The sequence below is a fragment of the Rhodopseudomonas sp. WA056 genome, assembly GCF_010906995.1.
Taxonomy (GTDB): domain Bacteria; phylum Pseudomonadota; class Alphaproteobacteria; order Rhizobiales; family Xanthobacteraceae; genus Rhodopseudomonas; species Rhodopseudomonas palustris_G.
In genome coordinates this window covers 1-57,503 of sequence record NZ_QPFS01000010.1, presented here as the reverse complement: position 1 = coordinate 57,503, position 57,503 = coordinate 1, and the positions used below count along the sequence as shown (strand labels likewise).

The following is a 57,503-nucleotide window of genomic DNA, read 5'->3' as shown; positions in this document are numbered from 1 at the left end:
ATCGAGAACCCGACCACACAGCCCGGCTACAAGCCGGTGCAGATGCCGATGCCAAAACCCGAGGTGGCGTCCTACAACGCCAATTCGCTGTGGCGGAACGGCAGCCGCGCGTTCTTCAAGGACCAGCGCGCCGCCAAGGTCGGCGACATTCTCACCGTGACGGTGAACTTCACCGACAAGGCCAACATCGCCAACCAGACCCAGCGCAGCCGATCCAGCAAGGAAGACTCAGGCGTCACCGATTTCATCGGCAGCAAGACGATCACCAATACCGCCACCGCGGTACTTCCCGGCCGCATACTGACGACGGACTCGACCTCCTCGACCGACGGCAAGGGCTCGGTGCAGCGTCAGGAAGCGTTGCAGACCACGGTCGCCGCGGTGGTGACGCAGGTGCTGCCGAACGGCAATCTGGTGGTCGAGGGCAAGCAGGAAATCCGGGTCAATTTCGAGATCCGCGAACTGATCGTCGCCGGCATCGTGCGGCCCGAGGACATCCAGAGCGACAACATCATCGACAGCAGCAAGATCGCGCAGGCCCGCATCGCCTATGGCGGTCGCGGCCAGATCACCGACGTGCAACAGCCGCGCTACGGCCAGCAGGTGATGGACGTGCTGCTGCCGTTCTGATCGTCGAACCCCGACAACGAGCTCCCACACCCGGCCGCGAACCTAGGCGCGGTCAGGTGTTCCAACGCGGCCTCCTCCGGCTCTCCCTCCGGACGGAGGCCGCGGTCGTTTTGAAGCAGTGCAGGCGTCGCCGAACGTGAACTGGTCGCTGAGTGACTTCCGCCATGGCCGGGCCTGACGAGCAGCCGACAGCACCTATGACCGCACGACCGTCGTCGACGGCAGCTCGCCCTCGCCTGTCGCGCCCTTGCCGTCAGCCTTCTTCCGCCGTTCCACTTTCTGCAGCACGAAGACGTAGAACACCGGCACGAACAGCACCGCCAGCACGGTGGCGGACAGCATGCCGCCGAACACACCGGTGCCGATCGCGTTCTGGCTGCCGGCGCTGACACCGCTGGCGAACGCCAGGGGCGTGACGCCGAGAATGAACGCGAGCGAGGTCATGATGATCGGACGGAAGCGGATGCCGGCCGCCTCGATCGCCGCCTCGCGCAGCGGCTTGCCATCGGCATGGAGATCCTTGGCGAATTCGACGATCAGGATCGCGTTCTTGGCGGACAAACCGATGATCGCGATCAGGCCGACCTTGAAGTAGATGTCGTTCGGCATGTCGCGCAGCATCACCGCGAGCAGCGCGCCGATGATGCCGAGCGGCACCACCAGCATCACCGACAGCGGGATCGACCAGCTCTCGTACAGCGCCGCCAGCAGCAGGAACACGAACAGCACGCTGAGGCCGAGCAGGAACGGCGCCTGATTGCCGGACTGGATCTCCTGCAGCGACTGCCCGGCCCATTCGAAGCCGAAGCCGCGCGGCAATTGTTTCGCCAGCCGTTCCATCTCGGCGATCGCTTCGCCCGAGGAATGCCCGGGCGCGGCGTCGCCGGCGAAGCGCACCGACGGATAGCCGTTGAAGCCGATCACCTGAATCGGTCCCTTCGACCATTCGGTCCGCGCGAACGCCGACAGCGGCACCATGCCGCCTGCGGCATTGCGGACATTCAGCTTGAGCAGATCGTCCGCGTGCATCCGGCGATCGTCCTGCGCCTGGATGGTGACGCGCTGCATCCGGCCGGCGTTGGGGAAGTCGTTGACGTAGGCCGAGCCGAGGCTGCCGGTGATGGTGGCGTTGATATCGGCGAACGACACGCCGAGCGCGTTCGCCTTCTCACGGTCGATCACCAGATGGAGCTGGGCGGAATTGGCCAGGCCCTCGACCCGGACACCGGCCAGCACCGGACTGGCGGCGCCGGCCGCGGTCAGACGCGTCGCGGCATCATCCAGCGCCGCATTGCCGCGGCTGCCGCGATCCTGCAGGCGGAAGGTGAAGCCGGTGAAGTTGCCGAGACCGTCGATCGGTGGCGGCTCGAATGCCATGACGGCGGCATCGCCGATCTTCGCCAGTTCGACATTGGCGCGCTGGGCGATCATCGCGGCGCTATCATGGCCGCGTTCGCTCCAGTCTTTCAGCGTCACGAAGGCCACCGCGGCACTCTGCGAATTGCCGGAGAAGCTGAAGCCTGCGACGGTGAACACCTGGGACACGCTCGGATCGGCGAGGAAGACGCGTTCGGCCTGTTCGATCGACGTCATCGCGCGGGTCTGGGTCGCTTCGGTCGGCGCCTGCATGTCGACGATCAGATAACCCTGATCCTCGGTCGGCAGGAACGCCGCGGGCAGCCGCAAGTAAGCCCAGCCGAGGCCGGCCAGCAGCGCCAGATACACCACCATCAGCCGCCCGGTCCGCCCCGTGGCCCAGCGGACGCCGTTACGGTAGCGGCCGGCGATGCGCGTGAAGCTGCGGTTGAACCAGCCGAAGAAGCCGGCCTTCTCGTGGTGATCGTCCGGCACCGGCTTCAGGAAGGTGGCGCACAACGCCGGCGTCAGGGTCAGCGCCAGGAAGCTCGAGAACAGGATCGACACCACCATCGTCAGACTGAACTGCCGATAGATGATACCGACCGCGCCGGGGAAGAACGCCATCGGCAGGAACACCGCGGTCAGCACCAGCGTGATGCCGACGATCGCGCCCTTGATCTGCCTCATCGCCTTGATGGTCGCCTGCCGCGGCGACAGCCCTTCGGTCGCCATCAGGCGCTCGACGTTCTCGACCACGACGATGGCGTCGTCGACCAGGATGCCGATCGCCAGCACCATCGCGAACATCGTCAGCACGTTGATCGAGAAGCCGGTGGCGAACATCACCGCGCAGGTGCCGAGCAGCGCGATCGGCACCACCAGGGTCGGGATCAGGGTGTAGCGGATGTTCTGCAGGAACAGGAACATCACCACGAACACCAACGCGACCGCTTCGGCGAGCGTGTACAGCACCTTCTCGATCGACGCCTTGATGAACGGCGTGGTGTCGTAAGGAATCTCGTAGGTCATCCCTTTCGGGAAATACTGCGCGAGTTCCTTCATCTTGGCGGTGACGGCCCTGGAGGTGGCGAGCGCATTGGCGGTCGCCGACAACTGGACGCCGATCGAAGCCGCGGGCTGACCGTTCAGCCGGCTCTCCGAATTGTAGTCCTCGCCGCCGACCTCGACCCGGGCGACGTCGCGCAGCCGCACCGACGAACCGTCGCGATTGGCACGCAGCACGATGCCGCCGAATTCCTCCGGCGTGCCGAGCTGGCCCTTGACCAGCACCGGCGCGGTGACCTCCTGCGACACCGGATTGGGCGTCGCGCCGATCCGCCCGGCCGCGACCTGCGCGTTCTGCGCCGCGATCGCCGCCGAGACGTCGCTGACGGTCAATCCGACGCCGAACAGCTTGTCCGGATCGATCCAGACCCGCATCGACCGCTGGGTGCCGAACAACTGCGCCTTGCCGACGCCTTCGACCCGCCGGATCTCGCTGATGATATTGCGCGTGATGTAGTCGCCGACCGCGATGCTATCGAGCGAACCGTCGGTGGTCTGCACCGAGATGAACATCAGGAAGGTGCTGGAGGCTTCGTCGACCAGGATGCCGCGCTGCGTCACCGCGCTCGGCAGCCGCGACTCGACACGCCGGATGCGGTTCTGCACGTCCACCGTGGCCTGCGCCAGCGAGGTGCCGGGCTGGAACGAGACCTCGATCGAGATCTGGCCGGTCGCGTCGGTGGTCGACTCGAAGTACATCAGGCCGGGAATGCCGGCGAGCTGATCCTCGATCAGCCGGACGACGCCCTGATAGATCTCCTCCGACGAAGCGCCCGGATAGTTGGCGGTGACCGAGATCTTCGCAGGCGCGATGTTCGGATATTGCGCGACCGGCAGAAACGGAATCGCCAGCGCGCCGGCGATCATGATGAAGATGGCGACGACCCAGGCGAACACCGGCCGCGAGATGAAGAAATCAGGCATGATCGCCGGGCCTCACTTCGCGCGCGAGGCGCTGGCCGTGCCGGCCGCCGCGATCCCGGACCACGGCTTAGGATCGACCGAGGCCCCCGGCGACAGCGCCTGGAAGCCCTGCACGATCACCGCATCGCCGGCCTTCAACCCGCTGGCGATGATCCAGCGGCCATCGACCAGGCGCGTCGGTGTCACCGGCCGCAACTCCGCCCTGCGATCGGCGGTGACCACGTAGAGCTGCGCCTGCCCGCCGGGATCGCGGCGCAACGCACGGTCCGGCACGGCCAGCACACCGGCCTCCTCGCCCTGCACCAGTTGCACCCGGACGTACATGCCGGGCAGCAGATCGCCGTCCGGGTTGGGAAACTCGCCGCGCAGCGTCACCTGCCCGGTGGTCGCGTCGACCGAGGCTTCGGAGAACAGCAACCGGCCGCGATGCGCGTAGTTGGTACCATTGTCGAACCGCAAGCGGACCTCGGCTTCGATTGCGTCGCCGGGCTTTGCGGTGCGCTGCGCGGCATGCTTGAGCGCCAGCATCTCGTTGGCCGACTGAGTGAAGTCGGCATAGACCGGATCGAGCTGCTGGATCGTCGCCAGGCTCTCGCTGCCGCCGACGGTGAACAGCGCGCCTTCGGTGATCAGCGCGCGGCCGATGCGGCCGGTGATCGGCGCACGGACTTCGGTGTATTGCAGATCGAGCTCGGCGGTCTGCAGGCCGGCGCGTGCGGAGGCCTCATCCGCCTCGGCCTGGGCCAGTTCGGCGACCGCCTTGTCGTAGAGCTGGCCGGTGGTGACGTCGCGATCCCTCAGCCGGGTCTGGCGCTCGGCCTGCTGGGCCGCCAGCGTGCGCGTCGCCACGGCACGCTGCAGCGCCGCCTTGGCGCTGGCGACGCGAACCTGGAACGGCGCCGGGTCGAGCCGGTACAGCACATCGCCCTGCTTGACGATGGTACCTTGTTGAAACACCCGCTCGATGATGATGCCCGAGACCCGCGGACGCACTTCCGCAATCCGCGTCGGCGCGATCCGGCCCGGCAGATCGCTGACGATGCGCAGCGTTTCCGGCGCGACCGTCACCACGCTCACCACGACCGGCGGCGCTTGCTTCTCCGCTGCGCCGGCCTGCTTGTCTTCGCCGCAGCCGGCCAGGCCCACCAACATGCCAAACGCGCAAGCGGCCCGGAGAGCGGCAATCGTCTTCGTCGTCACGGTCATCACCTTTGCTCGGCGCGGCCGCAGGGCTCCCCAGCCTCGCCGCAACCGCTCAAAAGATACCGGTCGGTTGGTATATTATCTGATTGACAATGACAACCGCCCTCCGTCTAGATTCACCGCAACGTCACAGGGAGAGCCTCTCGCCGCGATGAGCAGCGCCTATGAGCGAAAGAAACAACCGGAAGTCGTCCGGCGCGCGCTGATCGATTGCGCCGCCGCCCTGGCGCTGGAGCGGGGGCTGCAGGCGGTGACGGTGCAGGCCGTCGCCGCCGCGGCCGGCGTCACCAAAGGCGGCCTGTTTCATCACTTCCCGACCAAGGACAAACTGATCGAGGCGGTGTTCGACGCCCAGCTCGACGTGTTCGGCGCCGCCGTCGACGAGGCGCTGCAGGCCGACGATTCCAGCTACGGCTGCTTCACCCGCGCCTATGTCCGAGCCACCTTCAACCTCAGCGATCAGGACCACAGCCAGTGCGGCGGCGCGTTGGCGGTGTCGATGATGACCGATCCGCTGTTGCGGCCGCGCTGGTCGGCCAGGATGCGGGCATGGCTGGCGACGCACAAGAAGACCGACTCCGCGCCGGCGCTGGAGATCGTCCGGCTCGCCGCCGACGGCGCTTGGCTCGCCGACCTCACCCACCTCGCCCCCGATCTCCGGATGGACCGCAAGAAACTGCTGGCGCGGCTGCTGGCGATGACGCGGAAAGACTGAGGCGCGAAACCCGGGCCCGGTGCGGACACGCCGGATCACGGCCGATCACAACTCCTCGGTCCGGACATCGGCGGACATGATCCGGCGCATCGACGGCATCCCGGGATCGTAGTTGTATCGCGTCCGGAGGACGCTACGTTCCCCCGCGCCCGATGATTCCTCGTCGAACCATCGGGCCCAATGGAGAGATTCAGATGACCAAGACCGGCGCCGCGTTGTTGGCGGCAGCGACCATCCTCACCCTGGCGGCGGCTCCGGCCTCGGCCCGCGATTTCCCTTATTGCCTGCAAGGCGGCGAATGGGGTTACCCCGGCAACTGCCAGTTCGACTCCTACCAGCAGTGCATGGTGACGGCCTCCGGCACCCGGGCCTATTGTGACATCAATCCTGTGGTCGCGTTCGGCGCACGCCAGCAGGCCGCCGAGCCGCAGGACGTTCCGCCGCCGCAGCAACAGCCTCGTCAGCGTCAGCGCCGATACTGAGCCTGCGCGTCCGTTCGCTCCCGGAGCGGTACAGCGAAGGCCATGCTCGAAAAAACAACGGCGCCGCTTCCAACCGGGAGCGACGCCGTAAAACTTCAATCAGGCGACCGACCTATTCGTCGCGATACACCTTTTCGCGCTTCTCATGGCGCTCCTGGGCTTCGACCGAGAGCGTCGCAATCGGGCGCGCCTCGAGCCGCTTCAGCGAGATCGGTTCGCCCGTCTCTTCGCAATAGCCGTAGGTGTTGTCTTCGATACGTTGCAGCGCTGCGTCGATCTTGGCGATCAACTTGCGTTGACGGTCGCGAGCGCGCAGTTCAATCGCGCGGTCGGTTTCGGAAGAGGCGCGATCGGCCAAGTCGGGATGATTGACGTTCTCTTCCTGTAGTGCCTGGAGCGTGAGTTTGGCTTCACGCAGGATCTCGTCCTTCCAAGCCAACAATTTGGCGCGAAAATACTCGCGCTGCCGCTCGTTCATGAACGGCTCTTTCTCGGATGGTCGATAGTCTTTCAACTTTTCCAAGGGCAATCCATGATTCACATCAGACGGTAAGCACCCCGCCTGCGCGGCAGCTTATATAGCGCCGGGTTGTGACAGACAATATCGTCCGCACCGATCGCACCGGAACGCCGGAATAGCTGGGGAACGGGATTGGCCGGGTCAGGCCTGGCCGGCCTTGGCGAGTTCGACCTCGACCCGCAGCTCGATCTCTGCGAGCACCGCATCGAGGCCGGGGTCGCCGGAGGAGTTCTTCAGTTCGGCCGCGGCAGCGCGTAACCGGGCCACCGTGGCGCCGTCCAGCGAGCCGGACAACAGCCCGATCTTCAGATCGTCGAGCGCATCCAGGGCTGTGCGGCCGCGCTGCACCGAACGCTTGCGCCGCTCGGTGGCATCCTCCACCCCCTGCATCGCCAGCAGCGCATCGAGACCGGCGGGCGGGCGCGGCGCGCTGATCGGCTTGGCTTCGGAAGGTGTCGGGGCGGTGGGCAGTGAAAACGTGCTCGATCCGGAGCGCCGGACAGTGCCGGAGCCGGTCGAGGTGGTGGTGCCGTTCGGACCGTAAATGCGCATCGTGTCTCTCGCCGTGTCCAGGCTCGCCGCGGAACAGCTTACACCCAGGGCGGCAACAGGGCTGAGGCCCCCGACCCGCAGCAAACCGGTTTATGGTTAACGATGGGTAAACGGCTCGGCAAGATTTGCCGGCGACGGCAGTTTCGCCGCGTCTGGAACCCGTCCGGAACCTTGGACGATGGATTTTCGCCTCGCAAATTCAACAGGTTGCTTCAATTTGCCGGGTGGCACAGGACTGGCAAGGAAAGACCGACCACATCGCCCGCGACAGCAGCGATGGATCGACAGGAGCCGACAATGCCGCGCGTACCCACCCACCTGCTGAAACTGGCCGCGGCCGCCCTGTGTGCGCTGCTGCTGTCCGGCGTGGCGGCGGGCGCGACCTCGCGGATCAAGGATCTCGCCAATATCGAAGGTATCCGCCAGAACCAGTTGATCGGTTACGGTCTGGTGGTCGGCCTCAACGGCACCGGCGACACCCTCAACAACATCCCGTTCACCAAGCAGTCGCTGCAGGCGATGCTGGAGCGGATGGGCGTCAACATCCGCGGCGCCACCATCCGGACCGGCAACGTCGCGGCCGTGATGGTCACCGGCAATCTGCCGGCGTTCGCCACACAGGGTACCCGGATGGACGTTACCGTGTCGGCTCTCGGCGACGCCAAGAACCTTCAAGGCGGTACCCTGCTGGTCACCCCGCTGCTCGGCGCCGACGGCAACGTCTATGCGGTCGCGCAGGGCTCGCTGGCGATCGGCGGTTTCCAGGCCGAGGGCGAAGCCGCCAAGATCACCCGCGGCGTGCCGACGGTCGGCCGGATCGCCAACGGCGCGATCATCGAGCGCGAAATCGAATTCGCCCTGAACCGGCTGCCGAACGTGCGGCTGGCGCTGCGCAACTCCGATTTCACCACCGCCAAGCGGATCGCCGCCGCGGTCAACGACTATCTCGGCATCAAATGCGCCGAGCCGCTCGATCCTTCGACCGTCCAGCTCTCGATCCCGGCCGAATTCAAGGGCAACGCGGTGGCGCTGCTGACCGAAATCGAGCAATTGCAGGTCGAGCCGGATCAGGTCGCCAAGATCATCATCGACGAACGCAGCGGCATCATCGTCATGGGACGCGACGTTCGGGTCGCCACCGTGGCGGTGGCCCAGGGCAATCTGACGGTGTCGATCTCCGAAAGCCCGCAGGTCAGCCAACCCAATCCGCTCGGCGGCGGCCGCACCGTCGTCACGCCGAATTCGCGCATCGGCGTCACCGAGGACGGCAAGAAGCTCGCCGTGGTCAAGGACGGCGTCTCGCTACAGCAGCTCGTCGACGGCCTCAACAGCCTGGGAATCGGTCCGCGCGACCTGATCGGCATCCTGCAGGCGATCAAGGCCGCCGGTGCGATCGAAGCCGACATCGAGGTGATGTGATGCCGCTCTCCAACGCCTACGGCCCGACCCTTCCGACCTACAACGGACGGCCCGACTTCACCCTCGCCGAGGCGCTGTCGAAGCTGCCGGCTCAGGTCAAGAAGAAGGCCGAAGCGACCGCCAAAGACTTCGAAGCGATGTTCCTCAACACCATGTTTTCGCAGATGACCACCGGACTGAAGGGAGACGGACCGTTCGGCGACACGGTCGGAACCGGCGTCTGGCGCTCGATGCTGACCGAACAGCATTCGCAGGCGATCGCCAAGGCCGGCGGCGTCGGCATCGCCAGCGACGTGTACCGCTCCCTGATCCTGCAACAGGCAGCCCGCTCCTGAGACCGCAAAGGACGACGCCATGACCGCGACGCAAAGCCAGCAAGTTCAGCCCGCTGCCGTACAGCCCGTCACCACGCCGGCGGCGGCCCGCACCCTCGCCGCGGGCCTGATCGAGGTGATGGAATCGCTTCTGAAGGTGATCGAGCGCGAAACCGAGCTTGTGCGCGCCGGTCAGATCGCCGACGCGATGCGGCTCGAGGGCGACAAGACCGAAGGCACCCGGCGTTACATCGCTGCGATCACGCTGGTGCGCGCCAGCCAGCCCTACATGGCCAAAGCGACGCCGGATCTGCTCGCCACGCTGCATCGGCACCACGAAGTGTTCAGGGCGATGCTGCAGGTCAACCTCACCGTCCTCGCAACCGCTCATGCCGTCTCGGAAGGCATCGTCCGCGGCGTCAACGCCGAGGTGCAGAAGCGCAACTCGCCGCAGACCTACACCGCCTACGGCCGGCACACCGGCCCGAGCCCGCGCCAGCTCACGCCGATCGCGGTCAGCCGGTCGCTGTAGGACGCCTCCCTCCGATCGATCGCTGCGAAGCGGGCGCGCAGTGGCGCCGAGTCGTGCACGCCTCCGGTAAGCACCGCTTTCGATTCAAATCATCGGAGTCTTTGCAGGAGGAATTTCAGAACTGTTTGCCACGATGCTGGCGGAGGTGTGGGATTGACCTGATGGAGGCCAGGAGGCTGACATGAGTATCGATTTCGCCACAAAGCCGGTGGGGGCGCCGGTCATGACGCCGATCCTCAGGCCGGAGCCTGATGCGGCGCGAGCTGCCGTACCGACCGATCTGCCGGCGCCTCGGAGCGTCACCGCAGCGGAGGCCGGATCGGCTATGCCCCCGGCGAAGCCCGGGAGCGATCCAGCGCCGTCGGTCTCCCGTCAGGTGATCTTCGATCGGGCCGCGGCGCAGATGGTGTACGTCGCCGTCGATCAGGACACTCAGGCGGTGATCAGCCAGTATCCTGAATCCTGGCAGCTCAAGGCACGCGCTTATTTCCGCGAACTCGAGCATTCGAAGCCCGAGCGTACCGGCTCGCTCACGACCGACCGCGTCGTCTGACGCCTGCTCGGATCGTTCGTCGCGAACTCCCCGGCCTGCCGGTTGCAGGCGCGGGCGCTTCGTGCTGACCGAACCGATCGCACCGGACACGGCACCGCGCGTCTGCTCATGCGCGACCGCTGAGGCCCGCGGCGATGTTGCGGTTGATGTCGATCAGCGCCTGCAGGCGCTCGACTTCCGGCTTGATCTGCAACGCGCTGGACTGGCTGAGCACGAACACGCCGATGTTGGCGATGTTCTGCCGGATCTCGATCGATTGCGGATTGTCGTCGCGCATCGCTTCGGAGACGAAGATCGACCACAGCTTGCGATTGAACATCAGCGCTTCCTGAAGTCCGATCGCGCCCTTCTCGTCCCAGTTGGTGACGACGTCCTGGAGCTGCTTGGCCGCCTTCAGCAACGCCTGCGCTTCGATCTCGCGGGGAGATGCGGTTCTTTGCGCGGTTCTGGCGTAAGCTTGCGCGGCACTCGACATCGTCTACCTCGACAACAATTCTTCTTCACGCTTGATGAGGGGGCGCAGCTCTCTGAGTGCCTTATAGAGATTGCCGCTTAAGATATGATTACTGGTTGCTTCGATCGTTTCGCGAAAGCTCGGAACCGCCTCGAGCAGGTCTTTGATGAAACCTAGATACAAATCCTGATACGCCGGTATGTCGTTTTGCAGATACATCATCTGTACGCAGAGATAGATGCGTTTGACCGGCGTGTTGGCGGTCTCCGCGGTCAGGATGTCCTTCTCGCGCAGGATCGGCGCGTCGCCGTCGATGAGAAATGTCGTGCGGGTGTCGGAGTTGGTGATCACGCTCTGGCCGATCACAATCCGCTCGAACGGCTTCAATTCGACTCGCAGAGGCATCGTCTCTCCCTTCGCATACGGTCACCGGGCCAAAACCGACTCGTGCTCGAGCCGTTTTTTCTTATGCGCAGGGTTTCCGAATCGATCCAGCACAAACGCAGCGTCGTTTCCGGGGAAAAATGCAACGGCCATTTGCGCGGCGCCGAATCGCGCCGACGTCCGGACCGCGGATGGCCCGCCCTCGCCGCCCCGGCGCGAGGCCGGGGGCGCCGCGATCACCGCAGCAGTTGCAGGACGCTCTGCTGCGACTGGTTGGCCAGCGACAGCGCCGACACGGCGATCGACTGCCGGGTCGACAGCGCCTGGCTGTTGGCTGCTTCTTCGTTGGTGTCGGCCAGCGTCAGGTTGGACGAGCCGGTCTGCAGCACGTTGATGAGGTTCTTGGCGAATTCCTGACGGATCTGCACGATCGACAGGTTGGAGCCGTAGGACGACGCCTGCGAGCGCAGCGTGGTCGATGCGGTGTTGAGCGCGGCGAGCGTCTTGTTGGTCGCGGCGTTGTCGATGAAGTCGACGCCGGCGACCAGCGTCGGCAGGCCCAGCGCCGCCGGCGACAGCGCGGTGCCGACGATGGTCAGCGTCGACTTGCCGGTCTCGTTGAACACCAGCTTCAGCGTGTCGCCGTTCAGAAGGTTGACGCCGTTGAACGACGCGTCCTGCGACGTGGTGGTGATCTGCGCAATGACGTTGTTGTACTGCTCGACCAGCTTGGCGCGCGCGGTCTGCGAATTGAGATCGGCGACCGGCGGATTCGGCGTGGTGAAGGTCAGCGTCGAGGTGATGGAGCCGCCGAGCACGCCGCCGTCCTCCGCCGAGCCGAGCGTCGACGAGGCGTAGTCGTTGTTCGACGAAATGGTCAGCACGCCGTTGGCGTCGATCTGCGCGATCAGATTGTTCGGCGCCAGCTTGGCGTTGAGCTGGGCGAGCGTCTTCACCGTGCCGCCGGTGCCGTCGCCGAAGGTGACGCTGACCGGGGTGCCGCCCTTGAAGGCGGTGAAGGTCATGGTCTTGCCGGAGACGCCGCCGGCGCCGGAAGCGCGCGACGCCTGGAACACGGTCGAGGTGCCGGTGTTGCCGGCGAGGCCGAGCGCCAGCATTGCGTTGCCGGTGCCGCTGATGGTGAGGTCCGAGGCGCTGCCGGTCGAGATCTTCAGCGAGCCGCTCGACAGCGACGAGTTCGCGGCGCCGGTCTGCGTCGTCAGCGTCGCGCCGGTCTGCGACAGCGTCGCGGTCTGCACGCCGGTGGCGAGGTCGATCGCCTTCAGCACGTCGGCGATGGTGCCGCCCTGCAGGTACACGGTCGAATTGCCGAGGCCGTCGGTTTCGACATTGCCGGTCACGCCGGTGTGGGTCGCCGAGGGCAGCGGCACCGGTGCGTTCTTGAAGGTGATGGTTTGGCCGTTGACGGTCAGGATCGACCCGTCTTCGATCAGCGTGCCGATGGTGCCCGCCCCCGTGATGCGGGGAACGTCGATCGTGGTCGGGCCGGATCCGGTCGAGGTGGTGAGGTTCAGCGATTTCAGGAAGTCGGCCGGGCCGGTGACGTGGAGGTCCGCGCCGGTCGAGGAATTCAGCGTCACCACGCCGCCGGTGCTGATCGAGGACGGCGTACCGTTGGCGGCGAAGGTCGCGACGCCGCCGGCAATCGTCGCCGACTTGACCCCGCTGGCGAGATCGATCGCCGTCAGCACGTCGCCGACCGTGGCGTTGGTGAAAGTGTTGCTGGTGCCGAGATAGATCGTCGAGTTGCCCTGCGAGTCGGCGACGATGTTGCCGAGCACGCCGGAACCGACCAGCAGGCCCGACGGCGACGGCGGGTCGGAGGCCTTGAAGGTGATGGTCTTGCCGTTCACCGTCAGCGTGGTGCCATCGGCGATCGCCGCGCCGAGACCGCCGACGGAATTGAACAGCTTGGTGCTGGCGTTGATCGCGGTGGCAGCGGCGCTGCCGAGCGGCACCGTCACCGAGGAGCCGAGACCGAGCTTGGCCAGCACGGTGCCGCCGGTGGTGTCGGAGATCTGTAGTTCGCGATTGGTGCCGGTGTGAAGCTCGAGCCGGCCGGCGGCATTGACCACCGACGCGTTGGAGGTGTTACCATTGATGGTGTCAATGGTCGCCAGCAGCGCGTTGATCGGCTGGTTGACGCCGAGCGTGTAGTTTCCGTTGCTGTCGATCGTCGGCGTGCCGGTCGCGGTGAAGGTGATGGTCTTGCCGTCGACCACCAGCACGTCGCCCGCCTGAGGCCCCGTCGGGGTCGTGGTCGAGCCGTTGGTCAGCGACGAGATCAGGTCGGTGCCGGTCGCGGTCGCGGTCGCGGTGCCGGTGTACAGCACGGCGCCGGTCGCGGTGGCGTCGGTGGCGACGTTCTTGGTCACGGCAGCAAGCGACGACACGCTGCCGATGCCGCCGCCGAGCGTATCGGTCGCCGACACCCCGTTGGTACCGCCGACGGTGCCGTCGTAAATCACGTTGCTGGTCGCGATCGCGCTGGCGAAGGTCTGGGTGCCGCGCAGATCGTTCGGCGTAGCGCCGGCAATCGTGGTCGAAACGTTGGATTTGGTGCTGTAACCGACGTTCGATTGCAGCGCCTGATTGGCGATCGACTTGGCGGTGTCGATCAGCTTGTTCAGCGAGGTGATGCCGGTGTTGGCCGCCTGCAGGATCTGGACGCCGTTGCCGATGCCGTCGAGCAGATTGTTGATGTCGCTGGCGCGGCTGTCGAGCCCTGCTGCGGTGAAGAAGTTTGTCGGATTGTCGAGCGCGGTATTGACCTTCTTGCCGGAGGCAAGCCGGTTCTGCGTCGTCGCCAACAGATCGGCCGTCGACTGCAGCGATAGCAGATTCTGGCGAACCGCTGCTGAGAGAACCACATCAGCCATGATGCAAACCTTCCTGATCCGCGCTGGACGTCGACCTTCAGTCGCACGTCGCTGCTCGCGTCGAACGGATCGTTGCCGCTGCGACGCTCGCCGGTTGTGTTTAGACGCCTGTTCTGGAGAGGGACCTCGGCTGCACGACACACGTGCGCACCGGATCAACGCGGCCGATTCTCGGCCTACCTTCTTCCTGAGCACCGGGGACTATGGCCGGGGCCATTTAAAATATGGTTAACAGCATCTTAAGGAGAAAAACTCCAATTGAATCAATACTCGACACCAGCTCAGATGCGCTGCTGGTGCGTCGTTCGGGAAATTCCGCGGGCTGATTCGCGCCTGCCCCGCCCCCGAATCCGTGCGGTATCGTCGCCACGCAGCATGAGGCACGGCTTTTGCCGGGGTGAGGCGCGATGGTTAATGAATTATTCACGCGACCGGCAGAGGATGCCTCGCCTGCGGGTCTCTCTGAGGTGCGTCTCAGGACCGGAAGAGGTACGCTCACTCCGTCAGATTCGGATCATCAGAATGCAGCCCGGACGCAGCAAGGCCATTCCCACCGGCAACCGGACCGACAAGGCGTACGAGCCGGTGGTGCTGCTGATGCGTGCCCGGGTCCTGCATCAGCACGGCCAGCTCGACGAAGCGCGCTCCGCCTACAAGAAGGTGCTGAAAAAGGCGCCGGACAATTTCACCGCGCTGCACTTCTACGCGCTCGCCGAATATCAGAGCGGCAATCTCGAGCTCGGCATCCGGTCGCTGAAGCGCGCGCTGCTGATCGAGCCGGGATCTGCCCAGGCGCATTCCGACATGGGCATCATGCTGATCGCCTCGGCTCGGTTCGCCGAAGCCGTCGCGGCCTGCGACAAGGCACTCGCGCTCGATCCTGCCCTTGCGCTCGCATACGCCAATCGCGGCATCGCACTGGCCAGCCTCGCCCGCCACGCCGAGGCGATCGAGAGCTTCGACAGATCGATCGAACTGCTTCCCGGCCGCACCGATAGCTGGAACGATCGCGGCAACGCGCTGCACAAGCTCGGCCGCTACGACGAGGCGCTGGCGAGCTACGCCAGGGCGATCGAAATCGACCCGCTCAACGACATCGCCTTCATCAACCGCGCCACGACGTTCAAGGAACTGAAGCAGTTCGACCAGGCGCTGGCGTGCTACGACCGCGCGCTGTCGATCGGCAAGCGGCCGGTCGAGGCCGGCATCGCCCGCGCCGAGACGCTGCTGTTCATGAGGAACGTCAAGGACGCGCTGGCGACCTGCACCGCGGTGCTGCAGGTCGAGCCGAACTCGGTGCCGGCGCTGACGCTGCTCGGCAATTGCATGGCCGCGCTCGGCGACGCCGAGACCGCCACCACCCTGCACAGTCGCGCGCTGGAGCTGCGCCCGAACTTCGAAGCGGCGATCTCGAGCAAGATCTTCTCGATGGATTTCTGCGCCGGTTCGACCATCGAGGCCCAGCAGGCGACCCGCAAGACCTGGTGGACGCAAGTCGGCGCGCCGATCTACCGGGCCTGCGCGGTGCCGCCGACCAACGATCGCGATCCCGACCGCCGTCTGGTGGTCGGCTACGTCTCGGCCGACTTCCGTGCGCACTCGGCGGCGTTTTCGTTCCGCCCGGTGATCGAGCATCACGACCGCAGCCAATTCGAAGTGGTGCTGTACTCGGGCGTGGTGATCCCCGACGACGTCACGCGGGCGTTCGAGGCGACCGCCGACAAGTGGCGGGACATGACCCACATGACCGACCAGCAGCTCGCCGACCAGATCAAGCAGGACAAGGTCGACGTCCTGGTCGATCTGTCCGGCCATTCCGGCGGCAACCGGCTGCGCGTGTTCGCCCGCAAGCCGGCGCCGGTCCAGGTCACCGCCTGGGGCCACGCCACCGGCACCGGCCTGCCGGTGATGGACTATCTGCTCGGCGACCCGGTGGCGATCCCGGTCGAAGACCGGCACTTCTATGCCGAGGCGATCTACGACCTGCCGTCGATCGTGATCGTCGAGCCGCTGCCCGACGAGTGGCGCTCGCAGGACCTGCCGTTCGACCGCAACGGCTATCTGACCTACGGCTCGCTGAACCGGATCTCCAAGATGTCGGACGCGGCGATCGAGGTGTGGGCGCAGTTGCTCGCGGCGGTGCCGACGTCACGGCTGATCCTGAAGGACCACCAGATCGACGATCCGGCGGTGCGACAGACGCTGCTGGAGAAGTTTGCCGCGCGCGGCATCGCGGCGGACCGGATCACCCTGCTCGGATCCAGTTCGCGCCAGGACCACCTCGAAACCCTCAAACAGATCGATCTCTGCCTCGACCCGTTCCCGCAGGCCGGCGGCGTCTCGACCTGGGAAGCGCTATACATGGGCGTCGCGGTCGTCAGCCGGCTCGGCAACGCCGTCTCCAGCCGGGTCGGCTGCGCGGTGCTCGCCGCCGCAGGGCTGCCGGACTTCATCGCGACCGACGATGCGCGCTACATCGAGATCGCCAGCAAACCGGATCTGGAGCGGCTGCGCTCGATCCGGCGCGGCCTGCGCGACTTCATCCTGGAGCGCTGCGGCCCGGCCGCCTACACCCGCGCGGTCGAAGACGCTTACCGGACAATGTGGAAACGCTGGTGCGCCACCCCGTTCGACGAGGCCAAGGACCGGGCGCTGCGCCGCGGACGCTGAGCCCATTTCGCACTACACCCCCGCGCCGCCGCTGTGCTTCGGCGCGGTGCCGGCGACGAACGGCGCGATCAGCATCTCGCGCTTGATCAGCTCGTCGTCGATCGCCGGCAACTGGCTCTCCAGCGGCGCGCCGAACTTCAGCACCGGATACAGCTTCTGCGCCGGATTGATTTCGACGTTGCAGAAAACCGGCCCGTTGCGGGCATAGACCTCGCGGAGCTGGCCGGCGATGTCGACGCTGCGGCTGATCGTGACCACCGGCAGGTCCATCGCCTCGGCGACTTTGCTGAAATCGACGAACGACAATCCGCTCGGCGCATCGACGCCGACATAGTGGCCGTCGAGCCAGGTCTCCAGCGTCTGCTTCTGGATGCCGTGGCCGTGGTTGTTGAACAGCATCAGCCGCACCGGCAGTTGGTGCCGCTTCAGCAGCGCCAGTTCGCCGAGTGACAGCATCAGGCCGCCGTCGCCGATGATGCAGGTGACGCCGCCTTTCGTCTGTACCGCGGCCCCGATCGACGCCGCCAGCGCGTAGCCCATCGCGGTGTTGTTCCAGTCCGAGATCAGCCGCTGGCCGCGCTTGATGCGGAAGCCGTTGCAGGTCCAGGTCAGGTTGCCGCCGGTGTCGACATAGAGCAGTTCATCGGCGGGCGCGGCGTCGCTGAGCTTGTCGATGAAGTCGTAGGCGTCGACAAAGCCGGCATTGTCGGGCGCGGGGCCGGGCCGATCGTCCGGCAGCGCGCTGCGCCAATGCGCGATCGTATTCAGCCACGCGTCGCGTAGCGGGGCCGCCTCGACCGCGGCGAGCAGCTTCGGCACGAAGTCATCGAGCCGCGCCGCGATCCGGGTCGCGATGCGAATGCCGCGATCATCGAACTTGTCCATCTCGCCGCGGCTGGCGTCGACCATCACGATCGTCGCCTCGCGGGCGAACGACGGCAGGATGCCGCCGGTGACGTTCTGCGACAGACGGCTGCCGAGGCACAGGATCAGGTCGGCGTTCTGCACCGTGAAATTGCCGAGCCGCGGCCCATAGACGCCGAACGGCCCGACCCGCAGCGGATGATCGGCTGCGATCAGATCGGTCGCCGCCCAGGTTGTCAGCACCGGCATGCCGAGGCGGTCGACGAGCTGATCCAGCATCGACCCGATCCGCGGCGTCGACAGCCCGCCGCCGAGAACCAGCACGGGACGTTTCGCGCGCGCGATCAGCGGCAGCAGCGCCGCAATCTCTGCGTCGAGATCGCTGGATGCGGTTGCCGGTTCCGGCGTGAAGCCAGCGAGCGCTTCGGGATCGATCTCGGCGCGCTGCAGATCGTCAGGCAGATCGATCAGCACCGAACCGGGCCGGCCTTCGAATGCGAGGTAGTACGCCTTCTCCAGATGATAGCGGATGGTGGTGGGATCGGAGATCTGCACCGCGTATTTGGTGACGGTGGCGAAGATCGAGGTGACGTCGGTCTCCTGAAAACCGAGCTGGCGGATCTGATTCTTGCCCTTCAGCCGATGCGTCGCCACCTGTCCGGTGATCATCAGCGTCGGCACCGAATCGTAATAGGCGCAGCACACCCCGGTCAGCAGGTTGGTGGCGCCGGGGCCCGAGGTGGTGATGGCGACGCCGAGCTTGCCGGTGGCGCGCGCATAGCCGTCGGCAGCGATCGCAGCCGCCTGCTCGTGCTGCGGAAAGATCGGGGTGACGTCCGGATGGCGCTGGGCGGAATCGAACATGGGCACCGCGGCGCCGCCGGAAATCCCGAACACATGGGTGACGCCGCGCCGCGCCAGGAAGTCGATGACATAGTCGGAGAGCTTCACGCTTGTCCTCCTCGCGCGGCCGATCAATTGCCGTGGCGGCGCAGCTTGTAAATGTTCGGATCAGTGACGAGCCGTTCGGTCAGCGCCGCACCGCCGCCGCGCCAGGCATCGTGCACCACCGAGAAATTGCGTCCGCCGGTCGCTGCACGGCCGGCTTCGAACGCCCATTCGATGCAGCCGAAGATATCCTCGTAAGACGTGCCCTGCGCGCCGCTGTCCAGGAATTCGAGGGTGCGGCGCAGATTGACGCCGGCGTCGTCGCCCGCCTCGACGGTCTGACGATGGATCTTGGTGTTGACCCAGCCGGTGCCGACCGCGATCGCGTGCACGTCTTGGTACTCGTCGTCGAGCAATTCGCACAGCTTCACCAGCATCACCTTGCCGAGGCAATAGGCCGAGTAGTTGCGGAACGCGCCATTGATGCCGCCGCCGACCAGGAACGCGACTTTGGTGATCGCCCCCTGCGCGCGATGCGGATACAGCGCGTGCAGCAGCCGCATCTGCGCAACCGAATTCAGCGACAGCGACGCCGCCCAATCCTCGAAATCGCGCCCGAAGAAATCGCCGATCGGCGACAGTTGCCCGGCGGCGCTGATCAGCCGCTCCCACGGTTTGCCGAGCGATGCGATCTCCGCCGCCGCGCTGCGGACGCTGCCGGGATCGGTCAGATCGCAACGCACCAGATGGATGCCGGCATCGGCCTTCAGCTCGTCCAGATTCTCGCTGGACCGATAGGTGCCGATGACATCGTAGCCCCGCGCCCGATAGAGCTGCGCCAGCCTGACGCCGATGTCGCTGGAGATCGCCGCGATGACGACACTGCCGCTCATCGCTGGCCCCCATAGGTCTTTGCCGCAGCCTGCGCGAAGGCTGTGGCGAGAGCGCCGTTGTTGTCGGTCATCAGGCCATACCAGGGATCGTCGCTATTGGTCTCCGTCATTGCGAGCCGAAGGCGAAGCAATCCAGAGGCCCCGCGCACAGGGCTGGATTGCGTCGTCGGCTGCGCCTCCTCGCAATGACGGGGAGAGTTTTCGAACTGAATAGCCGCAAGCAGAAAATCGAGCTGCGCCAGCGCCAGGCTCGAGGGATTGCCGATGTCGCGATGATAGCTGCCATTGTGGAACGCGAAGATCCGCCCCATGAACACAGGCAGCACTTCGGTCGAGAAATCGACCACCGGCTTGCCGAGCGAGGCGATGAAGTCGATCACCTCGGGCTCGACGATATAAACCGCGGCGTTGGCGAGGTTGCCCTTGGGATGCTGCGGCTTCTCGTCCATCTCCAGCACGCGGCCGGCGGAGTCGAGCGTGAGGATGCCGCAGCTCTGCGGCTGATCGGTGACGAAGCTCATCATCGTCATCGCCGTATCGGCGGGGCGCTGCGCATGGGCGGCGAGGAAGGCGCGCGGACCGAACAGGCTGAGATTGTCGGCATGGGCGAACAGCGTCGGCCCCTCCATGAAGCGCTCGCGATGCCGCAGCAGCGTGCCGGCGGTGCCGAGCAGCGTGGCTTCGGGCGCCAGGATCACCCGCCCCGACCACGGGCTGCGGCGGATGTACTCGCTCACCAGCTCGGCGTGATGGTGCAGATTGACGACGATCTCCGAGAACCCTGCCTCGCTCAGCATCTGCAGCCACAGCCCGAGCAGCGGGCGCCCTGCGATCGGCATCAGGCATTTCGGCAGCACGTCGGTGAGCGGCGCGAGCCGCGTGCCGAGGCCGGCCGCGACCAGCAGCGCCTTGGCACTCCCGCTCACGTGTCGAGCTCCCGGATGATGTCGCGCGCGGTGACCGGAATGTTGCCGATGCGGCCGACCTGACAGGCGGCGGCGATCGAGGCGAGATAGGCGCTGCGCCAGATGTCGGTGCCGATCGCCAGCGCCAGCGCGGCGCAGACGAAGAACGAGTCGCCGGCGCCCGCAGCGTCTTTCGGCGCGGTGTTGAACGCCGGCAGCCGATCGGTCACCACCGTGCCGGCGCTGCCGGTTTCGGCGTGCACCAACAGGCCCTCGGCCGCCAGCGTCAGGATCACGTTCTTGGCGCGTGCCTTTTCCCGCAACGCCTCGACCAGCACGACCAGACCGGAATCGAAATCGCGCATCGCCAGCCGCGCCTCGCGCTCGGTCGGCTTGATCAGCAGCATCTCGGTGAAGCGTGAGATGTCGCCGACCTGCGACGACGACTGGCTGTCGGCCACCATCGGGACGCCGCGGGCGCGGCACGCCTGCCCGACCGCCTCGACCAGCCGGGTCGGCAGGCAGCCGTAGTTGAAATCCGAGAACACCACGAGATCAGTCGTCGGCAGCCGATGCTCGATCGTCTCCAGCATCCGCGTCTGCAGATCGGCATCGACGTCGTGCTGCTTGAGATGGCTGACGCGCAGCAGCGTCTTGTTGCCGGCGCGGAACCGCTGCTTGGTGGTGGTCGGCCGGCTTTCGTCGGTGAGGATGGTGGCGTCGACATTGTACGACGCCAGCCGCTCGCGGGCGAAGTCCGCCATCGCGTCGCCGCCGCCGACGGTGAGCAGCCCGACCTGGGCGCCCATGCCGGCGGCATGGCCGGCGACGATCCCGGCGCCGCCGACGAACAGCTCGCGCAGCACGGGAGTCACCACGATGGTCGGATCTTCCTGCGACAGGCCGAGCGGATCGCAGGCGATGTATTCGTCGACGATCAGGTCGCCGATCACCAGCACCCGCAGCTTCGGAAATCCCGCCAGCACGCTCTTCAGCTCGAGCGGTTCGAAGCGATGCCTCCGCGGGTAGTCGAGCGGCTTGACGATCGACGACGGATTGAATTCGCGGAACTCGCGCTTGATCAGATCGAGCGACGAGAACGCGACTTCGCCGGAGGAGAACACCAGGCGGCCGCCATAGCCATCGAGCACCGCCTTTTCGGGATTGTCGGCGCCCTCGTGCTCCTTGCCTTTGACCACGACATTCGGCTGCAGCGCCGCGATGAAATCCTCCGCAGCATCGTGCAGCAGGAAGGCGTGGTCGACCACGCCGATCGCGCGCACGCCTTCGAGCCGCAGCTCGGCCGGCAGCATCCAGTCGTAGCCGGGATCGGCGGTGACGCCGACCACCAGATAGTCACCGCAATCGGCGGCGAATTTCAGAAGCCGCAGATGGCCGGGGTGGACGATGTTGAAATTGCCCGACACGAACACGATGCTGCGGCGGCGCCCGGCTTTCTTCCGGATCTCCGCGAGCGTGGCGCCGGTCTCGGGATGCAGCATCGTCGTCACCTCAGCGACGGATCGATTTCGATCAGCGGGCGCACGCTGCGGCGATGTTCGAGATCGTCCAGCGCCTCGTTGATTTCGTCGAGCGTGTAGCGCCGGGTGAACATCGCATCGAGCGGCAGCTTGCCGTCGCGATACAGTCCCGCCAGCAATTCGATGTCGCGCTCCGGCTTGGCATCGCCTCCCCAGGTGCCGAGGATCCGCTTGCCGCAGATCAGCTCGAACGGGTCGAGCGCGATCTTCTCGCCGCTGCGCGGATGCGAGGCGAACACGCACAGTCCGCCGAACCGCCGCGTGGCGTCGAACGCCTGCTCGATCACGCGGGTCAGGCCGGCGGACTCGATCGCGATGTCGACGCCGAGGCCGCCGGTGAGCTTGCGGATCTCCTCGACCGGATCGCTTTGCGAGGCGTCGATCACCGTGGTCGCGCCCAGTTCTGTCGCCATCTTCAGCTTGGCGGCTTCGACATCGACCGCAATCACCTGCTTGCAGGCGAACAGCTTGCAGGCCATCAGCGCCGCGAGCCCAATGCCGCCGAGGCCGAACACCGCCAGCGTCGAACCGGGCTGCGGCTTGGCGATGTTGATGACGATGCCGGCGCCGACCGGCAGCGCGCAGCCGAACAGCACCGCGACATCCATCGGCAGCCCGGCCGGCAGCGGCGTGAGACGGTTTTCCGCGACCACGGCGTATTCGTTGAAGGTGGTGACGGCGCCGGCGTTGATGACGCGCTCCCCGCTGGGATAGCGCACGCCCTGGGTGTCGGCCCCCTGCCCCTTGATCCAGCCGAGAATGACACGGTCGCCACGCTTGACCTTGGTGACGCCCGCGCCGGTCTCGACGACGACGCCCGAGCCTTCATGCCCGAGCATATGAGGCAGATAGCGATCCGGTCCGCGTCCGCCGCGCGCTTCCATCACCTGGCTGTGGCAGACGCCGGAGTAAGCCAGCTTGACCAATACCTGTCCGGCCGCGAGCGGCGGCGCCTCGACCATCTCGATTGAGAGCGGCTGGTTCAGCTCGTGCAGCACCGCCGCGCGGAAGGTCACAGGCATGACAACCTCCGCCTATTCGAGTCCCGCCCTCGCCCCGTCATTGCGAACGAAGCGAAGCAATCCAGGAGCTCCGTGCACTGAGCCAGTGGATTGCCTCGTCGGCTTCGCCTCCTCGCAATGACGGTGAGAGATCGTGCCATCATCGCGCCCTCAAAACGGTCCCGAGAACCAGGTGCCCGGCACGTCGTGCGGGAAACTGCGCTGGGCGATCAGCGAGGCGGTTTCGACCTCGCGTCCCAGCATGTCACCGACGGCCTCGGCGATGTGCTCGGCGCGGACGTGGTAAGTCTTCGTCAGCGCCGGGCTGGTGGCCTCGGGCACGTCCGGCGCCGCGAGCCGCTGCGGCGCGCATTTCAGGCTGGCGAAGTGATCGGTCGCGATCCGCGCCACGATCTCGCCGGCGACGCCGCCGGTCAGATGCCCGGAATCCAGTGCCAGCAGCCGCCCGGTCTTCTGCACCGAGGCAATCACTGTCGGCCAATCCAGCGGACGAATGCTGCGCAGATCGATCAGATCGCAGGCAATGCCTTGGGCCGCCAGATGATCGACCGCGTGCAGCGCTTCGACCGTCATATAGCTCATCGCCACGATCGTCACCGCATCGCCCTGGCGCACCACACGCGCCTTGCCGAGCGGGGTGCGGACATCGCCCGTCGGCACCTCGCCCTGCATATTGTGCAGCCAGCGATGCTCCAGGAAGATCACCGGGTCGTCGTCGAAAATCGATCCGAGCAGCAGGCCCTTGGCGTCCTCCGCGGTGGTCGGCATCACCACCTTCAGCCCGGGAATGTGCGCGAACCAGGATTGCAGGCTCTGCGAATGGGTCGGGCCCTGACCCCAGCCACGGCCGATGATCATCCGGATGGTGATCGGCACGCCGCGCTTGCCGCCGAACATGAAGCGCCATTTGGCGGCATTGTTGACGAGCTGATCGAGCGACAGCAGCGCGAAGTCGAGCCGCTGATGCGTCATCACCGGCCGCATCCCGTTCAGCGCCGCGCCGATCGCAAAGCCGGTCATCGCCGCTTCCGAGGTCGGCATGTCGAACACCCGGTGCGAGCCGAACTCTTTGTGCAAATCGAGCGTGGTGCCGAACACGCCCTTGGGATCGTCGGTGCCGAGGCCGAAGCAGATCACGTTCGGATCGGCCGCCAGCGCGGTGGCCAGCCCATCCCGGATCGCGGCGGCGAAGCTTGTTGCCATTCCGCCCTCCTCAGCCTGCGGTCGACGCATAGACGTCGGTGAAGGCGTCTTCGGGCGGCGGGAACGGCGAGCTTTCTGCGAAGGCGAACGCCTCCTCGATCTCGGCATCGATCTCCGCCTGCATGTCGGCGACGTCGGCGTCGGTGACGATGGCTTCGGTGATCAGCGCGCGCTGCAGCGCCGGCACAGGATCGCGCAGCTTCCACGCCTCGAACTCGGCAACGCTGCGATAGCCGAGATCGTTGTCGTACATCGGGCCGCAGTGCTCGCGCCAGCGATAGGTCTCGAACTCGTAAAACCGCGGCCCCTCGCCGGCCCGGATCGCCGCCACCCCTTCGCTCAGGGCGGCATAGACCGCGCGCGCGTCGTTGCCGTCGCCGTGATGGGTGGTCAGGCCGAAGCCGGCGACCAGTTCGGACGGCTTACGCCCCGGCGGCTGCCGCACGCTCAGCGGCGAATACACCGAGTAGCCGTTGTTCTCGCACAGGAACAACACCGGGAGCTGCTTCACCATCGCGAAGTTCACCGACTCGAAGAACACGCCGGTCTCCGGCACCGCGTCGCCGAGGAACACACACGAAATCTGGCCGGTCTTGTTGAGCTTCATCGGATAGGACAGTCCGACACCGACCGGCACGGTGCCGCCGACGATCGCGGTCGAGCCCATGAAGCCGACGCTCTCGTCGATCAGATGCATCGAGCCGCCCTTGCCGCGGGCGCAGCCGGTGACCTTGCCGTAGATCTCGGCGATCATCGCCTTCAGCGATCCGCCCTTGGCGAGATAATGCGCGTGGGCGCGATGCCCGCTGACCGCAAGATCGGTCGGCCTCAGCACCGCACCTGCCGCCGCGGCGACCGCCTCCTGCCCGACCGACAGATGCGTCGGGCAGCGCATCTTCTGCTCGCCGTAACGCGCCGCGATGGTCTCCTCCACGCTGCGGATCCGCAGCATGTCGAACAGCAGGCGGCGCGACGTCTCGGGGTTCATGGGATGAACCAGTAGTAGTCGCCGGTGTAGCCGACCTCGGCGAAGAACGCCTTCCACTCGTCGACATGCATGATGGTCTGCGCGGTCAGGTTCCACGCCGTCATCCGGCGCTTCTCCTCGTCGTCGCGATAGGCATCGACGGTGATGAATGCGCCCCTGCGCGCGACCCGCTCGATCTCGCGCAGCGCGGTGGCGCAGTCGTCGCGGACGAGATTGTGCACGGTGTTGATCGAGATCACCACGTCGAACGACTTATCGGCGAACGGCAGCTTCACCGCGCTGGCGACGCCGACATGCGGCTTCATGTCGTCGATCGCGTGGGCGATGGCGTATTCCGAAACGTCGACGCCCTTCACGGTGATGCCGGGGATCAGTTCGGCCATGTCGTGCAGCATGAAGCCCTTGGCGCAGCCGACGTCGAGCACCGAGGATTCGGCCGAGAGCCCGAAATGCTGCTGAAAAGTCGGGATCACCGGCTGCCAGAACCGCGGCATGTAGTTGAAGCCGCCATAGCCGTGGCGGCGGTCGCCGTCGAAGAACTCCTTGCCGAAGCGCCGCGCGATCGCGCGATCCTCTTCCGACTTGGTCTGGCCGCGCTCGTCGACGTTGCGCTTGGTACGCGGATAATTGACGAGCAGATCGATTTCCTGACCCATCGCGGTCCTCAAGGCTTGTGCGCGTAGTCGAACGGCTGGCTCTTCAGTTCCTCGAACCATCGATCGATCCAGGCGATCGTCTGTTCGATGCCCTGCTCCAGCGTGATCTGGTCGCTCCAGCCCAGCTCGCTGCGCAGCTTGCTGCTGTCGAGCTTGTAGGCGGCGTCCTTGCCGAGCCGCTCGCCGACGATCTCGACCTGGTCCTCGAACCGCGCCCCCATCATCGTGCAGATCATCTCGACCAGCGCGCGGATGGTGACGATGCGGTCGGTGGAGATGTGATAGCTGTCGCCGAGCTTGCCATTGCAGGCGATCCGCCGGGTGGCGTCGGCGACGTCGGCGGCGTGGATGAACGAGCGCTCCGAAGTGCCGCCGCCGTGCAGTTGCAGTTTGCGGCCGAGCTTGATGAACAGGATGGTGCGCGGCACGATCCGGTACAGCCGCTGCCCGGGGCCGTAGACATTGGCGGCGCGGGTGAACAGCACCGGAAAGCCGTAGGCACGGAAATACGAGCGCAGGCTCATGTCGCCGGCCGCGCGCGACACCGCATAGGGCGTCGAGGGATCGAACACCGCGTCCTCGGTCAGCGTGCCGGTGGCGTTGCCATAGACTTCCGGCGTGGTGACGTGGACGTAGCGCTCGAGGAAGTCGCAAGTCCGGAGCCGCTCGTGCAGCCGCACCGTCGACACCACATTGGTCATGAACCAATGATCCGGGTTGGCCCAGCTCTCGCCGACCATGCTTTGGGCTGCAAAATTGATGATGCAGGGAAACCGCTCGGCGGTCACCAGTTGCATGATCGCGTCGAGATCGTGATTGAGGTCGAGCCTGTGAAACCGGAAGCGGTCGGCATTCTTCCAGCGATACGGCAGGAACGCCGGGTGCGGCTCGTCGGAGCGGCTGATGCCGACGACCTCGGCGCCCTGGTCGAGCAGATAGCTGACCATCGAAGCGCCGGTGAACGAGTTCGAACCGATCACCAGATATTTGTCGAAGCCCGCGCGGGCCATTGCACACGGCGCGGACGCGGGAACGATACCGGTCACGCCTGCAGGCTCCGCTGCATCCAGCGCAGATTGTAGTGACGGTCCTCGTTCTTCAATTCGCCGCGCTGGAACTTGACGATGATCTCGCGGATCGCGTCGTTGACCGTCTTCTTCGGCTTGAAGCCGGTCGCCAGCAGCTTGTCGGAGTTGATCCGGTAGGAGCGCGGGTCGTTCGAGGCGGTGACGGTGATCTTGGTCGGCACCTGGGCGTCGACCATCCTGGCGATGTCCAGGATCGAGATGTTCTCGAACCCGGCATTGTAGATGCCGCGCAGCTCGGGCCGGTCGAGCAACATCAGATACAGGTCGGTGATGTCGTCGATGTGGATGTTGGGACGAACCTGATTGCCGCCGAACACGGTGATCTCGCCATTGGTCAGCGCCTGCATGGTCAGCATGTTGACCGAGACGTCGAGCCGCATCCGCGGCGACGGCCCGCACACCGTCGCAGGCCGCACGATCTGCACCGCCATGTCGCCGGCATAGCTGAGCATCACCCGCTCGGCCACCATCTTGGTCTTGTTGTATTCCGAGATCGGCTCCAGCGTCAGATCCTCGGTGACCTGCTCCTCGTCCTTGATGCCGTAGACGCTGCCGGACGAGGCGTAGACGAAGCGCTGGATGCCGGCGCGCGCGGCGCGGTCGGCGAGCTGCATGGTGGCGAGCGCGCTGATCTCCCAGGTCAGCTTGGGATCGAGATCACCGCACGGATCGTTGGCGACCGAAGCGAGATGCACGATCGCGTCGATCCCGGAGAGATCGATCGAGCTGGTATCGCGGACGTCGCCGCGCACGACGGTGAGCGCGGGATGCGGCGGCAGATCGTTGCCGAACCACATGATGTCGAACGCCACCACCTCGTCGCCGCGCGCCAATAGCTTCGGCACCAGCGTGGTTCCGACGTAGCCGCAGGCGCCGGTCACCAGGATCTTCATCGTGTCGTTCCCACCGATAAGCCAGCCTCACAGCGCGCCGAATCGGGGCGCGGGCGAATCAACTCAGCTCTGAATGCAAGAGATACACGCATTTTTGCATGCCCTGATAGGGCCGCGCAGATCGCCGCCCGGCCCGGCCGGTCAGCCGGCCGCAGGCAGCGGCACGCGCTGGCCGCAGGCGAAATCGAGGATGGCATGGCAGATCGTCAGATGGCCCAGTTCGACGAAGCCATATTGGTCGGAGGCCAGATAGAAATTGATATCGCCCTCGCGGCGCAGCGGATTGTCCGCCGAAAATCCGCTCAAGGTAATCACCCGGCAGCCACGCACACGGGCCGCGGCCACCGCGTTGAGGATGTTCGGGGATCGGCCGGACGAGGAAATCGCGATCAACAGATCGCCTTCCTGCGCGAACAGCTCGATCTGCTTGGCGAACACCTGCTCGTAGCCGTAATCGTTGCCGAGGCAGGTCAGCATCGCGCCGTCGTTCAGGCAGAGCGCCCGCATGCCGCCGTTCTTGGAATAGTCGGTGGCCATGTGGCTGGCGATCGCGGCGCTGCCGCCATTGCCGATGAACATCAGCTTGCGGCCATCGGCATGCACTTCGCGGGCCCAGGCGATCACCAGCGAGGCGGCGACTTCCTGCGCGAACGGGCGGCCTTCGCAGTCGGAGGCCTGCGCGGCGGCGAGCGTCGCCCGGAGGTGGTCGTAATAGCCGAGCATCTGCCGTTTCGACAGCAGCGGCGTCGCGGCGACGTCGTCAGCCACGTCGTCGGGAACGGGAGCGGTGCTGTTACGCGACTGCGTCATCGGCGTCCTCGGCATTCCGAACCATCACGGTTGCGCGTGATTCGTTAGCAATGTGTAAATCATGACCGGCCGCCGCCGCGCAGCGTCCCGCGCCTCGGAATACTACCTGGCAGGCACGAAGGGTCATGACGGCGGCAACCCGGGGATCGCGTCCCCGGCAGTGAGGAACGCGCTGCCCTGTTTGTAGGAGGTCGGCAGATCAGCCAGCGTCTCCGCCCGGCGCCAGCCGGTCTTCTGTGTGAACAGATGCACGCCGGCGCTGCGCGCATAGTCGAAGATCGCCGCGGCATTGGCGTCGCTGCCGATCTCGAGCATGACGTCGATCGTCGCCCAGCGTTCGCGCGGCAGCGAGGTGATGATCACCGCCTCGTGGCCTTCGGCGTCGATCTTGGCGAAGTCGGCCTTCGCGGCGATGTCGTCGAACCCGGCGAGGCGGACCTTGAAGCGGTCGATCTCACCATAGGGATCGAGCTTGGCGCCGGCGATGTGGCTGCCGGTGGTGTTGCCGCGCAGTCGGAGGAACTCGGCCTCGCCGGCTTGTGCCGACACCGCCGCTTCGTTGACGTGGACGGTGGTGACGCCGTTGGCGCGCATATTGGCCTGAAACAGCGCGACGTGCTCCGGGTCCGGTTCGTAGGTTTCGACCGCAAAGCCGCAGCGAGCCATTATCAGGCTGTGCAAGCCGATATTGCCGCCGATGTCGGCGACGCGCCGATAGCGGCCGCGGTTCTGCCAGTAGAACGAAAACAGGATCAGTTCGTCGAGCCCGAACAGGTCGAGCGAGTCCACCGCACCCATCCGGTGATAGGGAAAGCTGATCGGCCCGAACGGCCCGAACCGCACGTCGCGGCCGCCGCGCCCGAACAGCGCCACCACGGCGCTACGCGCCGCCGAAGCCAGCGCCGTGTAGGCGGCACCGCCAGGGGCGTGATGCCGCGCCAGCTCGGGCAGCGCGGCGATGATGTCGGCGAGGATCTGGTCGGGAGCCGGTGCGCACGGCACCGGCGCGCCCGAAGGCGCAGCGACGAAATCGGCCGTCGGGGCGGTGTCGGTCATGCAACGGCGCCGTTTCCAGGAGAACCCGAATCACCTGCACCTTACTGCATCGCCGCCCGCAACACGAACCTCGGGGCAGCGCCAGCCGGGCAGAAAAGGCGGCAGGGTCGCCCCCGCCGCCTTCGGTCGTTCGATCGGCTACGCCGCGATTAGCGGAGGAGCTGCAGCACGCTCTGCTGCGACTGGTTGGCCAGCGACAGAGCGGACACCGCAATCGACTGGCGGGTGGTCAGCGCCTGGCTGTTCGCCGCTTCCTCGTTGGTGTCGGCCAACGTCAGATTCGACGAGCCGGTCTGCAGCACCGCGATCAGGTTCTTCGAGAAGTCCTGACGGGCCTGCACGATCGACAGGTTCGAACCGAACGCGGAGGCCTGCGAGCGGAGCGAGGTCGAGGCCGTGCTCAGCTTGTCCAGGACCGCGTTGGTGGCCTTGTTGTCGATGAAGTCGACGCCCGAGGTCAGGCTCGACAGGCCGAGGCCGGTCGGGTTGAAGGTGACGCCCTGGATCGAGATCGTCGACTTGCCGGTTTCGTTGAACACCAGCTTCAGGGTGTCGCCGTTCAGCAGGTTGACACCGTTGAAGGAGGCATCCTGCGCCGTGGTCTTGATCTGCTCGAGCACGTCGTTGAACTGCTTGACCAGACCGGCGCGGGTGTTCTGGGCGTTGACGTCCGCCACCGGTGCGGTCGGCACCGAGAAGGTCAGGGTCGAGGCCAGAGTGCCGCCGATCACACCGCCGTCCGCGCCACCCAGGGTGTGGGAAGCGTAGTCGTTCGACGCCGAGATCGTCAGCTTGCCGGTGGCGTTGTCGATCGACGCCGACATGTTGTTGGCCGACAGCGCGGTGTTGAGCTGGGCCAGCGACTTGACGGTGCCGTTGGTGCCGTCACCCAGGGTGACATTGACGCCCGCGCCGCCGTTGAACGACGTGAAGGTCAGCGTCTTGCCGTTCAGGCTGCCGGCCGCAGTGCCGCGGGCCGCCTTGAACGAGTCCGAGGTGCCGCTCGAGCCGGTGAGGCCGAGCGCCGACAGGGCGTTGCCGGTGCCGCCGCTGATGCTGAGATCAGAGGCCAGACCGGTCGAGATCTTCAGCGAGCCGCTGGAGATCGTCGAGTTGGCGGTGCCCTGCGCGGTCGAGATCACCGCACCGGAGTTGCCGAGGGTCGCGGTCCGCACGCCGGTGGCGAGGTCGATCGCCTTCAGCACGTCATCGAGCGTACCCTTCTGCAGGTACACGGTCGAGTTGCCGGCGCCGTCGGTTTCGATGTTGCCGCTGATGCCGGTGTGGCTCGACGAGGCGGCCGGGGTGCCGGCATTCTTGAACGTGATGGTCTTGCCGTTCACGTTCAGGGTCGAGCCGTCCTGGATCAGCGTGCCCAGCGTCGAGGCGCTGGTGGTGCGCTGCTTGGTCAGCGTCAACGGACCGGTGCCGGAGGCGGTGGTCAGACCGAGGTTCTTGAACAGATCGGTGAAGCCGGTGATGTTCAAGTCAGCGCCGGTCGAGCTCTGGATCGTGGTGACGCCGCCGGTGGAGGTCGACGCCGTCTGGCCCGAGTTGGTGCTGATGGTGGCGACGCCGTTGGAGATCGTCGCCGACTTGACGCCGTTGGCGAGATCGATCGCGGTCAACAGATCGCCCACCGTGGCATTGGTGAAGTTGGTCTGGTTGCCGAGATAGATCGTCGAGTTGCCGTTGCCGTCGGTACCGATGCGGCCGAGGACGCCGGTGCCGGACGCGATGTTGTTGCCCTGCGGCGCATCGGCAGTCTTGAAGGTGATGGTCTTGCCGTTCACCGTGAGCTGAGTGCCGTCAGAGATCGACGTGCTGGTCAGGCCACCGTTGGTGTTGAACAACTGGGTCGTCGACGAGATCTGCTGCGTCGATGTCGCGGCCGCGGTGGTGTTGATGGTCTGAGCGGTCAACCCGAGCTTGGTGAGAACGGTACCGCCGGAGTTGTCACCGATCGTCAGCGGGCTGTTGGTGCCCGTGTGCAGGGTGATCGCACCTGCGGTGACGGTCGAGGTCAGGCCGGAGTTGTTGTTGATGGTGTCGATGGTGTCGAGCAGCGAGTTGACGGTCTGGTCGATACCGATCGTGTAGTTGCCTTCGCTGTCCTTGCTGGCAGCGCCGGCGGTCGTGAAGGTGATGGTCTTGCCGTTGACGGTGATCGAGTCACCCGAGGCCGGACCGGTCGCCGTCGAAGTCGCCCCGTTGGTCAGCTCACTGATCAGGTTGGTGCCGGCCGCGGTGGCACCGGCAGTGCCGACAGTGAGAGCGCTTCCCGCCGCGGAGTTATCGACGGCTGCCGCGACCACGACGGGCGTGCTGGGATCGGACGCGATGCTGACGATCGCGCCGCCGAGCGTGTCGGTCGAGGACGCCGCGGTGGTGCCGCCGGCGGTACCATCGAAGATCACGTTCGAAGTCGCAACCGCGTTGCTGAAGCTCTGGGTGCCGCGCAGGTCGTCAGCGGTGGCGCCGGAGATGGTCGCCGACACGTTCGACTTGGTGGAATAGCCGGAGGTGGTCTGCAGCGCCTGGTTGGCGATCGACTTGGCACTGTCCACCAGCTTGTTCAGCGAGGTGATGCCGGTGTTGGCGGCCTGCAGGATCTGCACGCCGTTGCCGATGCCGTCGAGCAGGTTGTTGATGTCGCTGGCGCGGCTGTCGAGCGAAGTGGCGGTGAAGAAGTTGGTCGGATTGTCGAGCGCCGTGTTCACCTTCTTGCCGGACGACAGGCGGCTCTGGGTGGTGGCGAGCAAGTCGGCCGTGGCCTGAAGCGACGAGAGGTTCTGGCGGACGGCGTTGGATAGAACGATACCGGACATATTAAAGCTACCTTCCTGGTGTGCTAACGCGATCTTCTTGATCGGCCGCGGCACCTTGACCGGCAGAGTCTAAAATTCTGTAAAGTGGGAACAGCGGCTTTGATGGAAGGAATCGCCCGTAAAATCACTGGTTTGTGCAAAATGACACGCGCCGCGAGACGGCTCACACGGCCTCGCAAGACTACGTGGTTGGTCGTGATCCGTGAGCGTTTAGGAGGACTTGTGCTGCACATGCGGCAGCTAAGCGACACCAAACCGGTCGCCGCAGGGCCGCCGGAGCGGCGGCCCGCCGTTCAGAGATAATTAACTAGAGGAACTTGACGAGGCTGAGCTGATAGAGTTGCGACGTCGTCTGATACGACGCCTGCAATGCGGTCTGCAGCGCCAGGATCTTGGTCGCGACCTCGTCGTTGTTGATGCCCTCGATCGAACTCAGCATGGTCTGCGCCAGCGCCTTGCCCTGGACCTGCCGATTGCTGGTCGCCTTGATCGAAGCCTGGGCGCCGGCCAGTTCGGCCTGCATGTTCTGGATCGACTGCTCGCCCGGCACCACCGCGAGATTGGCGGCGACGCGCTGGTTCAACCCCGCGATCTTTCCGGAGCTGTAGGGATCGGTCGCCGACGTCGTGACGGCCGCGAACACCGCCACGGTCTGCAATTGCTTGCGCAGCGCCTGTTCGTCGGCGCGGGCGCCGTATTGCACCGTGATGGCGTCGTCGATCTTGGCGACCGCCGTTCCACGCGCTGGATCGCTCGCGGAGTCCGGTTCGCCATTGTACCAGAAGATGGTATTGGCCTTGGTGCCTGCGACCTGCGAGGTGGCGGCGCCGAACGGCGCGGTGCCGGCGACCCGCAGCGGCGGGGTGTTGCTGAAGAAGTCGTCACCGGCCTTGATGGCAGAGGCCGCAGCCAGCGGCCCGTTGGCGAGCTTCTTCACCTCTGCGGTGAGCGCAGTCTGCAGATTGGTCGCGGTGACCGAGGACGACGGCGCCACCGGCGGCACCGCCGTCGGCGAGCCCTGATCGATCGCGAAACAGCCGTCCGGCAGCGGGGTCTTCGACGACGCCGTCAGGGTGATGGTCTCCTGCGTCCCGTCCGGCATGTCGAAGGTGAACTTCACCACGTCGCCGTCGTTCGGGATCACGCCGTTGAGGTCGACCGTCATCGCCTTCGGATTCGGCGCAGCCGGCGGCGTGGTCGGCGGCGTCTCGGTCGGCTGTGTCACCACCGCGCCACTGATCGTGGTCGAGATCGCGTTCAGCTTCATCCCGAACGGCGACGGTCCGATCGGATCGGGGAGCGCATACGGGTTGGCGGCGAAATCCTCGCCGATCTGCACCGCGGTCGCCGTCGCACCGGCCGACACGATGGTCCGGCCCATGCCGTCGGTGCCGACGTCGGCGTCGTGGCGCTCCCTGACCACCTGTTTCAGACCGGCGATCGCGGCCCCGTCACCGTCCATGATCTTGTCGGCGGCCGTCACCGGAGCGGTGTCGGTGACCCGTCCGCCGAACAGATAGCGGTCGCCGACCTGCGCGTTCAGCATGTCGACGGAATCGAAGAAGTCGAGCGCCGCGGTCCGCTGTCCCGGGGTCTGGCCGGTGTTGTCGAGTGTCGAACCGGCACTGACCGCCGCGCCCTTCACCTCACTGCTGATCTCGGCCATCCGCTGCAGCGACAGATTCGCCACGCTGATGCGGGTGGTAATATTGGTCATCGTGTCGCTGTAGCTGGCGATATTGGCCATCTGAGCGCGCAGGCCGATCGCCAGACTGCGCCCGGTCCCGACGCCGGCATAGTCGTTCGAAATCCGCCCGCTCGAGAGTTGCTGAGTCAAGGTCTCGAGCTGGCTGCGGAGATTGAGGATCCCGGTTCCGATGTAGGAAGTACGCCCGCTTACGCCGTCGATCGCCATGGCTCGCCTCAAATCGCCTGCATCAGGGACTGGTACATCTGATTGATGGTCGACATCACCCGCGCGTTCGCCGCGTAGGCGTTCTGCAGCGACAGCAGATGCGCCATCTCCTCGTCCATATTGACGCCGGAGGACGCCGAGAACTTCTGCTGCAAGGTGTTGAGCACCACGTTCTGCCCCTCCGACAATTGCTTGGCGGCGGCCGCGTTGGAGCCCTGCTGACTGACGAACTGCTGGAGGTAGCTCTGGAGCGACCCCTTGAACGGCGCGGTGTCGGAGCCGATGCCGGTGGCAGCCGAATAGTAGTACTTACTATTCATCATCTGCTTGATCATGAAGTCCGGGCGGGCGGTGTCGCCGGCGGCGGTCGCCGGCGAGGTCGAATAGACCACCAGCTTGGAATTGTCCTTCACGAGGTCGGCATTGACCGAGATCCGCTGCGCGTAGCCGGTCATCTGATTGCCGGCGACGTTGATCGATCCGGAATAGGGAGAGCCGTTGTCGTTGAACAGCGGCACCTCGACGCTGCCGCCGGCCAGCCCGGTCACCGTCGTCGTCACCGAGGCCGAATTCACCGTCGAGAAGCCGGCGTTGTCGAGCACGTTGATGTTCGGCGAAGTGCCGGTGAACTGCAGGTTGCGGCCGTAGAGCGCGGCGTTGAGCTGAGACTCCACCGAGCCGGACACACCGGAGAAGTCGATGCCGACGACGTAGTCGTTGGGATCGTTGGTCGCGGTCTGCGGCAGAGGCAGCAGCCTGGGATCGTCCACCCGAACGACGGTGACGGTGTGTTGTAGTCCGGTGGCGACGTCGGTGTAGGCGATATTGATGGTATTGCCGCTCTTCATGCCCGAGAGATCGAGCGCGAACCCGGCCGAGGCGCCGGACGTCACCGGCGTGCCGGCGGTGGTCTTGTCCGACAGCGAGCTGGACAGCGTGGCGGCGAACTGGTCGAGCTGGGTCTGCGCCGTCACCAGCGTGTTGTCGCGCAGCTCGATATAGGCGGCCATCTTGCCGGACTTCAGCGAGCTGGTGATATCGATCGTCGAGCCGCTGGCATAGCTCACCGTAACCGAGCCGAGCTCGCTGAGCATGCTGTTCGACGACCAGGTGGTCCCCGGATTGACCGTCCCCTGCGCGTCGAACGACAGCGTGGCCGCTTCCATGCCGGCGAGCTGCACACCGGACCCGGTGAACACCGAGACCTGGTTGGCGCCGTTGGTCACGATCCGGATATCCATCAGTTGCGAGAGCTGATTGATCGCCTGATCGCGCTGGTCCAGCAGCGCCGCAGTCGCTGCGTCGGTCGACGTGCCGCCCTGCGGATTGGTCCGGATCTGGGTGTTGATGGTGGCGATCTGTTTCAGCAGATTGTTCGCCGTTCCGACAGCGTCGGTCAGCCCGGCCTCGCAGCCGGAGCGCAGCGTCTGGATGCCGTTCGACATCGCGTTCAAACCGGCCGCCAGCGCCTGGGCCGCGTTCAGCACCCCGATCCGCGCCGACGTGCTGTCGGGGCTGGTCGCCAGCGCCTGCATCGCCGTGGTCAGGCCGTTGAACGAACTTTCCAGCGTGCCGGTGGAGTTCGGGTCGCCGAACAACCCCTGAAGCTGACCGAGAAAATCGGATCGGAGCGACGCATAGGAGGCGCCCGAGATCTCGGTGCGAAGCTGCGCCAGCACGTAGTCGTCGAGCTGGCGGTTGATGCCGTTGACCTGGACCCCGGTCCCGGTCTGGCCGGAGACGGTGACGCCCTGGTTGACGGTCTTGCGGACGTAGCCGGGGGTCTCCGCGTTGGCGACGTTCGACGACACCAGCGACATCGAGGCCTGGTTCACGCGCAGGCCGGCCATTGCGATCGAAAGTGCGTCTCCGAGACTCATGACTGGCTACCCGGGTTCGAGGTCGACGCCGCGCGACCGCTCAACGCATCACGTTGAGCAGGTCCTGCACCATGGTGTTGGCGGTGGTGATGACTTTGGTGTTGGCCGAGTACGCCTGCTGGGTGACGATCAGCTTGGTGAACTCGTCGGCGATGTCGGTGTTGGAGGACTCCAGCGACGCGCCCGAGATGCTGCCGCCCTTGCCGAACAGCGCCTCGCCGGACTCGTTGGTGGTTTCGAACGCACCGCCGTCGATGCGCTTCAGGAAATTGGCGCCGTTGAAGGTGGCCACGCTGACCTCGGCGAGATCGATATTCCTGCCGTTCGAATAGGAGCCGACGACGCGACCTTGGTTGCTGACCGAAACACTCACCAATTGGCCGGCGGCGTAGCCGTCCTGCTTCAACTGGTTGACCTGCACGTTGCCGTTGCTGTCGGAGAACTGGGTCAGACCGCCTGTGCCGATCGCCATCGTCAGGTTGCCGAGGCTGATGCCGTTCACCGTGACGCCCGGCAGAGTGACCTGGCCGACCACCGGCTGCATCTGGCCGGTGCTGCCGAAGGTGAAGTTGGTGCCGACGTTCACCCAGGCGACGTCCGATCCGGTCGCATTGGGATTGGTCTGATAGAACAGGTTCCAGGTGTCGGTGCCGCCGACCGCCGCCGACGCGACCTTGGCCCAGCGGAACTGCAGGCTGACCGGAGCGCCGTTGCCGTCGTAGGCCGTCAGCGCACCGCCGGCGATCGACTCGTCCAGGAAGGTCTGGTTGTCCGAGCCGATCACCACGCCAGTGCCCGCCGTGCCGCCGCCGCCGCGAAGCGCGGTGATGGTTCCGGTGAAGCCGAGCGCATTCCATGCGGTCGAACTCGACGACGACAATTGAATGTCGTTGGCGAGGCCGCTGTTGATGGTGACGACGCCGCTCGCGACGTTGGACAGGTTCGGCGCGGCGTTGCCGGTCAGACCGTCGATCGCCGCCAGCAGGGTGGAGATGCTGCCGCCATTGAGATCGACATAGGCGGTATCGGGAGCCGAACCGGCGCTGCCGCCGGCGCTGGAATCGTAGAACGCGACGGTCTTGTCGGTGGTGACGCCGCCCGTCGTCGTCTTCACCGTGATGGTATCGCTCGCGGTGAAGCCGGCCTGCAGCGAGTCGGTGCCGCTGGCGGACTTCAGCAGGGTGGCGCCGGTCACTGCCACAGCGGGGGTTTGGAAGTTGGTCCGCGCGGAGCCGAGAATGCTGGTGTTTGTATAGGGAGCCGCAGGCGTGCCAAGTGGCCGCGGATTGGACACGAAATCGGCCGGGCGCAGCAATTCAGAGCCGACCACCGACTTGTTGGCCTTGGTCGTGAGCGGATAGCTGGCGAGGTTGGCGCGATAGTCGATCTTGGTGGTCGCCTGCGACGGAAGGAAGTCGTTCTGGAATTTCAGAATTTGCGGCACGCTGCCGGCCGGGTTGCCGGTACTCGGATCGATCGGCACGCCCTGCAGATAATAGCCGGCGCCGTTCACCAGATAACCGTTCTTGTCGAGCGAGAAGTCGCCGCGGCGGGTGTAGTTGTTGACGCCTGCAAAGATCGGATTGTTGTCGGTGAACGAAGCGGGCTTCTGGACGACGAAGAATCCCTCACCATTAATGGCCATGTAGGTCGACACGGCGGCCGACTGCACCGAGCCGGTCAGCGTGTTGGTCAGCCGCGATTCAGCGTTCACCGAGCCGGCGAGTTGCTGGTTGTTGCCCGTCTGCGGGATCAGATCGAGGAACGAGGTGTCGATGCGCTTGAAGGCCGTGGTCTGCGAGTTCGCGATGTTTCCGGAGATGTTCTCCAGCGCGTAGGAGTTGGCGCGCAGGCCGGCGACCGACGTGGTGAGAGCGCCGAAAATACCCATTACTGACTTCTCCCGATGCGGCCGCCCGTGGCGGCTGTTGACAGCAAAATCCAGCAACGCTTCCCGCAAGCCTCGTGCCAACGAACAAAACCGAACAATTTCAAACGATTGACCGTCACCATGGCGGCTCGTGCCAGGGCGGTTTTGCCGGGTCGGGCAACAATTGCCGGGATCGTCCGGCGAAATTCGCCCCACCTGGATGCCAAGGGAACCAAACCCGAACCGGCGCGTTTCAAACCGGGACAGCAGGGGTTGATCGGGGGATCACTTGGCTGAAGACACGCCCGGAGGGCGCTCGGGCCGCACAGATGCGGGCCAAGACAGTCTGTTTCTGGGCCGCGGCGAACTCGCGTCACTGATGCGCGCGTTCAATTGGGCGTCGACCCCGATCGGCCCGCCGGAGAACTGGCCCCAGGCGCTGAAGACCGCCGTCCGTATCATGCTGACGTCGCAGCAGCCGATCTGGATCGGCTGGGGTGCGGAGCTGACCTATCTTTACAACGATCCCTACAAGTCGATCATCGGCGGCAAGCACCCGTGGGCGCTCGGCCGCCCGACCTCGGACGTCTGGTCGGAGATCTGGCAGGACATCGCCCCCCTGCTCGCCAAGGCGACCAGCGGCCACGAGGGCACTTATGTGGAGGCCCAGCTCCTGATCATGGAGCGCAACGGCTTTCCCGAGGAGACCTACTACACCTTCTCCTACAGCCCGATTCCGACCGACGACGGCTCCCCCGGCGGCATCTTCTGCGCCAATACCGACGACACCCAGCGCGTCATCACTGCACGTCAATTGTCGCTGCTGCGCGACCTTGCTGCCAGCGCCGCCGAATCCCGCAGCGTGGCCCAGGCCTGCGAGCGCAGCGCGGTGGCGCTCGCCACCGATTCCCGCGACCTGCCGTTCGCGCTGATCTATCTCACCGCGCCCGGCGGCAGCCGCGCCGAGCTAGCCGCTTCCGCCGGAATCGATGCGAGCCACCCGGCGGTCAAGCAGACGCTGGCGCTCGCCGGCGACGAAGAACTCTGGCCGGTCGCCGAAGCCAGCCGCCTCAGCGCGCCGGTTCTGGTGCCGGATCTCGACGCCCGGTTCGGCGTCGTGTTTCCGACCGGCGGCTGGCGCCAGTCGCCGAATCGCGCGGTCGTGCTGCCGATCCCGGCAAGCGGCGACACCGGCCGCTCCGGCTTCCTGATCGCGGGGCTGAACCCGTTTCGGCTGTACGACACCGCCTATCAGGACTTTCTCGCTCTGGCGGCCGGGCAAATCTCGGCTGCGATCACAAATGCCGACGCCTATCAGGAGGAGCGCCGCCGCGCCGAAGCGCTGGCCGAGATCGACCGCGCCAAGACCGCGTTCTTCTCCAATGTCAGCCACGAGTTCCGCACGCCGCTGACGCTGATGCTGAGTCCGCTGGAAGAAGCGCTCGGCCGCGACGCCATCCCGGACGAACAGCGCTCGCTGCTCGGCGTCGCCCACCGCAACGGTCTGCGCCTGCTGAAGCTGGTCAACACCCTGCTCGATTTCGCCCGGATCGAGGCCGGCCGGGTCACCGCTCATTTCACTCCGGTCGATCTGTCGTCGTTCACGGCCGAACTGGCGTCGAATTTCCGTTCCGCGCTCGACCGCGCCGGCCTGCGCCTGGTGATCGATGCGCCGCCGCTGCCGCAGCCGGTCCATGTCGACCGCGACATGTGGGAAAAGATCGTCCTCAACCTGCTGTCGAACGCTTTCAAGTTCACCTTCGACGGCGAGATTGCGATCAGCGTCCGCGCCGCTGCCGACGGCCGCCACGCGGTCGTCGAGGTCCGAGACACCGGCACCGGCATCCCGCCCACCGAGATTCCGCATCTGTTCGAGCGGTTCCGCCGGGTCGAGGGCGCGCGCGGCCGCTCGATCGAAGGCAGCGGCATCGGGCTCGCACTGGTGCAGGAATTGATCAAGCTGCACAGCGGCTCGATCAGCGTCGACAGCGAGATCGGCCGCGGCTCGATCTTCCGCGTCACGCTGCCATTCGGCGCCGCCCACCTTCCGGCCGACCGCCCCCGTCACGCCGCGCTGCAGGTCTCGACCAATGTCCGCGCCCAGGCCTATCTCGACGAGGCGATCGGCTGGCTCGGCGACGGCCGCAGCGATGATCTGCCGGCAGCCTCCGGGGCGCAGGATCTCGGATTCGTCACCGCCCCGGCAGCCGATCGGCCGCACATCCTGCTCGCCGACGACAATCACGACATGCGCGACTACGTCGCCCGGCTGCTCGGCGACGCCTATATGGTCGAAGCAGTCGGCGACGGCGCTGCGGCGCTCGAGGCCGTTAAGCAGCGCCGGCCGGATCTGGTGCTCAGCGACGTGATGATGCCGCGGCTCGACGGTCTCGGCCTGCTGAGAGCACTGCGCAGCGACCCGGCGCTCGCCGACCTGCCGGTGATCTTCCTGTCCGCGCGCGCCGGAGAGGAGGCCCGGCTGGAGGGATTGGAGGCAGGCGCCGACGACTATCTCAGCAAGCCGTTCAGCGCCCGTGAACTGCTCACGCGGGTCCGCGCCAATCTCGACACCGCCGCGCTGCGGCGGACCGCGCTGCGCACCGAGTACGCGCTGCGCCAGGAGGCGCAGGCGGCCCGCAAGCAAGCGGAGGGCATTCTGGCGTCGATCAGCGACGGTTTCATCGCGCTCGACGAGGAGTACCGCTTCACTTACGTCAATGCCGCCGCTGAGCGGCTGATCCGGAGCAGCGCCGGCGAGCTGATCGGCAAGGTGTGTTGGGACGTCTACCCGATGCTGCTCGGGACCGAAATCGAGCGAGCCTATCGCCGCGCCATGATCGAGCGCGTCGCTTGCGAGTTCGAAAGCTACGATCCGCCGAGCAGGCGCTGGTTCGAATTGCGGGTGACGCCGGCCAACGGCAACAGCATTTCGGTGTACTTTCGCGACGTCACCGAGCAGAAGAAAGCCGAGGCGGCGCTGCGCGACATCAACGAACAGCTCGAGGAGCAGGTGGCGGAGCGCACCGCCGAGCTGCAGCAGAAGGAGGCGCGACTCCGCACCATCTTCGCCGCGAGCTACACCTATCAGGCGTTGCTCGACATCGACGGCGTGGTGCTCGACGCCAATCGCACCTCGCTGGCCGGCATCGGCACCGAGCCCGACGCGGTCATCGGCAAACCGGTATGGGACACCCCGTGGTTCGCCGCCACGCCAGGCATGGCGGAGCAGATCCGCAGCGACGTCGCTGCCGTCGCGTCCGGCAATCCGGTCCGGCGCGAACTTCACATCAACTTGCCGGTCGGCGGCTGGCGCTGGTTCGATTACCAGATGCGCCCGGTACACGATCCGCAAGGCAAGGTGATCGCGATCGTTCCCGAGGCGGTCGACATCACGGAGCGGCGCAAGGCCGAAGAAGCGTTCCGGCAGGCGCAGAAGATGGAGGCGATCGGCCAGCTCACCGGAGGGGTCGCCCATGACTTCAACAACATGCTGACGGTGATCCGTTCGTCGGCGGATCTCCTGCGCCGGCGCGAGCTTCCACCGGAGCGGATTCGCCGCTACGTCGATGCGATCTCCGACACCGCCGATCGCGCCGCCAAGCTGACCGGCCAGCTTCTCACCTTCGCGCGCCGCCACGCGCAGAACCGCGAAGTATTCGATGCGGCCGCACATCTCGAGCAAATCGCCGACATGCTGCGGACGGCGCTGGGCTCGCGCGCGGCGTTCCATCTCGACATCACCGAGCGCCCGTTGCCGGTCGAGGCCGACCCCAATCAGTTCGATGCGGCGCTGGTCAATCTGCTGGCCAATGCGCGCGACGCGATGGACGGCCACGGCAGGCTCACAGTGTCGCTGATCCGGTCTGCGCCGACGCCGCAAGAGACCGCAGCCGGACATGGCGGCTTCGTTGCGGTGTCGATCGCCGACACCGGCTGCGGCATTCCGCGCGAGCAGATCGAACGAATCTTCGAGCCGTTTTTCACCACCAAGGACATCGGTCGCGGCACCGGGCTCGGATTGTCGCAGGTCTACGGTTTCGTGCAGCAATCAGGCGGCAGCATCCACGTCGACAGCGACATCGGACGCGGCACCACCATCACGCTGCGGTTGCCGCTGAGCGACAAGCCGGTCCAACGCCGCAACGGAACCGGCAGCGACGCCGTCGACGGCCGGCAGCGCGGCTGCATCCTGGTCGTCGAGGACAACACGGAGGTCGGCGAATTCTCCACGCAACTGCTGCAGGATCTCGGCTACCAGACGGTGCTGGCCTCGTCCGGCGAGCAGGCGCTGGCGCTGCTCGGCGATAACGCCCGCAGGTTCGATCTGGTGCTCAGCGATGTCGCGATGCCGGGGATGGACGGGGTGACGCTCGGCCGTGAGATCAAGAAGCGATTGCCGGAACTGCCGGTCGTCCTGAACTCCGGCTACGCCCACATGCTCGCCGAGGAGGACCACGGCTTCGAGCTGCTGCACAAGCCATATTCGGTCGAGGATCTGTCGAAAATCCTTCGCAAGGCGATGGCCGAACGGGCCTGATCGGCGGGCTGCGGCGGGCAATTGCGCGGCGGACGCTGCGTTCGCGTCAATGTGATCGCCGGCTCAGGAACGTTGGGCTATCGCATTGAGCCAGATCATTTCTCCCGACATTCGGGCGTGGCATCGAGGCCCTCATTCCGGCCCGAGCATGTTTGTCCGCGAGCGTTGCCCAAGAGCGTACCATGACCGAGATCGAGATCGCCCAGCGGGTGCTGTCCTGCCTGCACCAAACCGAATCGGCGGAACCGCGTTCCGCAGTGTCGACGCTGAAGGGATTGATCAGCTACATCCACGGCGCCGGCAACGTTCACTCCTGCGAGGTCGACGAGGCCCGCTCATCGACCTTCATGGCGATCTGCGAATACGCCAAGGCCCTGCATCGCGGTTTGCCCGCCGATGGGCTGCGTCCGGCAGCGATCGACGCCGCCGAAAAATGGCGGGCGCTGGCGGGCTGACGCGCCGGGCAAATCTGATCCCCGCCATTCCGAAACGTTTTCCGAGACGCTACCTGCCACACGCTTTGGGTGCGACGAACCGGTAGTAGTACTCTTTTGTCTTGCCGTTGCGGGTGCGCAGCACCGGCACGTCGATGCGTTTCTCCTCGGACATCGCCCGGCCCGGATAGGCGGCCGCGAATTGCGCCGGCACCTGTGGCAGTGTGTAGACCAGCACGGCGCCCCTGTCGTCGAACTTACGCTGATCGAACCAGCGCGTCGCCGGGATGAAGTGGATGGTGGTGGAGTCGGCGTCGGGACCGGCGGCGATGCCGATGCCGTACACCGTCTGGCGGTCGCCGAGGAAATAGCCCGGGCCGCAGGTGTACTGGCTGCGCCAATCGTCGAGTATCAGGCGTGCCGCATCGGCGGTCGGCTCCTGCAGCCCGCTGTGCGAGGCCGGCCCGAGGTAGGCGATCGCCGCTGCGGCGGTAAGCACCGCGTACAGCCCCGCCAGCGTCCAGCCGGTCTGCCGCTCGCAGGTCTTTCGGCGCGGCTCGTTCCAGCGCAGCAGCGGCGCCAGCGCCGGCACCGCCAGCAGCGAGAACGGCGCGCCATAGCGGGCGATGTATTCCAGCCCGAGCACGAGGATCAGGCCGAGCAGAATCAGCAGCATCGCGACGTTGACGATCACGATGAACTTCAGATCGTCGCTTGCGTCCGCGAACCGCGGTACCCGCACCGTGATCATGCGCCGCGCGCTCGACACCACGACGATCACCGCGCCCGGCAGCAGCAGCAGCAGGTAGCCGGCCGCCAACAGTCCGACCCGTCGGGCGCTGTCACTGAACGAGCCGAACCCGGTGAAGTGGCGTTCGCCATAAGCCAGGGTGCTGCCGAACTTCAGCGCGGTGATGACGTGCGGCAGCAGCAGCAGCGTGGCGATCAGCGCCGCCACATACAATCCTGGCCGAGCCAGGCAGCGCCGGAACGACGGCACTGCGACGAGGCCGATCGCCATCGCCAGAAACAGCACCGCGGCGTTGTACTTGGTCAGCGCCGCGACCGCCGCCCAGATCCCGAGCAGGATCCAATGCGACCAGCGGTCGCTCTGCCGCGCGCGCAGGAAGTGATAGATCACCGCCGGCCACGAGGTGAGCTGCAGGATATCGGCGTTGAGCGCCCAGGACAGCGGCGCCGACACCGCATAGAACGAGGTGCCGGCAAGCACGATCAGATAGATCGCCATCGTGCGTTCGACCAGCAGCCGCAGGATCGCGTAGAGATACGCGAACCCGATCACCATCAGCACCTGATTGGCGGCGACGATCGCGGTACCGGACGGACCGAACAGGCGGTCGACCAAGCCGCCGGCCCACACCATCATCGGCGGATGCACCGGCGTGATCAGCGGGAAGTGGCGCCCCCACGCGACCAGTTCACGGGTGTCGTAGAGCGGCGTCGGAAATACGATCGCTGCGAGAACAACCGGCAGAACGATCGCCGCCGCGAGAATGGCCAGCAGGCTACGGGAGCCCCCCGGCTGCGACACCACAGGTTGCATCAGGGCCGGCCGCCACATTTCCGAATGTTAATGTGCCCGGGATATGCGGGAGCGACGCTCGGATTGTCAACCGAAGGCCGGCGACTTCCCCACGCCAGCCGCAGTGTTTGAGACGCGGAAGCAAGTCTTTCACGCGATTGTCGCGACCCGTTGCGCGTCAGCTCGGGTTCGGCGTCGCCGGGTGGAAGGTCAGCGCGAAGCCGTCCATACAATAGCGCAGCCCGGTCGGCTTCGGTCCGTCATCGAACACATGACCGAGATGGCCGCCGCAGCGGCGGCAGTGCACCTCGGTCCGCGTCATCCCCAGCGTGGTATCCGTACGCTCCCCTACTGCATTCGGCAGCGGCTGCCAGAAGCTCGGCCAGCCGGTGCCGCTGTCGAACTTGGTATCGGACGAGAACAGCGGTAGATCGCAACCGGCGCAGGCGAAGGTGCCCTTGCGGTGCTCCTTGAGCAGCGGGCTGGAGAACGGCCGCTCGGTGCCCTCCTCGCGCAGGATGTGATACTGCATCGGCGTGAGTTGCTTGCGCCATTCCTCCGGCGTCTTTTCGATCTCGAACTTCTCGGCCGCGCGGGCGGCGTCCGGCCGCAGCCAGCGGAAGCCGAAGAAGGCGGCAAGGGCGGCGGAAGCGAGCAGCATGCGGCGATCGATCATGGTGGTGTTCCCTGCGTGACGGGCGCGGGCGCCCCGACGGCACTGCCGTCAGATACGAACCGGCCGCGTCTCAGGTTACACCGGCAGTCCTTTCGCCCGCTCACATTGTCGCGAGATGGCCGCGTCGCGACATGGCGGCGCCGCTGCCGGGAGTTATTCGCCCGATGGCGGCGGGACCGGACGGCGCGACGGCGCGTTCGGGGGCGCGGCATTCGCAGATTCGGCAGCCCGCAACAGCGCCACCCGGGCCCGCCGCTCCTCCCGCTTGGCCTCGGCGCGGGTGTCCCGGATCCGGGTCCGGGCGGCGGCGCGCTCGCGATAGCGCGCCAGCGCGCCGGCTGCGAGTGCGCTCTCCCGGGTGACGAAATACACCCCCTGCCCGACGATGCGACCGATGGTGCCGCCGGCCCACACCAGATCGAACGGAGAAAACAGCTTCCAGCGCTCGTCGTTATCGGTCAGCCCCCGGGCGATCAGCCGTCCGGCAATCGCTGTGGCGGCAAGCCCCTGACGGCCGAAACCGCTTGCAACCCAAAGACCGGGGCGCAGCTCGCCGATCTGAGGCATGCCGTGCACCGTCATCCCCACCGCCGCACTGAAGCAGTGCGCGATCTCGACCTCGCCGAGCTGCGGGAACACCGCGCGCATCCGACGCCGGACGATCCCCGCCAGCCGCTGCGGTGCGACCTCGAAAGTGGTCTCGCCGCTCGCCCACATCAGGCGGTCGCCGCCGACGATGCGGTAGTGATCGACACCATCGGTGTCGGCGATCGATCCGGCGAACGCGATCGCCTCGGCAAGGCGTTCGCCGAGCGGCGCGGTCAGCGCCGCTGCGCGCCACACCGGCAGCAATGTTTCAGTCACCCGCCGCGACGGCGCACCGAGATGAACGCTGCCGGCGAGCACGATGTCGGAAGCGCGCAGCCGGGCGTGTGGGGTGAAGATCCGCTTGCGGATGCCGGAGAAGTCGATGCCGACCGCCGGAGTTTCCTCGAAGATCCGCACGCCCGCCTGCCGCGCCAGCCGCTCCAGCCCGTGCAAATAACAACGGCCGTCGAGCTGGAACGCGGTCGGGTAGTGGATGCCGTGGAAATAGCGGTCGGTCCGCAGCACGTCGCGGACCTTGTCGATCGCCCAGCCCTCGACCTCCGAACCGAAGTCGACGCCGAGCGTCTGCAATCGCTCGACCAGGCGGTCGCCGAGATCCACGTTGGAGACTTCCAGCGCGCCGGCCGACAGCGCGATGCCGGGCATCGCGTCTTCCGTGGCACGGGCGCGGACGATCTCCATGCCTTCGCGCGACAACGCCCACAGCGCACTGGCGTGCGCGAGGCCGACGCGCGCGATCAGGTCTGCGATCGGCACGCCGTAGCCCGGCATCACCGTGCCGAGATGATGCCCCGAGGCTCCGCCGCCGATCCGCCCGCTCTCCAGCACGGCGACGCTGAGGCCGGCCTGCGCGGCCTCCAGCGCGACCGACAGACCGGCGAGGCCGGCGCCGATCACGCACAGATCGACATCGAGATCGAAGGTCAGCCGCGCGTGCGGTTCCGCACCGGGGTCGGGAGCGAAACCACCCGGTCCATTGGTCGCACTTGTCGGGAGCAAATCCATGCCGTTTCCTAAAGAGCGCATCCGCAAGCGAGGGGCCGATTTTGCGAGATACGCGTTCAATACGGACAGCACGGACGGTTGTCACCTTGTCCTGTCCGCCCTTGCCGATTAATCCGAAAGCTCCGCCCGCTGGAAAGAACTCATGCGCCGCCTGATCCTGCTTCGACACGCCAAAACCGAAAGGGACGCGCCGAGCGGCAAGGACCATGACCGGCGGCTGGAGGATCGCGGCCGGAGCGATGCGGCCGAGATCGCCGCCTGGCTCGCCGCCGAGCATCTGGTGCCCGACCAGGTGCTGATCTCGACCGCGACCCGGACCCGGCAAACATGGGATGTGCTGTCCGAGCTGTTTCCGGCGAGCAGCGAACCGCAGGTCGAGTACCTGCCGGAGCTATACAGCGCGAGCGCCTCGCAACTGCTGCAAGCCATCCACGAGGTATCCGCCGGCATCAACCGGCTGATGCTGATCGGACACAATCCGGGCCTGCACGAGCTGGCGCTGGCGCTCACCTGCACCTGCAACGAGGCCGAGCGGCGGCACCTCTCCGGCAGCATGCCGACCGCTGCGGCGGTGGTGATCGACTTTCCGATCGCCGACTGGGCGGACGCCTCGTTCGGGACCGGCAAGCTGCAGCATTTCGTCAGCCCGAAAGCGTTGCGCGAGGCGAGCTGACGGAGGACGATGGCGCCGCCTGCCGCTGATCAGGAGGTTCCGGCGATGTTCAAGTCCATCCTCGTGCCGATCGATCTGGTCGATCCGGCGCTCGCCGGGCCGGCGATCACGACCGCCGCGAAGCTCGCCGACAGCTACGACGGCAAAGTCCGGCTGCTGCACGTGCTGGCGATGACCCCGGTAATGCTGGCCGAATACGTCCCGGCGGATTTCGACGATCAGCAGCGGCAATCGGCCGAAGCGGCCCTGACCGAGATCGCCCGCACCTCCGCCATCCCGCCACAGCGGCTGTCGACCAGCGTCCGCCAAGGCGGAATCTATCACGAGATCCTCGAAGAGGTCGCGGCGATCGGCGCTGATCTGATCGTGATGAGTTCGCATCGACCGGCAATGCGCAGCTACTTCCTCGGCTCCAACGCCGGCCACGTGGTGCGCTACGCGCCGTGCTCGGTGCTGGTGGTACGGGAAGGCAAATAGCCCGGCTCTCGCCCAACCGTCGCGGCTACGGCAGCAGATCCCTCGGCACGTCGTCGAACGTGTAGCGACGCGGGCGGTTGCGGCGGATGAAGCCGCCGATCTGCCAGCCGAACAACACCGCAAAGCCGGCCAGAAACAGCGCCCCGGACCACGACCCCACCGCCACCGCGCGCGCCAGCAGACCAGCGAGCGCCGCCGCGACCAGGGCGATCAGCACCAGAGCCGCAGTATGCACCGCCGGCCGCAGCCCGCCGATCAGTTCGGCGTGGCTGCCGGCGTCGCGCATCCGCCGGTGCAGCTCGAGCATGAAGGTGCGGTAGGCCTGGTCCTGAGGCGCCATCAGCGCCACCGTCTGCCAGGTGGTCGACAGAATCCGCAGCCGTGCGCCGGAGGCGTCCTCGATATCGGCGCGGTAGCGGCGCGATTGCATCGACACCGGCCGATAGCTCAGCCGCACCTTGGTGATCGTCGCATAGGGCCAGATCCCCGCCTTGGGTCCGACCCGCCAGATCAGGCCATCGTCGCCGAGCTCGAATTGCCGCGCAGCACCGATCAGCGACGCCTTGTAGGCGTAAGCCGTGCCGCGTTCGCCGTGGTCGCTGCTCGGGTCGGATCGTGACGTCACGCTGAAAGCCCCCTGCCGGTTCGCCGTCATTGCCGGAGCGCGGGCGGCGACGCAATGCGGCGTTCAGCCCACCGCGATCGAAGCGGGAACGGCAACTTGTCGGCAAAGGCCGGGTTTTCTACAATCCGGCCTCACGCCGGACCGAACCATGCCGAATACCGAAGCCACCCCATATCCCCGCCGCCTGATCCTCGCCGGCGCGCTGGTCTCCGGCCTGTTGCTGGCGCTGGCGCTTCACATGCTCGGGCAGAGCGTCGGCCTCGATCTCGGCGGGTTGTGGCGCAGCGATTCCGGCAGCTTGATGCCGGCGAGCGCCGCGCTGGCCTGGTGGCTGGTGGCGACCGGCGGCTTCGCCGGTGGTTACTTCACGGCGCGGCTGATGGACCATGCGGTCGCCGGCCAGATCCCGCCGAAGCTGCGCCAGTTCCTGATTGCGGTCGGGGTGCTGGTGCTCGCGGCCGCCGGCCGGGCCGCATCGGCGCCATCGGCGGTACCGAGCGCGGCAGGCGTGATCGCCGGCCTGGCGACCCTGCTGCTGGGCGCCGCGATGGCATTCTGCGGCGCATATTTCGCCTTGCGCAAAACCTGAGCATCGAGGCCCGGCTCGGGCAGCCGGAATCACCAAAGGCCGCCCGGAGATCCGCGCGGCCTTTGGCCTCATCGAAGCGTCACATCGCCGTCGTAACTCAACCGGCAGCCCGCAGATTGATCTGGCTCTCCGCCAGGGTGTTCAACTTCTTGTCGGTCGCCTTCTCTTCGTCCAGCGTCTTTTGCAGCACCGCTGCACAATCGTTGCGGCCGAGTAGCTTGGCCCACGAAACCAGGCTGCCGTAGCGCACGATTTCGTAGTGTTCGACCGCCTGGGCGGCGTTGATCAGCGCCGCATCGAGCACCTTCTTGTCCTCGACTTCGCCGGCGGTCTCATCGGCCTCTTCGATGATGCCGTCGATCGCCGGGCAATCGACCGCCTTGGGCTGGACACCGTGCATTTCGAAGACCTGCTCGAGCCGTTTCACGTGGCCCTTGGTCTCGTCGAAATGCGTCAGGAACCCTTGTTTCAGCATCGGATCCGAGGCTTTGTCGGCCATCTTGGGAATCGCCTTCAGAAGCTGCTTCTCGGCGTAGTAGATGTCCTGCAACTGATGCACGAACAGATCATCCATCGTCTTGATGTCTTTAGTGAAAAGTCCCATTGCCGATCCTCTCTCGTTGCGCCCGGCGGGCGCTGGGCAAGCCCTGCCGCGGCCGTCGGGGCGTTAACCAGCGACAGCGAACGTTCGTTCCGGATCAGACCGGGCAAGCCGTCGCAATGGCGCGCACCGGGCGAGGCGCCTATATGGCAGCGGGCGGCCGATATGGCGGCTCTTCGGGGCGGCCATGCAGCCGTCGACCGGCTCATTTGCGTCACGTCAAGGGCGCATCCTGCCGGTCGTCTCATCGATGTGGCGATCCGCGCGTGACAGTACGGCGGATTGCACGACGGGGTATTTATGCCCTAAGGAATTGCGCGGATGAGTAAGTCGGATGCCGGTAGCAATGTGGTGCTGCGGGCGGTGTCCGTCGCGTTGCCGCCCCGCCGGGAGGACGAATGCATCGACTGCTGAGCGCGCTGGGGCGTGGCTTCAAGACGTATATCGGCTGGAAACGGGTCGGTATCGTCGCCAGCATCCTGATTATCGGCTTCGCGATTACGTCGCTGATCCGTACCCTCAAGGGGGTCGATCACACCATCATTCTGACCGCGCTGACCGAGAAGAGCCCGACCCAGATCGGGCTGGCGGCGCTGTGCGTGGTGGGGGCGTTCTGCACCCTGACGTTCTACGACTTCTTCGCCCTGCGAACGATCGGCAAGCTGCACGTGCCGTACCGCATCGCGGCGCTGTCGTCGTTCACCTCCTACGTCATCGGTCACAATCTCGGCGCCACGGTGTTCACCGGCGGTGCGATCCGGTTCCGGATCTATTCGGACTACGGTCTGTCGGCGATCGACGTCGCCAAGATCTGCTTCATCTCCGGTCTGACGTTCTGGCTCGGCAATCTGTTCGTGCTCGGCATCGGCATGATCTGGCACCCGGCCGCGGCCAGCGCGATGGACCTGCTGCCCGACCAGATCAACCGGCTGATCGGTGTCGCCTGTCTGGCCGGCATCGCCGCCTATTTCGTCTGGCTGGCGACCGGCAAGAAGCGCCGCGAACTCGGCCAGAACGGCTGGAAGGTGGTGCTGCCGTCGGCCAAGCTGACGCTGGTGCAGGTGCTGATCGGCGTGGTCGATCTCGGGTTCTGCGCGCTGGCGATGTACCTGTTGATGCCGGCCGAGCCCTATATCGACTATGTGTCGCTGGCGGTGGTGTTCATCCTTGCGACCCTGCTCGGCTTCGCCAGTCACGCCCCCGGCAGCCTCGGCGTGTTCGACGCCGCGATGCTGGTTGCGCTGCCGATGTTCGCCCGCGAGGACATCATCGCCACGCTGCTGATCTACCGCGTGCTGTATTTCCTGCTGCCGTTCGGGATCGCGATCTCGATCATGGGGCTGCGCGAGATCTGGCTCAGCGTGATCAAGCCGTGGCAGGAGCGCCGCAACGGCAACGGTCACGCCGCAACCGCCGCTGCACCGGCGCACGCGCCGGTCGGGCAGGTGGCCCAGCGTTCGTCCAAGCTCTGACCGCGAAATTCGCTCGCCGCAGCAGCCGGGGCCCCATATTTTGGCCTCAACCGCAGCGTCATTGACCGAAATCGCTCATGGCCGCGTGTTCACGATGTCTCGTATCCGCTCACTGGCGTTGCTGCTGCTGCTGACCGGCGCGGCAGGCGCCCCGATCGCTCCCGCCCTCGCCCAGGCGCCGTTGCTCGGCGGCTCCGAGCCCGCGGCTTCCGCCCCGCCGGGCGCGGCTCAGCCGGCAGCACCGCCGATCACGGCGGTGCCGGTCACCGACGGCTCGATCCAGATCGATTGGGAGGTGCGCAACCGCTTCCGGCTGTTTCGCGAGGAGCGCGACTTCCGCGAGCAGGTCGAGGCGCTGTCCGGCCTGACGGTGCTAGCGTCCGAGCAGACCCTCGGCCGGCAGAGCGAAGGCCGCGGCTGGGCCCGCAACGTCGTCAACCGGCTGTGCATCGATCTCGCCGGCCGGGTCAACGAGCCCTGCACCCGTGACGGCGTCAAGGAAAGCTACCTCACCCCGACCGAGCATCCGGTGACGGTGCGGCTCGCCGGCGCGATCCCGGTCGGTGCGATCTGCGCCTGGACGTTCGACGACGGCGACGGTCCGCGCAACGCCACCCAGGACTGCGCCGAGCCGATCAATTTCCGCGCCCGCTACGGCAAGCCGACGATCGCCTCCGTCGACATTACCAGCGGTGCGGATGCGCCGCTGCGCGTCACCACCCAGATCATGGTGCGGGATTTCTTCATCGCCGGCCTCGGCGACTCGATCGGCTCCGGCGAAGGCAATCCGGACCGCGCCATCGCGCTGTCGGACGAGGGCTTCTGCTTCAAGTCGTATCTCGGCAGCGGCATCGGCCAGTTCTACCGGCCGAGCCGGGCCGGCTTCAAAGGCGGCCGCGCCTGCGAGGCGCCCGACACACTGGCGAACTGGCAGCGTTATTCGGCGACCTGGTTCAACGCCGCCTGCCACCGCTCGCTGTACAGCTACCAGACCCGCACCGCGCTGGCGCTCGCGGTCCGCCACCCGCACATCGCGGTCACCTATCTGCCGCTCGCCTGCACCGGCGCCACCATCACCGACGGGCTGTTCGGCTCGCAGCGCGCCCGCGAGTGCATCCGCACCAAATCCGGTACCTCGTGTCCCGGCAGCGTCGACGGCCAGCTCGGCGAACTGCGGGCCGCGCTCACCGCGGTGCACCGCCGTCAGCCGGACCGCAATCTCGACCTGGTGCTGCTGTCGATCGGCGCCAACGACATCAACTTCTCGGGCCTCGTGGCCGACGTCATCGTCGACTCGCCGACCGAGCGGGCGCTGTTCCGCCGCTCCGGCGTGATCGGCTCGGTCGAGGAATCGCGCACCGCGCTGGCCCGCACCCTGCCACGGGATTTCGCGCGGCTGCGCGAGGCGCTGAAGCCGATGGTCGGGGATCTATCGCGCGTGGTCTATGTCGCCTACGGCAACCCCGCACTATCCAATCGCGGCACGCCGTGCCCGGGCGGCCCGGCCGGCTTCGACATCCATCCCTCGTTCAACGCCGATCCGACCCGGCTCGGAGCGGTCTCCTCGTTCGTCGACAACGAATTCCTGCCGCGGCTGAAGGATCTGGCGCAATGCTCCAACGGGGTGCTGTGCCGCGATCCGTCGTCGGATCGGATGACCTTCGTCGACAGCCATCAGCGGGCCTTCGCCGATCACGGCTTCTGCGCCCGCGCCGCCACCGATCCCGAATTCGATCGCGCCTGCTTCTCGCAGAACGGCACCAGCTTCAACGCCGACATCGTCACCGCCGGCAACTCGCCGATGACCTGCGGCGCCGGCGCCAGCAACTACCGTGCTTACCTGCCGCGTGCCCGCTGGATCCGCGACGCCAACGACAGTTACTTCGCCGCGATGACCTATCCGCAGGGTCTCGCCGCAGCGATCCAGCCGGCCGACATCCATGACGCGACCTGGGGCGTGGTCTCGGCGGTGTACGGCGGCGCGATTCATCCGACCGCCGAAGGCCACGCCGCGATGGCCGACGCTGCGGTGCCGGCGGTCGAGGCGGTGCTGTCGCTGCAGCCCGGCGGCCCCGACGTGGTGAGCCAGCCGCTGCCGCCGCCGGCGGTGACGGCTCCGGCGACCACCGAGTAGAAGCGCTCAGCTTCGGATGGTTCAGACCTGAAATGATCGACTCGGGCTCCCGTGGGTCCGAGCAGGACAGCAACCAACAAAAAAGAGCGCCCTCATTCCGAGAGCGCTCTTTTTTGTTTGTTCGCCGCAATCCTCAGAAACAGACGTCGTTTGGCTTGCGCTTCACTTCGCCGGGGCCGGCGCCATTGCGCCGCCCTTCGGGGCTGGGGCCGGCGGAGCCTTGGCCTTCCCGGCCGTTCCCGGCGCGGCGGCCGGTTTGCCGGCTTGCGCCGCCTGGGTGGCGGCCTGCTCGGGCATGAACTTGGCGACGATCTCCGGATCGAGCTGCGAGATCGCAGCGTCGGGCAGCCTGAACCAGTCCTCGTCCTGGCCGAGCGCCGGCGTCATCAGATAGCCGCGCAGTGTCAGGGTCTGGCCATCGGGGCTGACCGTCAGCATCGCCTTCCACACATCGCCGTTGCGCGGATCGAGGATGTTGCCGTTCTCATAGACACGGCCCTTCCGCTTCATATCGCGGATCAGCGAGATACCGAGAATCGGCTGGTTCTTGCGGTCGTCCTCGCACTCCTCGCAGACCGTCAGGTTGGGCTGTCCGGCCTGCGGAAAGCTCTTGGCGACGACGCCCTCGTACATGTTGTTGCCGCGATCGAGCATCAGCACCCAGACCACCGGCTTGCCGCCGGGCTTGCCGGTGTCGGTGCGTTGCCACAGGCCGGCGGCGGTCGGTTCCGCGGCGACCGACGGGGCGGCCGCGGATAGCAACAGTGCGAAGGCAGCAGCAGCGGCCCGCGCGACTAATCGGATCGGTCGATGTGTAGTCGGTCGATGTGAGATCATAGCAACACCTGAAACATCGCGATGAGACCACAATATGGCGGATCGATCCGGCAATCCAGTGAGCAGAGCGCGGCGGATCGCGATCGATTTTATGACGCGGCGATGTCGAGGGGCGGGTCCGCAGCGCGTCGGGAGGGAACTCGCACCGTCGTCGCCAGCGCAGCGCCGAGGCAGATCGCCACCGGCAACCAGAACAGGATGTAGAGATAGCTGAGATCGCTCGGGAGAATCTCGTAATCGACTGAACTCGCCGCCAGAGCGGCCGCGAGCAGCGCCAGCGCGGTGACTTCTCCCGACCTGCGAAATGCCCGCCACCCGCTCGCCGTCGAAGCCACAACAACCGCTGCCAGCGCCAGAGCCGCGACGACGCCGCCGCGGACCGCTGCACACATGAAGATGTTGTGGCCGTTCATCACTTCGGTGCCGCTCGGCAAGATCACTCGGGTGTCGAAGGCAAGACCGTAGCCGAGCCACGGCTTCAACGTCACCATGTGCAGATAGACTGGCCACAGCTCGAAGCGCAGACTGTCCCTCCGCTGCACCAATTCACCCGCGAGCGGCGTGAGCAGCGCGGCAACCAGCGCGATCGCCAGCAGTGCGGCGACCGCCGCAGCGACCCGCCAATTGGCCGCGAGCAGCACTGCGACGCCGATACCGGCCAGCGCTGCCATCAGCGAACCTCGGCTGCCCGAAAGCAGCACTGCGGCCAGCAGCACCAGTGCAGAAACAAACAGCAACACAAATTGCCAGAAACGCAGCCGGCGCGTCGCCATGATCGCCACCGCACCGACACACGGCATCGCGTAGATCAGGCCGACGACGTTGGAATTGTAGTACAGGCTCAGCCCCTTGGTGCCCTCCAGCCGCATCGAGAGCATCGCGGACAGCGACCAATTGCTGAACGAGCCGATATCGCGGATCGCGGCAAAGGCCGCCACCGGCGCCAACCAGAGAAACAGCAATCTGAGAAAATCCCCATCGCGACGGCTGGCGAGATAGGTCACGATGGCGACGAACACCAACACTGCCGCAACGTAGCGCAGGTTCTTCCACAACAGCGCGCCCGAAACGCCGTCGCCGAGCAGCGAGGTGACGATGATCACCGCGAGAAACCCTGTCGAGGCGACGAACACGCCGGACTTCACGATCGGCAGGAAGTTGCGCAGCGGCAGCGCCGTGATCAGCAGCGTCGGCAGCACCAGGAACCACAGCACGGTGCGTGCCAGCCAGATGCTGTGCATCACATACATCAGGCACATCGCCAATACGAACAGCCGCTCCGGCGCTCTGACTGCCGACAGCCAGGCACGGCTCCGGTCGAACGCCGAATTCGGCGACGGATGGGCGACGGTAGTTACCATGTAACCTCTATCTGGGGTGAGTAGCAGACCCCGTCGCGGCCAGACCGCGCAACACCTCGGTGAGCCGCGTCGCCGATTGAGCCCAGGTCACCGGGCGATAGCCGGCGCGGATCGCTGCTTCGTAACGGGCAAGTTGCTCGGGCGCCGCGATCAGGTCAAGAACGGCGTCTCGCCAGGCGACGAAATCGAACGGATCGAGATGGCGCGCCAGGCCGGCACCGGCTTCCGGGAGCGACGACGCGTCGGAAGCGAGGCAGTACTTTCCGAATGCGAGGCTTTCAGACACCGGCAGCCCCCACCCCTCGTAGAACGATGGGTACAGCGTGAACAGACATTGCTGATACAGCCACGCCAGTTCGTCGTCGCCGGCGCGCGGCAGGTGCAGAATCGAGTTCGCGGTGACCGGATCATTGGCGATCTGCCACAGCAGATCGGTGCTGCCGAATCCCGGTTGGCCGACGATCACCAGCGTCGGCAGATTCGGCGTGTTCTGCTCGGTGAGCCGGCGCCAGAGGTGGTACAACAGGTCGAAATTCTTGCGCGACTGGATCGTCGAAACGCTGATCACGAAGCGTGCGGCCTGGGCGCCGGTGAGAGCCGCAGGGCGCCGCGCCGTCTGAGGCGCCGGAATATCGGCGCCGAGATGCACGATCTCGACATCGCCGCGCATCCCGCCGTGGCGCTGCGCATAACCGAGGATGTCGCGTTTGGTCGCCTCCGAAATCGACACCACCAGATCGGCTTCCTGAATCAGGAACTGTGCATAGGCATCGAACTTCGCGACGAAATCGCCGCCGGCAAAGAACTGCGGCGCCACCGCCGGGATGAAGTCCTGGCACAGCGCCGCGACCCTGGTGCCGCGCTCGCGGCGCATCCGCGCGACGGCCGCGAAATCCACCCGCGACCAGTTCTCGCCGGCGAGAAACAGCACTTCACCGAGCCCGCCCCCGCCCAGTTTCGGCAGCGGCTCGGTGTGGCTGGCTTTGCGCAGCAACGAGGCGGTCGCGCCTCGCACCGCCGTCTTGACCGCCCGCTCGACCGACTTGCCGATCGGCTTCAGGGTGGCGGCGATCCCGCTGCTCGACCTGGATTTCGGCTTGCTCGCGACCGGCTTGCCGCTCAGATCGGGCGGCGCAGCCACCGCGACGTAATCGCGCCGCAGCGGGTCGAAGCGGCAGAACCTGAGCGTTGCCGCCATTTCGGCCGACAGCGCACGGATGTAACTTTGTTCAACGCGGAGCGTGCCGTTCATCTGGCCTGAGCGCGCCCGCGCGCTGGTCGAGACGTCCATCCACAGCCAGGGCTGATCGTGCCGGTCGGCAGTCTGATCCAAGGTGCTGTCCGTCGTTTGTTGATCCGGCCGCGCCGGAAGCGCTGGGACGCGGGTCTAGCGGGTCGGAGTCCGCAGCGTCAATGCCGGCCGCTTGCATTGCCTTCTCCGGCGGAGTCTAAGTTCCTCTGCCGCCCGCGAAGGTCGGCCAGAGCGATGAGGGAATGGCGTGCCGCCGGAGCAACCCCAGGTCTCGGTGATCATGCCGGTCCGCGACGGCGAGCGTTGGCTCGCCGAGGCGATCTGCAGCATCCGGAATCAGACGCTGACCGGTCTCGAATTGCTGGTGATCGACGACGGTTCCACTGACGCCACGCCCGCTATTCTGGCCGAAGCGGCGGCCGGCGACCCGCGGATCGTCGTGCTGAAGCAGCAACGTGACGGGCTGGTGGCCGCGCTCAATCGCGGTCTGGCCGCGGCCCGCGCCCCGCTGATCGCCCGGCTCGACGCCGACGATGTCGCGCTGCCCGACCGGCTGGCGCGCCAGGTCGACTACATGGCAGCCCATCCCGACGTCGTGCTGCTCGGCGGCTGGGCGACGGTCATCGACGAGCACGGCCGGCCCAAGGGGCGAGACATGCGGCCGAGCCCGAAGAATCTGCGGACGACGCTGCTGAAGAAGAG

At 66.3% G+C, this 57,503-nt stretch carries 47 protein-coding genes (1 of these 47 running past the window's edge); 16 read left to right on the top strand and 31 right to left on the bottom strand.

Features of this window, described 5'->3' with window-relative positions; all coding sequences use genetic code 11:
- Positions 1–630, top strand: partial view of a flagellar basal body L-ring protein FlgH gene (gene flgH, locus DU475_RS04110; RefSeq protein ID WP_164630844.1) — the 3' portion only. 129 nt of this gene lie to the left of the window's left edge; 630 of the gene's 759 nt are visible here — the last part of the coding sequence; its start codon lies beyond the left edge, outside the window; it ends in the stop codon at positions 628–630.
- 195 nt (positions 631–825) lie between these two features.
- On the opposite strand, the gene DU475_RS04105 is transcribed toward flgH, so the two are convergent.
- Both DU475_RS04105 and DU475_RS04100 read right to left on the bottom strand, forming a co-directional pair.
- Positions 826–3,978, bottom strand: coding sequence for a multidrug efflux RND transporter permease subunit (locus DU475_RS04105; protein WP_164630842.1), 3,153 nt, complete (start codon positions 3,976–3,978; stop codon positions 826–828).
- A 12-nt stretch (positions 3,979–3,990) separates the two neighbouring features.
- Positions 3,991–5,184, bottom strand: a complete 1,194-nt coding sequence (locus DU475_RS04100; protein ID WP_164630841.1) for an efflux RND transporter periplasmic adaptor subunit — start codon at positions 5,182–5,184, stop codon at positions 3,991–3,993.
- A gap of 148 nt (positions 5,185–5,332) precedes the next feature.
- Here DU475_RS04100 and DU475_RS04095 point away from each other — a divergent pair, with 148 nt between their 5' ends.
- Entirely contained in the window at positions 5,333–5,896 is a 564-nt protein-coding gene (locus DU475_RS04095) for a TetR/AcrR family transcriptional regulator (protein WP_013501219.1), read from the top strand.
- 194 nt (positions 5,897–6,090) lie between these two features.
- Positions 6,091–6,378: a DUF3551 domain-containing protein gene (locus DU475_RS04090; protein WP_013501218.1), complete on the top strand. Its 288-nt coding sequence runs from the start codon at positions 6,091–6,093 to the stop codon at positions 6,376–6,378.
- 112 nt (positions 6,379–6,490) lie between these two features.
- On the opposite strand, the gene dksA is transcribed toward DU475_RS04090, so the two are convergent.
- Both dksA and DU475_RS04080 read right to left on the bottom strand, forming a co-directional pair.
- Entirely contained in the window at positions 6,491–6,901 is a 411-nt protein-coding gene (dksA, locus tag DU475_RS04085) for an RNA polymerase-binding protein DksA (protein ID WP_013501217.1), read from the bottom strand.
- 138 nt (positions 6,902–7,039) lie between these two features.
- On the bottom strand, positions 7,040–7,450 hold the full coding sequence (locus tag DU475_RS04080; RefSeq protein WP_013501216.1) for a flagellar assembly protein FliX: 411 nt from the start codon (positions 7,448–7,450) through the stop codon (positions 7,040–7,042).
- Between the two features lie 297 nt (positions 7,451–7,747).
- On the opposite strand from DU475_RS04080, the gene DU475_RS04075 reads away from it, so the two are divergent.
- The 4 genes from DU475_RS04075 to DU475_RS04060 all read left to right on the top strand — a co-directional run bounded on the left by DU475_RS04075 (position 7,748) and on the right by DU475_RS04060 (position 10,268).
- On the top strand, positions 7,748–8,869 hold the full coding sequence (locus tag DU475_RS04075; RefSeq protein WP_013501215.1) for a flagellar basal body P-ring protein FlgI: 1,122 nt from the start codon (positions 7,748–7,750) through the stop codon (positions 8,867–8,869).
- A complete protein-coding gene (gene flgJ / locus DU475_RS04070) occupies positions 8,869–9,204 on the top strand; it encodes a flagellar assembly peptidoglycan hydrolase FlgJ (RefSeq protein ID WP_013501214.1) in 336 nt (111 codons plus the stop codon). The genes DU475_RS04075 and flgJ overlap by 1 nt, the downstream gene beginning before the upstream one ends.
- Before the next feature lie 19 nt (positions 9,205–9,223).
- Positions 9,224–9,715 carry a hypothetical protein gene (locus DU475_RS04065; protein WP_013501213.1) on the top strand — a complete coding sequence of 164 codons (492 nt, stop codon included), beginning with the start codon at positions 9,224–9,226 and terminating at the stop codon, positions 9,713–9,715.
- 181 nt (positions 9,716–9,896) lie between these two features.
- Entirely contained in the window at positions 9,897–10,268 is a 372-nt protein-coding gene (locus tag DU475_RS04060; RefSeq protein ID WP_013501212.1) for a hypothetical protein, read from the top strand.
- Between the two features lie 106 nt (positions 10,269–10,374).
- Here DU475_RS04060 and flaF read toward each other — a convergent pair whose 3' ends face one another.
- The 3 genes from flaF to DU475_RS04045 all read right to left on the bottom strand — a co-directional run bounded on the left by flaF (position 10,375) and on the right by DU475_RS04045 (position 14,006).
- Positions 10,375–10,743, bottom strand: a complete 369-nt coding sequence (gene flaF / locus DU475_RS04055) for a flagellar biosynthesis regulator FlaF (RefSeq protein WP_013501211.1) — start codon at positions 10,741–10,743, stop codon at positions 10,375–10,377.
- Positions 10,744–10,746: 3 nt separating this feature from the next.
- On the bottom strand, positions 10,747–11,127 hold the full coding sequence (gene flbT, locus DU475_RS04050; RefSeq protein ID WP_013501210.1) for a flagellar biosynthesis repressor FlbT: 381 nt from the start codon (positions 11,125–11,127) through the stop codon (positions 10,747–10,749).
- A gap of 215 nt (positions 11,128–11,342) precedes the next feature.
- Complete coding sequence (locus tag DU475_RS04045; RefSeq protein ID WP_013501209.1) at positions 11,343–14,006, bottom strand: DUF1522 domain-containing protein; 2,664 nt, start codon at positions 14,004–14,006, stop codon at positions 11,343–11,345.
- A 522-nt stretch (positions 14,007–14,528) separates the two neighbouring features.
- Between DU475_RS04045 and DU475_RS04040 the strand changes: the two genes are divergently transcribed.
- The gene (locus DU475_RS04040) at positions 14,529–16,676 is read left to right on the top strand and encodes a tetratricopeptide repeat protein (protein WP_164630839.1); all 2,148 of its coding nucleotides are present in this window, start codon (positions 14,529–14,531) and stop codon (positions 16,674–16,676) included.
- A gap of 12 nt (positions 16,677–16,688) precedes the next feature.
- Here DU475_RS04040 and DU475_RS04035 read toward each other — a convergent pair whose 3' ends face one another.
- The 16 genes from DU475_RS04035 to DU475_RS03960 form a co-directional block, all read right to left on the bottom strand.
- Positions 16,689–18,491 (bottom strand): thiamine pyrophosphate-binding protein, encoded by a 1,803-nt coding sequence (locus DU475_RS04035; protein ID WP_164630837.1) that lies wholly within the window; start codon positions 18,489–18,491, stop codon positions 16,689–16,691.
- 23 nt (positions 18,492–18,514) lie between these two features.
- Positions 18,515–19,321: an SDR family NAD(P)-dependent oxidoreductase gene (locus DU475_RS04030; protein ID WP_164630835.1), complete on the bottom strand. Its 807-nt coding sequence runs from the start codon at positions 19,319–19,321 to the stop codon at positions 18,515–18,517.
- A complete protein-coding gene (locus DU475_RS04025; protein ID WP_164630834.1) occupies positions 19,318–20,247 on the bottom strand; it encodes a nucleotidyltransferase family protein in 930 nt (309 codons plus the stop codon). The genes DU475_RS04030 and DU475_RS04025 overlap by 4 nt, the downstream gene beginning before the upstream one ends.
- Entirely contained in the window at positions 20,244–21,728 is a 1,485-nt protein-coding gene (locus tag DU475_RS04020; protein ID WP_164630832.1) for a PfkB family carbohydrate kinase, read from the bottom strand. The genes DU475_RS04025 and DU475_RS04020 overlap by 4 nt, the downstream gene beginning before the upstream one ends.
- Before the next feature lie 5 nt (positions 21,729–21,733).
- Entirely contained in the window at positions 21,734–22,789 is a 1,056-nt protein-coding gene (locus DU475_RS04015) for a zinc-binding dehydrogenase (RefSeq protein ID WP_164630830.1), read from the bottom strand.
- A gap of 150 nt (positions 22,790–22,939) precedes the next feature.
- Entirely contained in the window at positions 22,940–23,992 is a 1,053-nt protein-coding gene (locus DU475_RS04010; protein ID WP_164630828.1) for an alpha-ketoacid dehydrogenase subunit beta, read from the bottom strand.
- Positions 23,993–24,002: 10 nt separating this feature from the next.
- Positions 24,003–24,980 (bottom strand): thiamine pyrophosphate-dependent dehydrogenase E1 component subunit alpha, encoded by a 978-nt coding sequence (locus tag DU475_RS04005; protein WP_164630825.1) that lies wholly within the window; start codon positions 24,978–24,980, stop codon positions 24,003–24,005.
- The gene (locus DU475_RS04000; protein ID WP_164630823.1) at positions 24,977–25,636 is read right to left on the bottom strand and encodes a class I SAM-dependent methyltransferase; all 660 of its coding nucleotides are present in this window, start codon (positions 25,634–25,636) and stop codon (positions 24,977–24,979) included. The genes DU475_RS04005 and DU475_RS04000 overlap by 4 nt, the downstream gene beginning before the upstream one ends.
- An 8-nt stretch (positions 25,637–25,644) precedes the next feature.
- The gene (locus DU475_RS03995) at positions 25,645–26,682 is read right to left on the bottom strand and encodes a GDP-mannose 4,6-dehydratase (protein ID WP_164630821.1); all 1,038 of its coding nucleotides are present in this window, start codon (positions 26,680–26,682) and stop codon (positions 25,645–25,647) included.
- Positions 26,679–27,617 (bottom strand): NAD-dependent epimerase/dehydratase family protein, encoded by a 939-nt coding sequence (locus DU475_RS03990; RefSeq protein ID WP_013501197.1) that lies wholly within the window; start codon positions 27,615–27,617, stop codon positions 26,679–26,681. Before DU475_RS03990 ends, DU475_RS03995 begins: the two co-directional genes overlap by 4 nt.
- A gap of 141 nt (positions 27,618–27,758) precedes the next feature.
- Entirely contained in the window at positions 27,759–28,427 is a 669-nt protein-coding gene (locus tag DU475_RS03985) for an SIS domain-containing protein (protein WP_013501196.1), read from the bottom strand.
- Positions 28,428–28,550: 123 nt separating this feature from the next.
- On the bottom strand, positions 28,551–29,483 hold the full coding sequence (locus tag DU475_RS03980) for an FkbM family methyltransferase (RefSeq protein ID WP_164630819.1): 933 nt from the start codon (positions 29,481–29,483) through the stop codon (positions 28,551–28,553).
- Positions 29,484–29,632: 149 nt separating this feature from the next.
- Complete coding sequence (locus DU475_RS03975) at positions 29,633–32,311, bottom strand: DUF1522 domain-containing protein (RefSeq protein WP_013501194.1); 2,679 nt, start codon at positions 32,309–32,311, stop codon at positions 29,633–29,635.
- 307 nt (positions 32,312–32,618) lie between these two features.
- On the bottom strand, positions 32,619–34,226 hold the full coding sequence (locus DU475_RS03970) for a hypothetical protein (protein ID WP_013501193.1): 1,608 nt from the start codon (positions 34,224–34,226) through the stop codon (positions 32,619–32,621).
- An 8-nt stretch (positions 34,227–34,234) separates the two neighbouring features.
- Positions 34,235–36,106, bottom strand: a complete 1,872-nt coding sequence (flgK, locus tag DU475_RS03965; protein ID WP_047308633.1) for a flagellar hook-associated protein FlgK — start codon at positions 36,104–36,106, stop codon at positions 34,235–34,237.
- Between the two features lie 40 nt (positions 36,107–36,146).
- Positions 36,147–37,997, bottom strand: coding sequence for a flagellar hook protein FlgE (locus DU475_RS03960; protein ID WP_047308632.1), 1,851 nt, complete (start codon positions 37,995–37,997; stop codon positions 36,147–36,149).
- A 358-nt stretch (positions 37,998–38,355) separates the two neighbouring features.
- On the opposite strand from DU475_RS03960, the gene DU475_RS03955 reads away from it, so the two are divergent.
- Together DU475_RS03955 and DU475_RS03950 are read left to right on the top strand one after the other, a co-directional pair.
- Positions 38,356–42,513 carry an ATP-binding protein gene (locus DU475_RS03955; RefSeq protein WP_246700235.1) on the top strand — a complete coding sequence of 1,386 codons (4,158 nt, stop codon included), beginning with the start codon at positions 38,356–38,358 and terminating at the stop codon, positions 42,511–42,513.
- Positions 42,514–42,695: 182 nt separating this feature from the next.
- On the top strand, positions 42,696–42,968 hold the full coding sequence (locus DU475_RS03950) for a hypothetical protein (protein ID WP_164630815.1): 273 nt from the start codon (positions 42,696–42,698) through the stop codon (positions 42,966–42,968).
- Between the two features lie 49 nt (positions 42,969–43,017).
- Here DU475_RS03950 and DU475_RS03945 read toward each other — a convergent pair whose 3' ends face one another.
- The 3 genes from DU475_RS03945 to DU475_RS03935 form a co-directional block, all read right to left on the bottom strand.
- Positions 43,018–44,511 carry a glycosyltransferase family 39 protein gene (locus DU475_RS03945; RefSeq protein ID WP_164630813.1) on the bottom strand — a complete coding sequence of 498 codons (1,494 nt, stop codon included), beginning with the start codon at positions 44,509–44,511 and terminating at the stop codon, positions 43,018–43,020.
- Positions 44,512–44,668: 157 nt separating this feature from the next.
- Positions 44,669–45,166, bottom strand: coding sequence for a peptide-methionine (R)-S-oxide reductase MsrB (gene msrB / locus DU475_RS03940; protein ID WP_013501188.1), 498 nt, complete (start codon positions 45,164–45,166; stop codon positions 44,669–44,671).
- A 153-nt stretch (positions 45,167–45,319) separates the two neighbouring features.
- Complete coding sequence (locus tag DU475_RS03935) at positions 45,320–46,780, bottom strand: NAD(P)/FAD-dependent oxidoreductase (RefSeq protein ID WP_164630811.1); 1,461 nt, start codon at positions 46,778–46,780, stop codon at positions 45,320–45,322.
- Positions 46,781–46,922: 142 nt separating this feature from the next.
- Between DU475_RS03935 and DU475_RS03930 the strand changes: the two genes are divergently transcribed.
- Both DU475_RS03930 and DU475_RS03925 read left to right on the top strand, forming a co-directional pair.
- On the top strand, positions 46,923–47,453 hold the full coding sequence (locus DU475_RS03930) for a SixA phosphatase family protein (protein ID WP_047308629.1): 531 nt from the start codon (positions 46,923–46,925) through the stop codon (positions 47,451–47,453).
- Positions 47,454–47,498: 45 nt separating this feature from the next.
- Positions 47,499–47,930: a universal stress protein gene (locus DU475_RS03925; RefSeq protein ID WP_047308639.1), complete on the top strand. Its 432-nt coding sequence runs from the start codon at positions 47,499–47,501 to the stop codon at positions 47,928–47,930.
- Between the two features lie 25 nt (positions 47,931–47,955).
- On the opposite strand, the gene DU475_RS03920 is transcribed toward DU475_RS03925, so the two are convergent.
- A complete protein-coding gene (locus DU475_RS03920) occupies positions 47,956–48,585 on the bottom strand; it encodes a hypothetical protein (protein ID WP_164630808.1) in 630 nt (209 codons plus the stop codon).
- Between the two features lie 118 nt (positions 48,586–48,703).
- On the opposite strand from DU475_RS03920, the gene DU475_RS03915 reads away from it, so the two are divergent.
- Entirely contained in the window at positions 48,704–49,144 is a 441-nt protein-coding gene (locus tag DU475_RS03915) for a hypothetical protein (RefSeq protein WP_013501183.1), read from the top strand.
- A 97-nt stretch (positions 49,145–49,241) separates the two neighbouring features.
- On the opposite strand, the gene DU475_RS03910 is transcribed toward DU475_RS03915, so the two are convergent.
- Positions 49,242–49,748 carry a YciE/YciF ferroxidase family protein gene (locus DU475_RS03910; RefSeq protein WP_013501182.1) on the bottom strand — a complete coding sequence of 169 codons (507 nt, stop codon included), beginning with the start codon at positions 49,746–49,748 and terminating at the stop codon, positions 49,242–49,244.
- Positions 49,749–50,143: 395 nt separating this feature from the next.
- On the opposite strand from DU475_RS03910, the gene DU475_RS03905 reads away from it, so the two are divergent.
- Positions 50,144–51,217: a putative bifunctional lysylphosphatidylglycerol flippase/synthetase gene (locus DU475_RS03905; protein ID WP_013501180.1), complete on the top strand. Its 1,074-nt coding sequence runs from the start codon at positions 50,144–50,146 to the stop codon at positions 51,215–51,217.
- Positions 51,218–51,311: 94 nt separating this feature from the next.
- Complete coding sequence (locus DU475_RS03900; RefSeq protein ID WP_164630807.1) at positions 51,312–53,351, top strand: SGNH/GDSL hydrolase family protein; 2,040 nt, start codon at positions 51,312–51,314, stop codon at positions 53,349–53,351.
- Between the two features lie 162 nt (positions 53,352–53,513).
- On the opposite strand, the gene DU475_RS03895 is transcribed toward DU475_RS03900, so the two are convergent.
- The 3 genes from DU475_RS03895 to DU475_RS03885 form a co-directional block, all read right to left on the bottom strand.
- Positions 53,514–54,188 carry a DUF2147 domain-containing protein gene (locus tag DU475_RS03895; protein ID WP_047308628.1) on the bottom strand — a complete coding sequence of 225 codons (675 nt, stop codon included), beginning with the start codon at positions 54,186–54,188 and terminating at the stop codon, positions 53,514–53,516.
- A gap of 89 nt (positions 54,189–54,277) precedes the next feature.
- A complete protein-coding gene (locus tag DU475_RS03890) occupies positions 54,278–55,549 on the bottom strand; it encodes an O-antigen ligase family protein (RefSeq protein ID WP_164630805.1) in 1,272 nt (423 codons plus the stop codon).
- A 7-nt stretch (positions 55,550–55,556) separates the two neighbouring features.
- Entirely contained in the window at positions 55,557–56,882 is a 1,326-nt protein-coding gene (locus DU475_RS03885; protein ID WP_164630803.1) for a glycosyltransferase family 4 protein, read from the bottom strand.
- Between the two features lie 166 nt (positions 56,883–57,048).
- On the opposite strand from DU475_RS03885, the gene DU475_RS03880 reads away from it, so the two are divergent.
- The coding region (locus DU475_RS03880) for a glycosyltransferase family 2 protein (RefSeq protein ID WP_164630801.1) at positions 57,049–57,503 on the top strand (455 nt) is incomplete at its 3' end.

What these genes read in the sequence shown, in the direction of transcription:
- DU475_RS04105 (WP_164630842.1), bottom strand. Translation starts at nt 3,978, where the DNA reads ATGCCTGATTTCTTCATCTCGCGGCCGGTGTTCGCCTGGGTCGTCGCC.
- DU475_RS04100 (WP_164630841.1), bottom strand. Translation starts at nt 5,184, where the DNA reads ATGACCGTGACGACGAAGACGATTGCCGCTCTCCGGGCCGCTTGCGCG.
- DU475_RS04095 (WP_013501219.1), top strand. Translation starts at nt 5,333, where the DNA reads ATGAGCAGCGCCTATGAGCGAAAGAAACAACCGGAAGTCGTCCGGCGC.
- DU475_RS04090 (WP_013501218.1), top strand. Translation starts at nt 6,091, where the DNA reads ATGACCAAGACCGGCGCCGCGTTGTTGGCGGCAGCGACCATCCTCACC.
- DU475_RS04080 (WP_013501216.1), bottom strand. Translation starts at nt 7,450, where the DNA reads ATGCGCATTTACGGTCCGAACGGCACCACCACCTCGACCGGCTCCGGC.
- DU475_RS04075 (WP_013501215.1), top strand. Translation starts at nt 7,748, where the DNA reads ATGCCGCGCGTACCCACCCACCTGCTGAAACTGGCCGCGGCCGCCCTG.
- flgJ (WP_013501214.1), top strand. Translation starts at nt 8,869, where the DNA reads ATGCCGCTCTCCAACGCCTACGGCCCGACCCTTCCGACCTACAACGGA.
- DU475_RS04065 (WP_013501213.1), top strand. Translation starts at nt 9,224, where the DNA reads ATGACCGCGACGCAAAGCCAGCAAGTTCAGCCCGCTGCCGTACAGCCC.
- DU475_RS04060 (WP_013501212.1), top strand. Translation starts at nt 9,897, where the DNA reads ATGAGTATCGATTTCGCCACAAAGCCGGTGGGGGCGCCGGTCATGACG.
- flaF (WP_013501211.1), bottom strand. Translation starts at nt 10,743, where the DNA reads ATGTCGAGTGCCGCGCAAGCTTACGCCAGAACCGCGCAAAGAACCGCA.
- flbT (WP_013501210.1), bottom strand. Translation starts at nt 11,127, where the DNA reads ATGCCTCTGCGAGTCGAATTGAAGCCGTTCGAGCGGATTGTGATCGGC.
- DU475_RS04045 (WP_013501209.1), bottom strand. Translation starts at nt 14,006, where the DNA reads ATGGCTGATGTGGTTCTCTCAGCAGCGGTTCGCCAGAATCTGCTATCG.
- DU475_RS04040 (WP_164630839.1), top strand. Translation starts at nt 14,529, where the DNA reads ATGCAGCCCGGACGCAGCAAGGCCATTCCCACCGGCAACCGGACCGAC.
- DU475_RS04030 (WP_164630835.1), bottom strand. Translation starts at nt 19,321, where the DNA reads ATGAGCGGCAGTGTCGTCATCGCGGCGATCTCCAGCGACATCGGCGTC.
- DU475_RS04020 (WP_164630832.1), bottom strand. Translation starts at nt 21,728, where the DNA reads ATGCTGCATCCCGAGACCGGCGCCACGCTCGCGGAGATCCGGAAGAAA.
- DU475_RS04015 (WP_164630830.1), bottom strand. Translation starts at nt 22,789, where the DNA reads ATGCCTGTGACCTTCCGCGCGGCGGTGCTGCACGAGCTGAACCAGCCG.
- DU475_RS04010 (WP_164630828.1), bottom strand. Translation starts at nt 23,992, where the DNA reads ATGGCAACAAGCTTCGCCGCCGCGATCCGGGATGGGCTGGCCACCGCG.
- DU475_RS04005 (WP_164630825.1), bottom strand. Translation starts at nt 24,980, where the DNA reads ATGAACCCCGAGACGTCGCGCCGCCTGCTGTTCGACATGCTGCGGATC.
- DU475_RS04000 (WP_164630823.1), bottom strand. Translation starts at nt 25,636, where the DNA reads ATGGGTCAGGAAATCGATCTGCTCGTCAATTATCCGCGTACCAAGCGC.
- DU475_RS03990 (WP_013501197.1), bottom strand. Translation starts at nt 27,617, where the DNA reads ATGAAGATCCTGGTGACCGGCGCCTGCGGCTACGTCGGAACCACGCTG.
- DU475_RS03985 (WP_013501196.1), bottom strand. Translation starts at nt 28,427, where the DNA reads ATGACGCAGTCGCGTAACAGCACCGCTCCCGTTCCCGACGACGTGGCT.
- DU475_RS03980 (WP_164630819.1), bottom strand. Translation starts at nt 29,483, where the DNA reads ATGACCGACACCGCCCCGACGGCCGATTTCGTCGCTGCGCCTTCGGGC.
- DU475_RS03975 (WP_013501194.1), bottom strand. Translation starts at nt 32,311, where the DNA reads ATGTCCGGTATCGTTCTATCCAACGCCGTCCGCCAGAACCTCTCGTCG.
- DU475_RS03970 (WP_013501193.1), bottom strand. Translation starts at nt 34,226, where the DNA reads ATGGCGATCGACGGCGTAAGCGGGCGTACTTCCTACATCGGAACCGGG.
- flgK (WP_047308633.1), bottom strand. Translation starts at nt 36,106, where the DNA reads ATGAGTCTCGGAGACGCACTTTCGATCGCAATGGCCGGCCTGCGCGTG.
- DU475_RS03960 (WP_047308632.1), bottom strand. Translation starts at nt 37,997, where the DNA reads ATGGGTATTTTCGGCGCTCTCACCACGTCGGTCGCCGGCCTGCGCGCC.
- DU475_RS03955 (WP_246700235.1), top strand. Translation starts at nt 38,356, where the DNA reads ATGCGCGCGTTCAATTGGGCGTCGACCCCGATCGGCCCGCCGGAGAAC.
- DU475_RS03950 (WP_164630815.1), top strand. Translation starts at nt 42,696, where the DNA reads ATGACCGAGATCGAGATCGCCCAGCGGGTGCTGTCCTGCCTGCACCAA.
- DU475_RS03945 (WP_164630813.1), bottom strand. Translation starts at nt 44,511, where the DNA reads ATGCAACCTGTGGTGTCGCAGCCGGGGGGCTCCCGTAGCCTGCTGGCC.
- msrB (WP_013501188.1), bottom strand. Translation starts at nt 45,166, where the DNA reads ATGATCGATCGCCGCATGCTGCTCGCTTCCGCCGCCCTTGCCGCCTTC.
- DU475_RS03935 (WP_164630811.1), bottom strand. Translation starts at nt 46,780, where the DNA reads ATGGATTTGCTCCCGACAAGTGCGACCAATGGACCGGGTGGTTTCGCT.
- DU475_RS03930 (WP_047308629.1), top strand. Translation starts at nt 46,923, where the DNA reads ATGCGCCGCCTGATCCTGCTTCGACACGCCAAAACCGAAAGGGACGCG.
- DU475_RS03925 (WP_047308639.1), top strand. Translation starts at nt 47,499, where the DNA reads ATGTTCAAGTCCATCCTCGTGCCGATCGATCTGGTCGATCCGGCGCTC.
- DU475_RS03920 (WP_164630808.1), bottom strand. Translation starts at nt 48,585, where the DNA reads ATGACGGCGAACCGGCAGGGGGCTTTCAGCGTGACGTCACGATCCGAC.
- DU475_RS03915 (WP_013501183.1), top strand. Translation starts at nt 48,704, where the DNA reads ATGCCGAATACCGAAGCCACCCCATATCCCCGCCGCCTGATCCTCGCC.
- DU475_RS03910 (WP_013501182.1), bottom strand. Translation starts at nt 49,748, where the DNA reads ATGGGACTTTTCACTAAAGACATCAAGACGATGGATGATCTGTTCGTG.
- DU475_RS03905 (WP_013501180.1), top strand. Translation starts at nt 50,144, where the DNA reads ATGCATCGACTGCTGAGCGCGCTGGGGCGTGGCTTCAAGACGTATATC.
- DU475_RS03900 (WP_164630807.1), top strand. Translation starts at nt 51,312, where the DNA reads ATGTCTCGTATCCGCTCACTGGCGTTGCTGCTGCTGCTGACCGGCGCG.
- DU475_RS03895 (WP_047308628.1), bottom strand. Translation starts at nt 54,188, where the DNA reads ATGATCTCACATCGACCGACTACACATCGACCGATCCGATTAGTCGCG.
- DU475_RS03890 (WP_164630805.1), bottom strand. Translation starts at nt 55,549, where the DNA reads ATGGTAACTACCGTCGCCCATCCGTCGCCGAATTCGGCGTTCGACCGG.